This window comes from Mycolicibacterium rhodesiae (assembly GCF_002086695.1).
Classification (GTDB): Bacteria; Actinomycetota; Actinomycetes; order Mycobacteriales; family Mycobacteriaceae; genus Mycobacterium; species Mycobacterium rhodesiae.
In genome coordinates this window covers 225,990-281,460 of record NZ_MVIH01000005.1, presented here as the reverse complement: position 1 = coordinate 281,460, position 55,471 = coordinate 225,990, and the positions used below count along the sequence as shown (strand labels likewise).

At 67.9% G+C, this 55,471-nt stretch carries 59 protein-coding genes (2 of these 59 only partly in view); 30 read left to right on the top strand and 29 right to left on the bottom strand.

Translation table 11 applies throughout. From position 1 onward, the window contains the following. Together BST42_RS13655 and BST42_RS13650 are read right to left on the bottom strand one after the other, a co-directional pair. Positions 1-451 carry the 5' end (the start) of an acyl-CoA dehydrogenase family protein gene (locus BST42_RS13655; RefSeq protein WP_083119311.1) on the bottom strand. Its footprint begins 734 nt before the window's first position, so only the first 451 of its 1,185 coding nucleotides appear in the window; its start codon is at positions 449-451; its stop codon lies off the left edge, out of view. A 71-nt stretch (positions 452-522) separates the two neighbouring features. Continuing rightward, positions 523-1,071, bottom strand: a complete 549-nt coding sequence (locus BST42_RS13650) for a cysteine hydrolase family protein (protein WP_083119309.1) — start codon at positions 1,069-1,071, stop codon at positions 523-525. 132 nt (positions 1,072-1,203) lie between these two features. On the opposite strand from BST42_RS13650, the gene BST42_RS13645 reads away from it, so the two are divergent. After that, complete coding sequence (locus BST42_RS13645) at positions 1,204-3,732, top strand: glycogen/starch/alpha-glucan phosphorylase (protein ID WP_083119700.1); 2,529 nt, start codon at positions 1,204-1,206, stop codon at positions 3,730-3,732. Here BST42_RS13645 and BST42_RS29895 read toward each other — a convergent pair. The 3 genes from BST42_RS29895 to qcrB are packed head-to-tail and all read right to left on the bottom strand — an operon-like array spanning position 3,729 to position 6,310. Beyond that, positions 3,729-3,941 carry a hypothetical protein gene (locus tag BST42_RS29895; RefSeq protein WP_207569496.1) on the bottom strand — a complete coding sequence of 71 codons (213 nt, stop codon included), beginning with the start codon at positions 3,939-3,941 and terminating at the stop codon, positions 3,729-3,731. The two genes, BST42_RS13645 and BST42_RS29895, sit on opposite strands and share 4 nt — an antisense overlap. Continuing rightward, complete coding sequence (locus BST42_RS13640; protein ID WP_207569495.1) at positions 3,926-4,660, bottom strand: zinc-dependent alcohol dehydrogenase; 735 nt, start codon at positions 4,658-4,660, stop codon at positions 3,926-3,928. The genes BST42_RS29895 and BST42_RS13640 overlap by 16 nt, the downstream gene beginning before the upstream one ends. A gap of 24 nt (positions 4,661-4,684) precedes the next feature. Further along, on the bottom strand, positions 4,685-6,310 hold the full coding sequence (gene qcrB, locus BST42_RS13635) for a cytochrome bc1 complex cytochrome b subunit (RefSeq protein WP_083119307.1): 1,626 nt from the start codon (positions 6,308-6,310) through the stop codon (positions 4,685-4,687). A gap of 178 nt (positions 6,311-6,488) precedes the next feature. Here qcrB and BST42_RS13630 point away from each other — a divergent pair, with 178 nt between their 5' ends. From BST42_RS13630 to BST42_RS13620, 3 genes are read left to right on the top strand one after another with little or no spacing between them, the layout of a single operon-like run. Beyond that, a complete protein-coding gene (locus BST42_RS13630; protein WP_237159407.1) occupies positions 6,489-7,496 on the top strand; it encodes a DUF3533 domain-containing protein in 1,008 nt (335 codons plus the stop codon). A gap of 17 nt (positions 7,497-7,513) precedes the next feature. Continuing rightward, positions 7,514-8,494, top strand: coding sequence for an MOSC domain-containing protein (locus tag BST42_RS13625; protein WP_083119305.1), 981 nt, complete (start codon positions 7,514-7,516; stop codon positions 8,492-8,494). Between the two features lie 2 nt (positions 8,495-8,496). Then, entirely contained in the window at positions 8,497-8,682 is a 186-nt protein-coding gene (locus tag BST42_RS13620) for a hypothetical protein (protein ID WP_083119303.1), read from the top strand. 7 nt (positions 8,683-8,689) lie between these two features. On the opposite strand, the gene BST42_RS13615 is transcribed toward BST42_RS13620, so the two are convergent. Then, entirely contained in the window at positions 8,690-9,646 is a 957-nt protein-coding gene (locus tag BST42_RS13615; RefSeq protein ID WP_083119301.1) for an enolase C-terminal domain-like protein, read from the bottom strand. Positions 9,647-9,659: 13 nt separating this feature from the next. Continuing rightward, positions 9,660-10,553, bottom strand: a complete 894-nt coding sequence (locus tag BST42_RS13610) for a mycobacterial-type methylenetetrahydrofolate reductase (protein ID WP_083119299.1) — start codon at positions 10,551-10,553, stop codon at positions 9,660-9,662. A gap of 131 nt (positions 10,554-10,684) precedes the next feature. Between BST42_RS13610 and BST42_RS13605 the strand changes: the two genes are divergently transcribed. The 3 genes from BST42_RS13605 to katG all read left to right on the top strand — a co-directional run bounded on the left by BST42_RS13605 (position 10,685) and on the right by katG (position 13,697). Further along, positions 10,685-10,915, top strand: coding sequence for a hypothetical protein (locus tag BST42_RS13605; RefSeq protein WP_083119297.1), 231 nt, complete (start codon positions 10,685-10,687; stop codon positions 10,913-10,915). Positions 10,916-10,982: 67 nt separating this feature from the next. After that, complete coding sequence (locus tag BST42_RS13600) at positions 10,983-11,423, top strand: Fur family transcriptional regulator (protein WP_083119296.1); 441 nt, start codon at positions 10,983-10,985, stop codon at positions 11,421-11,423. 51 nt (positions 11,424-11,474) lie between these two features. Next, positions 11,475-13,697 (top strand): catalase/peroxidase HPI, encoded by a 2,223-nt coding sequence (gene katG, locus BST42_RS13595; protein WP_083119294.1) that lies wholly within the window; start codon positions 11,475-11,477, stop codon positions 13,695-13,697. A gap of 71 nt (positions 13,698-13,768) precedes the next feature. Here katG and BST42_RS13590 read toward each other — a convergent pair whose 3' ends face one another. From BST42_RS13590 to dsbE, 3 genes are read right to left on the bottom strand one after another with little or no spacing between them, the layout of a single operon-like run. Continuing rightward, positions 13,769-14,068 carry a hypothetical protein gene (locus BST42_RS13590; protein ID WP_083119292.1) on the bottom strand — a complete coding sequence of 100 codons (300 nt, stop codon included), beginning with the start codon at positions 14,066-14,068 and terminating at the stop codon, positions 13,769-13,771. Between the two features lie 40 nt (positions 14,069-14,108). Beyond that, positions 14,109-14,927, bottom strand: a complete 819-nt coding sequence (locus BST42_RS13585) for a cytochrome c biogenesis CcdA family protein (RefSeq protein WP_276008985.1) — start codon at positions 14,925-14,927, stop codon at positions 14,109-14,111. Between the two features lie 50 nt (positions 14,928-14,977). Beyond that, complete coding sequence (gene dsbE, locus BST42_RS13580) at positions 14,978-15,457, bottom strand: disulfide bond-forming protein DsbE (protein WP_435406036.1); 480 nt, start codon at positions 15,455-15,457, stop codon at positions 14,978-14,980. A 133-nt stretch (positions 15,458-15,590) separates the two neighbouring features. On the opposite strand from dsbE, the gene BST42_RS13575 reads away from it, so the two are divergent. From BST42_RS13575 to BST42_RS13565, 3 genes are read left to right on the top strand one after another with little or no spacing between them, the layout of a single operon-like run. Further along, positions 15,591-16,214 (top strand): TetR/AcrR family transcriptional regulator, encoded by a 624-nt coding sequence (locus BST42_RS13575; protein ID WP_083119287.1) that lies wholly within the window; start codon positions 15,591-15,593, stop codon positions 16,212-16,214. A 2-nt stretch (positions 16,215-16,216) separates the two neighbouring features. Further along, a complete protein-coding gene (locus tag BST42_RS13570) occupies positions 16,217-17,287 on the top strand; it encodes a DUF1214 domain-containing protein (protein ID WP_110918608.1) in 1,071 nt (356 codons plus the stop codon). After that, the gene (locus tag BST42_RS13565) at positions 17,284-18,528 is read left to right on the top strand and encodes a sulfotransferase family protein (RefSeq protein WP_083119283.1); all 1,245 of its coding nucleotides are present in this window, start codon (positions 17,284-17,286) and stop codon (positions 18,526-18,528) included. Before BST42_RS13570 ends, BST42_RS13565 begins: the two co-directional genes overlap by 4 nt. Here BST42_RS13565 and BST42_RS13560 read toward each other — a convergent pair. Continuing rightward, complete coding sequence (locus BST42_RS13560) at positions 18,504-19,094, bottom strand: restriction endonuclease (RefSeq protein ID WP_083119282.1); 591 nt, start codon at positions 19,092-19,094, stop codon at positions 18,504-18,506. The two genes, BST42_RS13565 and BST42_RS13560, sit on opposite strands and share 25 nt — an antisense overlap. A gap of 112 nt (positions 19,095-19,206) precedes the next feature. Here BST42_RS13560 and BST42_RS13555 point away from each other — a divergent pair, with 112 nt between their 5' ends. Together BST42_RS13555 and BST42_RS13550 are read left to right on the top strand one after the other, a co-directional pair. Continuing rightward, positions 19,207-20,169, top strand: coding sequence for an LLM class flavin-dependent oxidoreductase (locus BST42_RS13555; RefSeq protein WP_083119281.1), 963 nt, complete (start codon positions 19,207-19,209; stop codon positions 20,167-20,169). A gap of 172 nt (positions 20,170-20,341) precedes the next feature. Further along, entirely contained in the window at positions 20,342-20,773 is a 432-nt protein-coding gene (locus BST42_RS13550; protein ID WP_083119279.1) for an STAS domain-containing protein, read from the top strand. A gap of 12 nt (positions 20,774-20,785) precedes the next feature. Here the strand turns inward: BST42_RS13550 and BST42_RS13545 are convergent, their stop codons facing one another. Beyond that, positions 20,786-21,712, bottom strand: coding sequence for a homocysteine S-methyltransferase family protein (locus BST42_RS13545; protein WP_083119277.1), 927 nt, complete (start codon positions 21,710-21,712; stop codon positions 20,786-20,788). A gap of 59 nt (positions 21,713-21,771) precedes the next feature. Between BST42_RS13545 and BST42_RS13540 the strand changes: the two genes are divergently transcribed. Then, positions 21,772-22,332: an Rv1352/Rv1906c domain-containing protein gene (locus BST42_RS13540; protein ID WP_237159406.1), complete on the top strand. Its 561-nt coding sequence runs from the start codon at positions 21,772-21,774 to the stop codon at positions 22,330-22,332. Positions 22,333-22,340: 8 nt separating this feature from the next. On the opposite strand, the gene BST42_RS13535 is transcribed toward BST42_RS13540, so the two are convergent. Continuing rightward, on the bottom strand, positions 22,341-23,120 hold the full coding sequence (locus tag BST42_RS13535) for a CDP-diacylglycerol diphosphatase (RefSeq protein WP_083119695.1): 780 nt from the start codon (positions 23,118-23,120) through the stop codon (positions 22,341-22,343). A 126-nt stretch (positions 23,121-23,246) separates the two neighbouring features. On the opposite strand from BST42_RS13535, the gene BST42_RS13530 reads away from it, so the two are divergent. The 3 genes from BST42_RS13530 to BST42_RS13520 are packed head-to-tail and all read left to right on the top strand — an operon-like array spanning position 23,247 to position 25,582. Then, entirely contained in the window at positions 23,247-23,651 is a 405-nt protein-coding gene (locus BST42_RS13530) for a TOBE domain-containing protein (protein ID WP_083119276.1), read from the top strand. An 11-nt stretch (positions 23,652-23,662) separates the two neighbouring features. Next, entirely contained in the window at positions 23,663-24,424 is a 762-nt protein-coding gene (gene modA, locus BST42_RS13525; RefSeq protein ID WP_110918606.1) for a molybdate ABC transporter substrate-binding protein, read from the top strand. A 21-nt stretch (positions 24,425-24,445) separates the two neighbouring features. After that, positions 24,446-25,582, top strand: coding sequence for an alkaline phosphatase family protein (locus BST42_RS13520; protein WP_207569494.1), 1,137 nt, complete (start codon positions 24,446-24,448; stop codon positions 25,580-25,582). Between the two features lie 7 nt (positions 25,583-25,589). Here the strand turns inward: BST42_RS13520 and BST42_RS13515 are convergent, their stop codons facing one another. Beyond that, positions 25,590-26,870 (bottom strand): diguanylate cyclase domain-containing protein, encoded by a 1,281-nt coding sequence (locus BST42_RS13515; protein WP_083119275.1) that lies wholly within the window; start codon positions 26,868-26,870, stop codon positions 25,590-25,592. A gap of 126 nt (positions 26,871-26,996) precedes the next feature. On the opposite strand from BST42_RS13515, the gene yaaA reads away from it, so the two are divergent. Together yaaA and BST42_RS13505 are read left to right on the top strand one after the other, a co-directional pair. Then, complete coding sequence (gene yaaA / locus BST42_RS13510; protein ID WP_083119274.1) at positions 26,997-27,743, top strand: peroxide stress protein YaaA; 747 nt, start codon at positions 26,997-26,999, stop codon at positions 27,741-27,743. 176 nt (positions 27,744-27,919) lie between these two features. Beyond that, the gene (locus BST42_RS13505; RefSeq protein ID WP_083119272.1) at positions 27,920-29,044 is read left to right on the top strand and encodes a GGDEF domain-containing protein; all 1,125 of its coding nucleotides are present in this window, start codon (positions 27,920-27,922) and stop codon (positions 29,042-29,044) included. Between the two features lie 3 nt (positions 29,045-29,047). Here BST42_RS13505 and BST42_RS13500 read toward each other — a convergent pair whose 3' ends face one another. Then, positions 29,048-29,443, bottom strand: coding sequence for a nuclear transport factor 2 family protein (locus BST42_RS13500; RefSeq protein ID WP_083119270.1), 396 nt, complete (start codon positions 29,441-29,443; stop codon positions 29,048-29,050). Positions 29,444-29,573: 130 nt separating this feature from the next. On the opposite strand from BST42_RS13500, the gene speB reads away from it, so the two are divergent. After that, positions 29,574-30,569, top strand: coding sequence for an agmatinase (speB, locus tag BST42_RS13495; protein ID WP_083119687.1), 996 nt, complete (start codon positions 29,574-29,576; stop codon positions 30,567-30,569). Between the two features lie 10 nt (positions 30,570-30,579). Here the strand turns inward: speB and BST42_RS13490 are convergent, their stop codons facing one another. Together BST42_RS13490 and BST42_RS13485 are read right to left on the bottom strand one after the other, a co-directional pair. Beyond that, complete coding sequence (locus BST42_RS13490; protein ID WP_083119268.1) at positions 30,580-31,710, bottom strand: hypothetical protein; 1,131 nt, start codon at positions 31,708-31,710, stop codon at positions 30,580-30,582. Continuing rightward, entirely contained in the window at positions 31,707-33,026 is a 1,320-nt protein-coding gene (locus BST42_RS13485) for a hypothetical protein (protein ID WP_207569493.1), read from the bottom strand. Before BST42_RS13485 ends, BST42_RS13490 begins: the two co-directional genes overlap by 4 nt. 66 nt (positions 33,027-33,092) lie before the next feature. Between BST42_RS13485 and BST42_RS13480 the strand changes: the two genes are divergently transcribed. After that, positions 33,093-33,752 carry a hypothetical protein gene (locus BST42_RS13480; RefSeq protein ID WP_083119264.1) on the top strand — a complete coding sequence of 220 codons (660 nt, stop codon included), beginning with the start codon at positions 33,093-33,095 and terminating at the stop codon, positions 33,750-33,752. Between the two features lie 5 nt (positions 33,753-33,757). Here the strand turns inward: BST42_RS13480 and BST42_RS13475 are convergent, their stop codons facing one another. The 3 genes from BST42_RS13475 to BST42_RS13465 form a co-directional block, all read right to left on the bottom strand. After that, positions 33,758-35,098 (bottom strand): CHAT domain-containing protein, encoded by a 1,341-nt coding sequence (locus BST42_RS13475; protein WP_083119685.1) that lies wholly within the window; start codon positions 35,096-35,098, stop codon positions 33,758-33,760. Next, complete coding sequence (locus BST42_RS13470; RefSeq protein ID WP_083119262.1) at positions 35,095-36,777, bottom strand: hypothetical protein; 1,683 nt, start codon at positions 36,775-36,777, stop codon at positions 35,095-35,097. The genes BST42_RS13475 and BST42_RS13470 overlap by 4 nt, the downstream gene beginning before the upstream one ends. Before the next feature lie 100 nt (positions 36,778-36,877). Then, a complete protein-coding gene (locus BST42_RS13465) occupies positions 36,878-37,375 on the bottom strand; it encodes a lipoprotein LpqH (protein WP_083119260.1) in 498 nt (165 codons plus the stop codon). Positions 37,376-37,559: 184 nt separating this feature from the next. Between BST42_RS13465 and BST42_RS13460 the strand changes: the two genes are divergently transcribed. Continuing rightward, a complete protein-coding gene (locus BST42_RS13460) occupies positions 37,560-38,417 on the top strand; it encodes a type IV toxin-antitoxin system AbiEi family antitoxin (RefSeq protein WP_083119258.1) in 858 nt (285 codons plus the stop codon). Positions 38,418-38,464: 47 nt separating this feature from the next. Here BST42_RS13460 and BST42_RS13455 read toward each other — a convergent pair whose 3' ends face one another. Next, a complete protein-coding gene (locus BST42_RS13455; protein ID WP_083119257.1) occupies positions 38,465-39,727 on the bottom strand; it encodes an amidohydrolase family protein in 1,263 nt (420 codons plus the stop codon). A 25-nt stretch (positions 39,728-39,752) separates the two neighbouring features. Between BST42_RS13455 and BST42_RS13450 the strand changes: the two genes are divergently transcribed. After that, on the top strand, positions 39,753-40,586 hold the full coding sequence (locus tag BST42_RS13450) for an AraC family transcriptional regulator (RefSeq protein ID WP_083119255.1): 834 nt from the start codon (positions 39,753-39,755) through the stop codon (positions 40,584-40,586). A gap of 203 nt (positions 40,587-40,789) precedes the next feature. Here BST42_RS13450 and BST42_RS13445 read toward each other — a convergent pair whose 3' ends face one another. Then, positions 40,790-41,419, bottom strand: coding sequence for a hypothetical protein (locus BST42_RS13445; protein WP_083119254.1), 630 nt, complete (start codon positions 41,417-41,419; stop codon positions 40,790-40,792). A gap of 218 nt (positions 41,420-41,637) precedes the next feature. Here BST42_RS13445 and BST42_RS13440 point away from each other — a divergent pair, with 218 nt between their 5' ends. The 3 genes from BST42_RS13440 to BST42_RS13430 all read left to right on the top strand — a co-directional run bounded on the left by BST42_RS13440 (position 41,638) and on the right by BST42_RS13430 (position 44,585). After that, positions 41,638-42,075, top strand: coding sequence for a hypothetical protein (locus BST42_RS13440; RefSeq protein WP_083119252.1), 438 nt, complete (start codon positions 41,638-41,640; stop codon positions 42,073-42,075). A gap of 51 nt (positions 42,076-42,126) precedes the next feature. Continuing rightward, on the top strand, positions 42,127-43,596 hold the full coding sequence (locus BST42_RS13435; protein WP_083119251.1) for an amidase: 1,470 nt from the start codon (positions 42,127-42,129) through the stop codon (positions 43,594-43,596). Between the two features lie 74 nt (positions 43,597-43,670). Continuing rightward, positions 43,671-44,585 (top strand): alpha/beta fold hydrolase, encoded by a 915-nt coding sequence (locus BST42_RS13430; protein ID WP_083119682.1) that lies wholly within the window; start codon positions 43,671-43,673, stop codon positions 44,583-44,585. A gap of 67 nt (positions 44,586-44,652) precedes the next feature. On the opposite strand, the gene BST42_RS13425 is transcribed toward BST42_RS13430, so the two are convergent. Both BST42_RS13425 and BST42_RS13420 read right to left on the bottom strand, forming a co-directional pair. Continuing rightward, entirely contained in the window at positions 44,653-45,129 is a 477-nt protein-coding gene (locus BST42_RS13425) for a hypothetical protein (RefSeq protein ID WP_237159405.1), read from the bottom strand. Between the two features lie 107 nt (positions 45,130-45,236). Further along, positions 45,237-45,464: a hypothetical protein gene (locus BST42_RS13420; protein ID WP_083119247.1), complete on the bottom strand. Its 228-nt coding sequence runs from the start codon at positions 45,462-45,464 to the stop codon at positions 45,237-45,239. 260 nt (positions 45,465-45,724) lie between these two features. On the opposite strand from BST42_RS13420, the gene BST42_RS13415 reads away from it, so the two are divergent. Further along, positions 45,725-45,982: a hypothetical protein gene (locus BST42_RS13415; RefSeq protein ID WP_133057459.1), complete on the top strand. Its 258-nt coding sequence runs from the start codon at positions 45,725-45,727 to the stop codon at positions 45,980-45,982. On the opposite strand, the gene BST42_RS13410 is transcribed toward BST42_RS13415, so the two are convergent. From BST42_RS13410 to BST42_RS13400, 3 genes are read right to left on the bottom strand one after another with little or no spacing between them, the layout of a single operon-like run. Beyond that, a complete protein-coding gene (locus tag BST42_RS13410) occupies positions 45,979-47,244 on the bottom strand; it encodes a competence/damage-inducible protein A (RefSeq protein WP_083119243.1) in 1,266 nt (421 codons plus the stop codon). The genes BST42_RS13415 and BST42_RS13410 overlap by 4 nt on opposite strands. 26 nt (positions 47,245-47,270) lie before the next feature. Continuing rightward, positions 47,271-47,735 (bottom strand): hypothetical protein, encoded by a 465-nt coding sequence (locus BST42_RS13405; protein ID WP_083119241.1) that lies wholly within the window; start codon positions 47,733-47,735, stop codon positions 47,271-47,273. A gap of 15 nt (positions 47,736-47,750) precedes the next feature. After that, the gene (locus tag BST42_RS13400) at positions 47,751-48,416 is read right to left on the bottom strand and encodes a GNAT family N-acetyltransferase (RefSeq protein WP_083119240.1); all 666 of its coding nucleotides are present in this window, start codon (positions 48,414-48,416) and stop codon (positions 47,751-47,753) included. A 204-nt stretch (positions 48,417-48,620) separates the two neighbouring features. Here BST42_RS13400 and BST42_RS13395 point away from each other — a divergent pair, with 204 nt between their 5' ends. Together BST42_RS13395 and BST42_RS13390 are read left to right on the top strand one after the other, a co-directional pair. Continuing rightward, on the top strand, positions 48,621-51,377 hold the full coding sequence (locus BST42_RS13395; RefSeq protein ID WP_237159404.1) for a glycosyl hydrolase 2 galactose-binding domain-containing protein: 2,757 nt from the start codon (positions 48,621-48,623) through the stop codon (positions 51,375-51,377). 86 nt (positions 51,378-51,463) lie between these two features. After that, positions 51,464-52,360: a DMT family transporter gene (locus BST42_RS13390; protein WP_083119677.1), complete on the top strand. Its 897-nt coding sequence runs from the start codon at positions 51,464-51,466 to the stop codon at positions 52,358-52,360. Here the strand turns inward: BST42_RS13390 and BST42_RS13385 are convergent. Next, positions 52,357-52,782 (bottom strand): PPOX class F420-dependent oxidoreductase, encoded by a 426-nt coding sequence (locus BST42_RS13385; protein WP_083119238.1) that lies wholly within the window; start codon positions 52,780-52,782, stop codon positions 52,357-52,359. The two genes, BST42_RS13390 and BST42_RS13385, sit on opposite strands and share 4 nt — an antisense overlap. Positions 52,783-52,835: 53 nt before the next feature. On the opposite strand from BST42_RS13385, the gene BST42_RS13380 reads away from it, so the two are divergent. After that, positions 52,836-53,666 carry an HAD family hydrolase gene (locus BST42_RS13380; protein ID WP_083119236.1) on the top strand — a complete coding sequence of 277 codons (831 nt, stop codon included), beginning with the start codon at positions 52,836-52,838 and terminating at the stop codon, positions 53,664-53,666. On the opposite strand, the gene BST42_RS13375 is transcribed toward BST42_RS13380, so the two are convergent. After that, positions 53,663-54,406 carry a glucose 1-dehydrogenase gene (locus tag BST42_RS13375; RefSeq protein ID WP_083119233.1) on the bottom strand — a complete coding sequence of 248 codons (744 nt, stop codon included), beginning with the start codon at positions 54,404-54,406 and terminating at the stop codon, positions 53,663-53,665. The genes BST42_RS13380 and BST42_RS13375 overlap by 4 nt on opposite strands. 107 nt (positions 54,407-54,513) lie before the next feature. On the opposite strand from BST42_RS13375, the gene BST42_RS13370 reads away from it, so the two are divergent. Then, a protein-coding gene (locus tag BST42_RS13370; RefSeq protein ID WP_083119231.1) for an NAD(P)H-dependent amine dehydrogenase family protein crosses the window boundary here: on the top strand, positions 54,514-55,471 show its 5' portion. The gene runs 116 nt beyond the window's last position; the window shows 958 of its 1,074 coding nt (coding positions 1-958); the start codon lies at positions 54,514-54,516; its stop codon lies beyond the right edge, outside the window.

The following is a 55,471-nucleotide window of genomic DNA, read 5'->3' as shown; positions in this document are numbered from 1 at the left end:
ACTCGGCATGCCCGGTGCCCGACCCGAAACTCCACGATCCGGTCACGCGGTAGCCGCCGTCGACGACGACGCCCTGACCGTTGGGGAAGAACTGACCGCCCATCGTGACGCGGTTGTCGTTCGCGGTGAAGACCTCGGCGAAACCCTCATCCGACAGATAGGCCGCGGCGGCGAACGACGACGGCAGGTTCGCGATTCCGATCCAACCGAACGAGCCGTCCTGCCAGGCCATCTCGATCCAGGTCTCGATCATCTCGGTGAACGACGGCTCCACGCCGCCCGCCGCGACGGGGTTGAACGACGACATCAATCCGCTCGCCCACATCTCGTCGACGATCGACGGGGCGATGGTGCGCAGCCGCTCGGACTCACCGGCCTGTGCCACCACCAGCTCGCGCATTCCGCGGGCCAGCTCGAGCGGCCGGGTCTGGGATTGAACCGTCGACGTCATCGTCTGTTCCGATCTCGCGCAGTGAACACTTTTGAAAGAATGTATAGCGTGGTTGCGCTCGGCGGGAGCGATTACCAGCCGATGTCACCGGCGAGTGTCGACTGCGCGGTTCGCCCCGGCGCGGCCTGATGTGACCAGTAGAGGTTGGTGTGGGCGATCACCTGCTCGGGCGGCGGCGCGCCCCACTCCGAGAGGTCCTCGGTGGTATGCGCATCGGCGACCAGGGTGACGTCATAGCCGCGCACGAAGCCGCCGTGGATTGTCGAGCGGATGCACTGGTCGGTCTGGGCGCCGGCCACGACCAGGTGTCCGATACCGAGGCCGGCGAGCGTGGCCTCCAGCGTGGTGCCCTCGAACGAGTCGCCGTAGTTCTTGCCGATCAGCGGCTCGGTGTCGGTCGGGGACAGTTCGGCGACGATCTGCCAGGCCTGGCTTCCCTCGGGCAACTCGGCGTCGGAGTGCTGGATCCAGACCACCGGGATGCCGGCACCGCGGGCGCGGTCGACCAGTCCGGCGATCCGCGCCACAATCGCGTCCCGATCGTGGGCCTGGGCGACGACACCGTTCTGCACATCGATGACGAGCAGCGCGGTGTTCGGCCGGTGCGCCAAGGTGCTCATGCTCGCGATCGTAGAACGCGCGGGCCAACAGTTCACGGGACCGACTCATGGACCTCGCCTCGCCGAAATACGGCAGTGCCAAACTGCGGTCCCGTACGAGATCGAGAAGTGGTCTGGGACCAGGAGAACGCAATGACCGATGTGGTGAGCAGTGCGCCCGGTGATATCGCCGACCGTGATGGCGGCGTGAGCCGCGCGCAGCCGCACGAACACAGCCGCACCGGGTTGTCGGCCGACGCGCTGCACCGCGCGATCGCCGATCACCTGGCCTACTCCATCGCCCGCCCGCCGAGCGTGCTGACCCCCGAGCACTACTACCGCGCGCTCGCCCTTGCGGTGCGCGACCGCATGCAACAGCGCTGGATGGCCACCACCCAGGATCTGCTGCACGGGCCTGCCAAAGTGACCTGCTATCTGTCCGCGGAATTCCTGATGGGCCCCCAGCTCGGCAACAACCTGCTCAATCTGGGCATCGAGCGCCAGGCCCGCGAGGCACTCGCCGCGCTCGGACAGGACCTCGACGCGATCCTGGAGTGCGAGGAGGAACCCGGGCTGGGCAACGGCGGCCTTGGCCGGCTCGCCGCCTGCTACCTCGACTCGATGGCCACGCTGCAGCGGCCATCGATCGGCTACGGAATCCGGTACGAGTTCGGCATTTTCGACCAGGAGATCCAGGACGGCTGGCAGGTCGAGAAGACCGACAACTGGCTGGTTGCCGGAAACCCCTGGGAGATCGACAAACCCGACGCCAGCTATCTGGTCAACTGGGGTGGTCACACCGAGCAGTACGAGGACGTCGCAGGCAATCACCGAGTGCGCTGGATTCCGCGGCGGGTGATCAAGGGCGTCTCCTATGACACCCCGATCCAGGGTTACGGGGTCAACACCTGCAACACGCTGACGTTGTGGAGCGCCCGATCGGTGTCCTCGTTCGCATTGGACGCGTTCAACACCGGCGACTTCTACAAGGCGGTCGAGGACGAGGTCCTCTCCGAGAAGATCTCAAAAGTCCTCTACCCCAACGACGAACCCGAAGCGGGCAAGCGGCTCCGGCTGCAGCAGCAGTACTTCTTCGTCAGCTCGTCGCTGCAGGACATCCTGCGCATCCACACCGAGCGGTCCCGGCTGCCGCTGAGCGCACTGCCCGACAAGTGGGCCATCCAGCTCAACGACACCCACCCGTCGATCGCGGTCGCCGAACTCATGCGGTTGCTGATCGACGAACACCACATGGGCTGGGACGAGGCCTGGGACATCACCGTCGCCACCTTCGCCTACACCAATCACACGTTGCTGCCCGAGGCCCTGGAGACGTGGCCGCTGGGCATTTTCGGCGAGTCACTCCCCCGGCATCTGGAGATCATCTACGAGATCAACAATCGGTTTCTCGAGGCCGTCCGCGACAAGTTCCCCGGCGACGCGGAGCGGGAGCGGCGGATGTCTCTGATCGGTGAGGACGGCGGCAAGAGCGTGCGGATGGCGCACCTGGCCACCGTCGGCAGCCACGCTGTCAACGGGGTGGCCGCACTGCACTCCGAGCTGTTGAAAGCCAGTGTGCTGAAAGACTTTTACGAGATGTGGCCGGAGCGGTTCGGCAACGTCACCAACGGAGTCACGCCGCGACGCTTCCTGGCGCTGTCCAATCCAGGGCTTCGGACCCTGCTCGACGAGACCGTCGGCGACGGCTGGCTGACCGACCTGGACCAGCTGCGCCGCCTTGAGCCCTACGCCGACGACCCGGCGTTCCGCGAACGCTGGCGGGATATGAAGCGCGCCAACAAGAGCCGGCTCGCCGAGTATGTGCATGCCTCGACCGGCATCGAGCTCGACCCGACCTGGATGTTCGACGTACAGGTCAAGCGCATCCACGAGTACAAGCGCCAGCACCTCAACGTGCTGCACATCATCACGTTGTACAACCGGCTCAAGCGCAATCCGGGATTCGCGATCGCCCCGCGGGCGTTCATCTTCGGCGGCAAGGCCGCACCCGGATATTTCATCGCCAAGCGGATGATCCGGTTGATCACCGCTGTCGGCGCCACCGTCAACAACGACCCCGACGTCAACCGGTTCATGCGGGTGGTGTTCCTGCCGAACTTCAACGTCAAGAACGCGCACCTGATCTACCCGGCGGCCAACCTGTCGGAGCAGATCTCCACCGCGGGCAAGGAAGCCTCGGGCACCGGCAACATGAAGTTCATGATCAACGGCGCGCTGACCATCGGGACCCTCGATGGCGCGAACGTCGAGATCCGCGAGGAGGCCGGGCCGGAGAACTTCTTCCTGTTCGGTCTCACCGTCGACGAGGTGGAGGAGCTCAAGGCCGAGGGCTACCGGCCGACCAGCTTCGTCGAGCGCGACCCGGAACTGGCCGAAGTGCTCGAGCTGATCGTCGACGGCACCTTCACCCACGGTGACACCGAGGTGCTGCGACCGCTGGTCGACAACCTGCTCCACCACGACCCGTTCCTGGTGCTGGCCGACTACCGCTCCTACATCGACTGCCAGGCCAAGGTCAGCGCCGCCTGGCAGGACTCCGACACGTGGTCGCGGATGTCGATCCTCAACGCGGCCCGCAGCGGCAAGTTCTCCTCAGATCGCGCGATCGCCGAATACTCCGACGAGATCTGGAACGTCGGCGCGATGCCGGTGACGCTCTAGGGTTCCAACACCACCTTGATCGCCCCGCTTCGCCGGTCGGACGCAACCCGGAACGCCTCCGCCGCGTCGGCCAACGGGAAGCGATGCGTGACGACGGTGGCCGCGATCTCCGGATCGGCGGCCAAAGCCGCTGCCGCGTCGATGAATTCGCGGGTATCGCGCCCGCGGTCGTAGCACATCGAGGCGGTGAGTGTCAGCTCCTTGAGCATCCACGGGATGCCGGGAACGCTCGGTTGCCGTGCGAGACACCGACTATCGCGATCCGGCCGCCCGGCACGGCCTGCCGCACACAGTCGGCCACCGCCTCGTCGGTGCCCACCGCCTCGACCACGACGTCGTACTCGCCCTCCGGGCGTCCCGCGCCGAGTCGCTCGCCCGCGTCGATCTGATGCGGGTGACGGGCCTGCAGGTCCACGTCGAGGCCCATGGCGCGAGCGGCGGCGACGGCCAGCAGCCCCACGCTGCCGCCACCGATCACCAGCACCCGATCGGTCGCCCCGGCGCCGACCTTGCGCAACGCATGCCAGGAGACCGCGAGCGGTTCCACCAGGCAGGCGTCGGAGACGGGCAGGCCGTCGGGCAGAGGGACGAGGCATTCGGCGGGCACTCGGACCCGATCGGCGAGCCCGCCGTCGAAAGCCACCCCGAGCAGCCCATGCGGCGCGCTGCCCCGGCACCGTTGCGGCGCACCGCCCTGGCACTGATCGCAGTGCCCGCAGCCCACGGTCGGTTCGACGCAGTACGACCGTCCGTGCACCGTTCCGGCGATCTCATGGCCGATTGTGACCGGCAGGCCGAACGACAGCATGCCGAGGTCGCTGCCGCAGATGCTGGCCGACCCGACCTCGAGGATCGGCCAGTCACCCGCCGGCTCGTCGACGGCGACGACGGTGACTGACCCCTGAATCGAGCGGACGGCGCGCATCATCGCTCGATTGTCCAGGAGGCGTCGTCACCGCCCGTTCGAGGACCCGTCGATGGCCTGACGTTCCATCAGCGCGGTGCGCGCGCGGAGTTCGGCGGCGTGCGCCGCCTCGGTGAGCGCGGCGTCCTCGTCGCCGGGGTCGGCGGTGAGGAAACTGCCGCGGCCGGGTGCGCCACCGGAGCCGAGCTTGTTCATCCGCTTGGGTACCGGGGCGCCCTGGTATTCCAGCGCGATCGGGTGGCCGTCGGCGTCGAGCGGACCCAGCGGCTGGTGCAGCTCCACGTAGGCACCGTGCGGGAGCCGCTTGAGGATGCCGGTCTCGACGCCGTGCTCGAGCACCTCTCGGTCGCTGCGCTGCAGCGCGATCGCCCAGCGGTAGGTGATGAAGAAGACCAGCGGCGGCAGCCCCACCATCGCGATGCGGCCGATCCAGGTCGTCGCGTTCAGCGAGATGTGGAACTTGTAGGCGATGATGTCGTTCATCGCGCTGTACGTCAGCACCATGTAGAAGGCGATCGCCATGGCGCCGATGCCCGTTCGCACCGGAGCGTCCCGCGGCCGCTGCAGCAGGTTGTGGTGCGCCCCGTCGCCGGTGAACCGCTTTTCGATCCACGGGTAGGCGATCAGCAGCAGGAAGATCACGCCCATCAGCACGGCGACCGCCACCGCTGCCGGGATCGTGTGGTGGCCGATGTAGATCTCCCACGCCGGCCACAGCCGGATCAGCCCGTCGGTCCACATCAGGTAGAAGTCGGGCTGGCTGCCCGCCGACACCTGCGCCGGCTTGTACGGGCCGAGCTGCCAGATGGGGTTGATCTGCAGCAGGCCGCCCATCAGGCCCAGGATGCCGACCGTCATTGCGAAGAACGCACCGGACTTGACCGCGAACACCGGCATGACGCGAACGCCGACGACGTTCTTCTCGGTGCGGCCGGGACCCGGAAACTGGGTGTGCTTCTGGAACCACACCAGCGCCAGGTGAACACCGATGAGCGCCAACATGATTCCGGGGAAGATCAGGATATGGATGGCGTAGAGCCGCGGAATCAGGACGTCGCCGGGGAAGTCGCCGCCGAACAGCGCCCAGTGCATCCAGGTGCCGATCACCGGGATCCCCAGCGTGATCGAGGACAGCGCGGCCCGGATTCCGGTGCCCGACAACAGATCGTCGGGCAGCGAGTAGCCGAAGAATCCTTCGAACATGGCCAGGATCAACAGCAGTGACCCGATCACCCAGTTGGCCTCGCGCGGGCGGCGGAAGGCGCCGGTGAAGAAGATCCGCGCGAGGTGCACCATGATCGCCGCGGCGAACAGCAGCGCCGCCCAGTGGTGTACCTGGCGGACGAACAGCCCGCCGCGCACCTCGAAGGTGATGTCGAGGGTCGAGGCGTACGCCTTCGACATCTCGATGCCGCGCAGCGGCTGGTACACACCGTTGTAGGTGACCTCCGTCATCGACGGATCGAAGAACAACGTCAGATACACCCCCGTGATCAGCAGGACGACGAAGCTGTACAGCGCGATCTCGCCCAGCAGGAACGACCAGTGGGTGGGAAAGACCTTGTTCAGCTGGCGCCGGACCGCGGCCGACGGGTGGTAGCGGGAGTCGATCGCATCGCCTTGGGATGCGGCGAGCGTGGCGGCTGATTTCATGGCGACCTCCGAAGCTGCGCCCGGGCTGAATCGAGCAGGCGTGAGTGGTTCGGAGCCGGGTGCGTCGCGGATGGCCGCGCACACTGGTGGTCATTCTTACGTCAGACTTCTCGCGCTGGCGGTTAGCCACAGCGACACCGAGGTAGGTTGATCTGCCATCGTCAGGACGAGGAGTGCTGTGGCCGCAGTGACCGAGGAATCGCCGGACGCTCCGCTGCGCGGATTTCGGCGCATCCCGCTGGAGATCCGCAAGGTCGCCACCGTGCTCGCGATCGCCATCGTGCTGGCGTCGAGTTTCGCGGCGGCCTACACCGTCGCGCTGGGCCGACCCTCCCCGCGCAACCTGCCCGTCGGCGTCATCGGGGCGACGGCGCAGACCGCACCGTTCGAGAAAGCGTTGCGCACCAACCCCAATGAGTTCGACGTCCACGAGTACGCCACCCGGGACGCGGCGGTCACCGCGATCAATCAGCAACGCATCACCGCGGCCATCGACGCCACGTCGAAGCCGCCGCAGCTGTTGTTGTCCAGCGCCAGCGATCCGTCTGGGACGCGCGCGCTGATCCAGCTGGACCAGACGCAACCGGGTCAGTTCATCCTGCCGATCGTCGACCTGCATCCGTTGCCGCCGTCCGATCCGGCGGGGCTGGCCACCTTCTATCTCGTCATCGCCGCCACGATCCTGGGCTTCATCACGATGTTCCAGCTGCGGGCCAACGTCAAAACGCTCACCTTGCGGCGCTGGCTGCTCAGCATGGCGGTGCTCGCCGTCGTCGGCGGGGCGGCGTTGGCCGTGGTCACCGGCCCGGTGCTGGGCGCGCTGAGCACACCGTTCCCCCAGCTGTGGTTGCTGATCTCGGTCCAGATCGCGATCGCCGCGTCATTCAACTCGACCATGCTGGTGTTGATCCACCGCTGGGCGATCATCCCGACCTGGCTGGTGTTCATCCTGCTGGGCAACACCTCGTCGGGCGGGGCGGTGTCGGCGTCGCTGTTGCCGCAGCCATTCGCGTTCTTCAACCATGCACTGCCCAGCGGCGCGACGGTGTCGGCGATCCACGCCGCGACGTACTTCCCGCACAACCAGCGGCCACTGCCGTTCATCGTGCTCGGTCTGTGGCTGGTGGCCAGCTTGTCCGCGCTGATCGTGGCGTCCCGGACACTTCGACGCTCGCCGGCGGAGTGAGGTTCTAGGCTGAGTGGATGATTCAGGCCGGCCGTATCACCTCGATCTGGCGCTATCCGGTGAAGTCGATGCAGGGCGAGCGGGTGGCCGAGGCCGACGTCGGTGATCTCGGCGTGCACGCCGACCGGACGTGGGCGGTACGTGATGTGGAGTCCGACGCCACCACCAGCGCCAAGCGGCTGCCCGGCCTGTTGTGGTTGACGGCGCGTTACCCGCAGCCGCCCGGCCCCGACGCCGGGCCCGGACACGCGCCCGAGGTTCTGATCGGTTTCCCGGACGGCACCGAGGTATCGAGTTCGGATCCGGCTGTGCACCAGGCGCTCTCGCGTTACCTCGACCATGACGTACAGCTTCGGCCGCTGCCCCCGATCGACCGTCGCGACGAATACCGCGGGCCGATGGCCACCAAGGCCGACCTGCGCACGATCTTCGGACTCTCCGACGACGAGCCACTGCCCGATCTGTCGATGTTCCCGGTACGCAAGCTCGCTGAGATCAGCCGCTATGCGACGCCGGTAGGCAGCTATGTGGACGCCTATCCCGTACACATCATCACCGAACAGAGCCTGTCCACCCTCGGGTCATTGGCGCCGGACTCCGATTTCGATGTGCGACGGTTCCGCCCGACGCTCGTGGTGGACTCCCCCAGCACGGCGGCTCACCCGGAATGGGAGTGGTGCGGCGGACGACTGCACGCTCCGCAGGCCGAGCTTGCGCCGATGATCCCGACCATCCGCTGCGTGATGCCCTCGCACGAGCAGCCCGAACTCAAGCGGGACAAGGAGATCACCCGCACCATCGCCGCGCACACCCGCCGCTGCTTCGGCGTCTACGGCAATGTCACGCGCGCCGGCCGAATCGCCGAAGGTGATGTGCTGCAGCTGATTCCACCCAACCGGACCGCGCGCAGCGTTACCGCCGGTGGCGGCGCGGCGACAGTGAAGCGGGCCGTCATGCGTGCGGTGTCGGCGGCCATGCCCAGCGGAAAGAAGGGTTGACCATGCGTCACGTTGTCGGAGGTCTCGGCGTGCTGGTCGCGCTGTTCGGACTGTTGTTCACATTGCAGGGTTTCGGAGCGGTTCAGGGGAGCCCGATGAGCAACACTACGACGTGGTCGGTGTTGGGTCCGATCGTCGTGCTGGTCGGCATCGTGCTGGCCGTCGCGGCGTGGCGCCCTCGGCGCTGATCCGCGCTCAGAGAAGTTCTCGAGCGGTGCGCAACCGCTCGCGCCACCACGCGATGCGCTCGGCGTCGTCGACGATGAATTCCGCGATGCGATCCGGGTCGGGCGCCGGTGCCGAGGGCGCCACCGGCAGGTACCCGTCGGTGGTGATCAATGCGCGTCCTGGCGGGACGGTGTCGCCGGCCAGCGTCGCGGCGGTGCCGAGCCCACAGGCGAACGAAAGCTCTTGCAGCACACCGGCCAGCGCCAGGCCGCTGGCCAACCCCATGCTGGTTTGACGGGAGCCGGAGACCACAACCGGAAGGTCGCACTTCTCGGCGAACCGCAATGCCCGGCGCACGCCGCCGAGCGCTGCGGCGTCGAGCACCACGATGTCGGCGACGTCGGACATGGCCAGCCCGTCGCTGGCGAGGTCGGAGACGTCGACCGCGATCCGGACGTCGATCCGGCCTCGCAGCGCGGCCAGCTCCCGCGCGGTCGCACACGGCTGCTGGACGAACTGCAGACCGCCGGCCGCGGTGTCCAGCCTGGGGATGGTCTCGGCGGCGGTGTCGACGTCCCACCACCGGTCGACCAGGCAGCGGATCGACGCGTCCGGCCCGAGCGCCGAGCGCACCGACTCGAGCCGGTCGGCATCGTCGGGCAGACCGGTGACCATCACGTCGGCCGCGTGACACCCGCTGGCGACGGCGATCGCGGCCGCCTCCTCGGCTCCGACCGCGGGCACCGCGACCGCGACCGGTACGCGGCCGCGGATCGGGTCCGGCCAACCGACGGTTCCGCCTTCGATGGCAGCGGTCAACCAGCGGGCGGCCAGCAGATCACTGCCGGTGCGCGGCGGGCAGAACTCACCCCAGCCTTGCGGGCCTTCGAGCAGCATTCCCTCGCAGCCGCCGAAGGCACGGTAGTCCTCGCGCGCCGGGATCGCGAAAATCGGCGCGCCGTCGAAGTCGATCATTTCCTTCATGGGCGGCGAGGTGTCAGGGTGCGGACGTCGCAGGCGACCAGTACGCCAGCATCTCGGCGAAGGTGTCGAAGGCCGGACGGGACATCCCGTAGGTGGCTTCGAAGTGGATGCTCAGCGGGAAGCCGAGGTCGGCGACACCGTCGATGACCCTCTTGTAGAGGTCCACCAGCAGCTGCCGTTTCACCGGCGGCTCACTCTCGGCGAGGGTGCGGACGAAGTCCTGCTCGGCGGCCACGGCGGCGTTGCCCGGATCTTGGATCAGCCAGTTGATCAGGCCGACCCTGGACTCGACCTTCGGCACGAAGCCGAACGACAACAGGATCTCCGGACGGTAATCGGTGGTGGCGGCGAACTCGGTCAGGAACCCGACGATCGCGTCGGAGTAGAGCAGTTGCGTCATCCCGTAGGTGGCGCCACGGCCGCACTTGAAACCGAACCGGCCGGCTTCCTCGGCCCGGGTCGGAATCAGGATCGCACCCCGATTCGGAACCAGCTCGGAGAAGATCGTCAACGCGTCCGTTGGCGCCACACCGGCGCCTTCGCCGTCGTTCATGGTCCGCGGAACACCGACGAACGCCACGCCTTCCATCCCCGCATCGAGAAGAGCGGTCAGCCGACTCACCAGCGTCGGCTCATCCATGAAAGCGGTCACCTGGGTGCACAATCCGCGTACGCCGGGCAGCTCGGGTGAGATGCGCGACCAGTAGTCGAGCACGTCGAGCTTGGGCTTCATCTCGACGGGCCGGCCACTGTCCTCTTCGATCATCCCGGGGATCATCACGTGGCCGATCCGCACGCCGGTCTCCGCGGACAACTGCACGACCCTGCGCGCTTCCTCCAGCATCTCGTCGGGCGTGCGGTCCACGTTGGGCGGCACGAGTTCGAGCGCAACGGTGTTGAGGGGCACGAAACTGCTCCTGACGAGACGACTGATTCCGGGTGCGTGTCCGAGGTGGCCGCCGGACGCGATCCGCCGATCACCATACAGAAAGCGCGGTCGCGGCCTTACTCCACCGCCAAACGCGGTAGCTTTCAGCCATGCAGGGTCGGAGTCGAGCGATCTGGCTGGTCACGCTGGCCGGTGCCGGCGTCGTGGTGTTCCCGGCGTGCGGATCCACCGATAGCGCTCCAGCGCCCAGTCCGTCGAGCTCGTCGGTGCAGCCCACCAGCAAGGCAACCCTGCCCGGGCCGAACAGCTTCAGCCCGGCCCCGATTGCGCCGCTCAACCCGACCGTCAGTCCGAAAAACGATCCCGCCCAACGCCCCTGACCAGGCCCGCAGGATTCGCCTCGGGACAAGTCTTGACTCGTTCCAGAAAAGAGACGACTATCGAAACGTGACCTCCGTCTCGGATCTCTCCGACCAGCTGCGGGCAGCGCAGCTGCGGGTCACCCGGCCCCGTCTCGCGGTACTCGACGCGGTGCACACCCACCCGCACGCCGACACCGACACCATCTTCGGAGTCGTCCGCACCGGCCTGCCTGATGTGTCCCGCCAGGCCGTGTACGACGTGCTGCACGCGCTCACCGCGGCCGGCCTGGTGCGGCGCATCCAGCCGTCGGGCTCGGTGGCCCGATACGAGGCGCGGGTGGGCGACAACCACCACCACGTGGTGTGCCGGTCATGCGGTGTCATCGGCGATGTCGACTGCGCGGTCGGCGAGGCACCCTGTTTGACGCCGTCCGAGCACAACGGTTTCGTACTCGACGAGGCCGAGGTCATCTACTGGGGCCTGTGTCCCGACTGCTCGGCGAAAGAAGCTCCTGCGGTCACATAAGTGATCGCAGCTCCAGTCAACGAATGATGTGTGGAACTAGAAAGGGAAACAGTGTCATCTGATACCTCCGCAAGCCACCCGCCTGCCCCGAACCAGGGTGGCTCGAACAGCGAGAGCGAGAACCCGGCGATCAAGTCCCCGGAGCCGAAAGCCCATGGGCCCCGGACGAATCAGGACTGGTGGCCCGATCAGGTCGACGTCACCAAGCTGCACCCGCACTCGCCGTACTCCAACCCGCTCGGCGACGACTTCGACTACGCGACCGAATTCGCCAAGCTCGATCCCGCGGCGCTGAAGGCCGACCTGCTCTCGGTCATCACCACCTCGCAGGACTGGTGGCCTGCCGACTACGGCAGCTACGCCGGCCTGTTCATCCGGATGAGCTGGCACGCCGCGGGCACCTACCGCATCTACGACGGCCGCGGTGGCGGCGGTCAGGGCATGCAGCGTTTCGCGCCGCTCAACAGCTGGCCCGACAACGCCAACCTGGACAAGGCACGCCGGTTGCTGTGGCCGGTGAAGAAGAAGTACGGCAACAAGATCTCCTGGGCCGACCTGCTGGTGTTCGCAGGCAACGTGGCGCTCGAGTCGGCCGGCTTCCAGACCTTCGGCTTCGGTTTCGGCCGCCCCGACGTGTGGGAGCCCGAAGAGATCCTGTTCGGCGAGGAAGACGAATGGCTGGGCACCGACAAGCGCTACTCGGGTGAGCGCCAGCTGGCCGAGCCGTACGGCGCCACCACCATGGGCCTGATCTACGTCAACCCCGAAGGGCCGGAAGGCAATCCGGATCCGCTGAAGGCGGCCATCGACATCAAGGAAACCTTCGGCCGGATGGCCATGAACGTCGAAGAGACCGCGGCGCTGATCGTCGGCGGTCACACCCTTGGCAAGACCCACGGCGCCGGCGACGGCGACCTGGTCGGCCCGGAGCCCGAGGGCGCCCCGATCGAACAGCAGGGCCTGGGCTGGAAGTGCCCGTTCGGCTCGGGCAACGCCGGTGACACCATCACCAGCGGCCTCGAGGTGGTGTGGACCACCACCCCGACCAAGTGGAGCAACTCGTTCCTGGAGATCTTGTACGGCTACGAGTGGGAGCTGGTCAAGAGCCCGGCGGGCGCGTGGCAGTTCCAGGCCAAGGACGCCGAGGCGATCATCCCCGATCCCTTCGGCGGCCCGAACCGCAAGCCCACGATGCTGGTCACCGACGTCTCGATGCGGGTCGACCCGGAGTTCGGTGCGATCACCCGGCGCTGGCTCGATCACCCCGAGGAGCTCAACGAGGCCTTCGCCAAGGCTTGGTACAAGCTGCTCCACCGCGACCTCGGCCCGATCACCCGGTACCTGGGCCCGTGGGTTGCCGAGCCGCAGCTGTGGCAGGACCCGGTGCCGCCGGTACAGGGCGAGCTGATCGACGACTCCGATGCCGCAGCGCTGAAGGCGAAGATCCTCGATTCCGGGCTGACGGTTCCGCAGCTGGTCAAAACCGCATGGGCCTCGGTGTCCAGCTACCGCAACACCGACAAGCGCGGTGGCGGCAACGGTGCCCGGCTGCGCCTGGAGCCACAGCGCAGCTGGGAGGCCAACGAGCCTGCCGAACTGGCCAAGGTACTCCCCGTGCTGGAGCGCATCCAGCAGGAGTTCAACGCCGGCGGCAAGACCGTCTCGCTGGCCGACCTGATCGTTCTCGGTGGCAACGCCGCGATCGAGAAGGCGGCCAAGGAGGCCGGTTACGCGATCGACGTGCACTTCGCACCCGGCCGTACCGATGCCACCCAGGAAGACACCGATGTGGAGTCGTTCGCGGTGCTCGAGCCGCGGGCCGACGGGTTCCGCAACTACGCGCGGATCGGCGAAAAGGCACCGCTGGAGCAGCTTTTGGTGGAGAAGGCCTATCTGCTGGGGGTCACCGCCCCGGAGATGACCGTGCTGCTGGGCGGCCTGCGTGTCCTCGGCGCCAACCACGGCGGAACCAAGCACGGCGTGTTCACCGATCGCGTCGGCGTGCTCTCCCCCGACTTCTTCACCAACCTGCTCGACATGGGCACGCAGTGGAAGGCGTCGGAGAACTCGGAGAACGTCTACGAGGGAACCGACCGGACCACAGGCGCGCTCAAGTGGACCGCGACCGCCAACGACCTGGTGTTCGGCTCGAACTCGATCCTTCGGGCTCTGGTCGAGGTCTACGCCCAGGACGACAACGCCGGCAAGTTCGTGGAGGACTTCGTCGCGGCGTGGGTCAAGGTGACCAACGCCGACCGGTTCGACCTGTCCTGATCGCTGCGCAATAAACGAGACCCCGCGGGCAACGCCCGCGGGGTTTCGTCGTTGTAGTGCGTTCGGCGTGGCTAGCGGCAGCCGCCGGCGCTGACCCAACGCCCGTTGTAGCCCACGCAGCCCGTCACCGGAGGTGGGGGCGGCGGAGGCGGCGGCGGGTAGTCCTCGGGCATCGGCGCATAGTACGACGGTGGAGGCACATAAGGCGCCATCACATCGGACAGATTCGCGCAGCCGCTGACCGAGATACGTCGACCGGCGCTGGCGCAGACGTCGGCGCTGGCGTGACCACTCGGCTGGATTGTCACGATCGCTGCGGGCACTCCCGTCAGCGCCAACACGGCCGCCGCTGCGGCACCCCAGGTTCGCATGAGCGGAGTATATCGACGCACACCCCGCGATTCGCCGGTATCAATTCTGCCGCTGTCGGCCGCGCCGCAACCTGACCACGACCGCCGCTGCGACCAGCACCGCCAGCACCACGACCCAGGTCCACGCGCTGGTGCGGTAAACCCAGCCGGCTACCGCACCCTGCAGTCGGCCGGCGGCGGCGATGACCGGATCGGTCGGGTCCCCCTGCGCGCTGAACAACCGAATCTCGTAGAGGCCGTAGTAGCTCACGTAGAGGCCAACCGCGATCAACACGACTCCGCTGATCCGGTTGATGTAGGGCAACACCCGGCGCAGACGGTCCACCAATGCCGTACTGGTCAGGGCGATTCCGACGGCGAGCACACCGACGACCAGCGCCAGCCCCGCGGCGTAGGCGGCATAGACGAGCACGACGTCGACGGGCGAACCGGCGCGCAACGTCGCGCCGGTGACGGCGAGGAACGGCCCGATGGTGCACGACAGTGACGCCACCGCATAGCCCACGCCGTAGCCGAACATCGATCCCAGCCGCGCCGTCGGCGCCGACCGCCAGCTCTGTCCGGGAGACCGCCAGGTCAACTCCCGACCCGCCGCCAGCCAGATACCAAGGGCGACAAGGACTATGCCGATACCGATCGTGGCGTAGGGCAGGTAGTGCTGGACCACGGTGGCGACCGGGACCGTCAGCAACCCGAACAGTCCGAACACCGCGAGGAAGCCCAGCGCCATCGCCGCGGTCGCCGCCAGCGCACGGCCCACCGCGGCGGTGCGACCGGGATCGGCGTCCTCACCACGCACCACGAGCGTCAGGTAGGCAGGCAGCATCGCAAACCCGCACGGGTTGAGCGCAGCCACCATCCCTGCGGCCAGTGCCAGGCCGGTCAGATCTGCATCCACTTGTCGAAAGCTCAGGACACCAGCGCGTGCACCCGGTCGCTGAGCTCTTGCTCCGACATCGCCGAGGTGGGGTTGTTGACGAACGTCGACGAGCCGTCGGGACGCAGGAACACATACGCGGGCTGCCACGGCACGTTGAACCGGGCCCAGATGGACCCGTCGGCGTCGTTGAGGTTGGTGAAGTTCAGGTTGTACTTCGACACGAAAGCCTGCATCTGCCCGGCGTCGGAACGTGCGGCGACGCCGACGAAGGTGACCTTGGGATTGGCTGCGGCCACCTGACTGACGTTGGGGGCCTCGGCGTTGCAGAACGGGCACCACGGGGTCCAGAACCACAGGACCGCGGGCTTGCCCTGCAGACTCGCGCCGTCGAAGGGCGCGCCGCTGAGTGTGGTGCCGGTGAACGCGAGCTGGTCGTCGGCGCCGGCCGTCGGCGGCGCCGCGACCGCGATACTCAGCGCCGACAGCACCGCGGCCAGCGTTCGAAGCATGACTTTCATCGCATGACCTCCAGGGCTGTCGGGGCGCACTCAATTGTGTGATCACGATTCCCCTGGGTGAACCGGTTCAATCCGGACGTCACAGTCTTGACACTTTACGTGACGCAACGGAACATAATTCCCCGTGACCGCTCCCCACCGCGATGCGACGGCAGGACTGGAACCGGTGCGAGGCCGACCGCGGGATCCGCGAACCGACTCCGCGATCATGGCGGCCACCCGCCGGCTGCTCACCGACGTCGGCTACGACCAGGTGTCCATGGAATCGATCGCCCGGGCCGCCGGTGTCAGCCGCCCCACCATCTACCGGCGCTGGCCGTCCAAAGCTCACGTGGTGTTCGACGCGGCGTTCGGAACCGACAGCGGCACAACAGGATTGCCGCGGTCCGGTGACTTCGAGACCGACCTTCGGGAATTCGTTCGCGGCGCGGTGGCGTTCTGGCGCGAGCCGGTGGTCGAGGCCGCGACGTTGGGCATCCTTGCCGAACGGCGCCGCGACTCCGAATTGCACATCCGCACACAGCAATTGCTCGACGACAAGATCCGGGCCGAGCTCGCCGACTTGGTTCGGATCGCCGCCGCCCAAGGGGTGGTGCGCGCCGACGTCGACACCGACACGTTGTTCAACGTGCTCGTCGGCACCACGTTCTACGGCGCCCTCGTCGACGGGCGCGCCGACACCGACCACCTCGTCGACACCCTCTGCTCTCTGATCATGCATGGCACACAGACACCAGAAAAGGAATGAACATGGCAGGCGACGAACTCTCCACCGCTTTCCACGAGTTGCTCGACGAACTCGGCGGGATCGAACGCAAGTTCCTGGCCACCGATCCGCCGCTGCCCGAAGCCGACATCCTCGACGGATATCGGCTGACGTTCAGCCTGCTGCGCGTCGCGGTCGACGCCTATGTCTGGGGAGACAAGGACAATCCGCGGTTCGTCGACGTGATCGGGCCCTATCAGCGCTGGGGCGGCGACAATTCGGACGCGTTCTATCAACTCGCGCCGATCGATCCCACCCGCACCTACCGGGTGACCGGCAACCGGGGTGATTCGGTCTATCTGTCGATCACCGTCTACGGCGGACCCGACGACGGCCACTACAGCAACCGCATCGTCGGGACGATGAACGACCGCTCCCTGCAGTTCGACGCCGACGGCAACTTCGACTTCACCATCAGCCCCGACCCGCAAGCAGGTGCGTGGCTCAAGCTCGAGGACGACGCCGTCGTCGCTCTGACCCGCGATTACCTGGACAACCCCGAAACCGATCGCCGGGTGCAGTGGAAGATCGAGGCCATCGATCCCCCGGCCCGCAAGCACGACGAGCGTGCCGACCTGATCCGCCGGCTTCGCGCCGCGCGGACCTGGCTCGCCGAGCAGTATTCGTTCATCCCCACCAAGGTCGAGCCGCCCAATGAGATCGCCGAGCCCTACCCGGTTCCGCAGCAGACCTACGGGTGGGCCGCGGGCGACGCGGCATACGCGATGGGCGCCTACGAGTTGCAGCCCGGCCAGGCACTGATCATCGACGGCACATCGCCGGACTGCGTGTTCTGGAACCTGTGCCTGTGGAACCCGTTCCTGCACACCTACGACTACACCTACGAGCGCGTCACCATCAACGGCGCACACGTCACCTACGAACCCGACGGGTCCTGGCGAATCGTGGTCAGCGACACCGATCCCGGCCACCCCAACTGGGTGTCGACGGCCGGGCGCACCAAGGGGCTGATCTGGCTGCGGTGGTTCCTGCCCGAGGAGACCCCGAAACGGCCCACCTGCCGCGTCGTCGACATCGCCGAGGTGACGGCATGACCGCGGACGTGCAGCGCCCCCGACCGATCAGGTTGACCGACCTGGCGCAGCCGGTGTTCCCCGAAGCCGCACAGCCGATGCGGGAGGCGCTCGCCGGCTACGGCTCCATCCTCGAGCTGACCTCAGAGGCGTTGCTGGCGACGGCGACCGAACGCACCGGGCTCAGCGAGTGGGGCGACGACAGCTTCCGGGACAGGCTCGACGTCTTGACTGCGTCCCTGCGCGAGGAGGCCGGGCTGTCCGACGTCGGCGTCGCCGTGGTCTTCGAACAGTTGGTCGGCAACCTGGTCAACCGGCTGCGGCTGGAGGCACTGATCGCCGAGCACCCCGAGATCGAAGACATCGAGATCGCCCGGCCGATCATCATCTGCGGCCTCCCGCGCACCGGCACCACCCACCTGCACAACCTGATCGCGGCCGACCCGAACATGCGGTATCTGCCGTATTGGGAGAGCCTGGAACCCTTCCCCGCTCCGGGTGAAGAGGATCAAGCACGACGCGACCGATGTACGGCGGGACTCGACCTGATCGAGACGATGATGCCGGAGTTCAAGCGGATGCACGACATGACCGTCGACCATGCGCACGAAGAGATCCAGCTCCTGGCCAACGACATCTCCGGCATGCTGTTCGAGACCACCTACTATCTGCCGTCGTTCGCCGCGCACTACAAGTCCCACGACCAGGGGCCGTCGTACGCCTACCTCAAACGCCAGCTGCAGGCCATGCAATATCTGCGTGGCGGCACCCGCTGGGTGCTGAAGTCGCCGCAACACCTCGAGCAGTTCCCCACCCTGTACGCCACCTTTCCGGACGCCACTTTCGTGGTGACGCATCGAGATCCGGTCGAGGTGACGCGGTCGATGGTCACGATGATCGCCTACGCCTCCCGGATGGCCTGCGCCCGGCCGGATCCGGTGACAATCGCGAGGTATTGGCTCGACCGGGCCGACGACCTGTTCAGCGGCTGTCTGCGCGACCGCGACGTGCTCCCGGCCGACCAGTCGATCGACGTGCGGTTCACCGATTTCATGACCGACGAGGAGGGCACCCTGGCGGCGATCTACGCCGTCGCCGATCAGCCGTTCGACGAGCAGGTGCGAACCGCGATGGCCGACTTCATCGCCGAGCATCCCCGCGGCCGCTACGGCGAGGTGATCTACGACCTCGCCGATGTGGGACTCGACGCACGCGAGGTCGCCTCGCGGCTCGCCGCCTACCGGGACCGGTTCGTCGGCTGAGCCCGCGACATCCGCGCCAGGCGGGTGCGGTCGATCAGCACGCAGCCGTGAACGTCGGCGAGTTGGTGAGCGGCCCTGGTGTACCGGTGATTGGACACCACCATCGTCGCCGTGCAGTCATGGACGGCCGCACCGGCGACGACCTGCTGGATCGCTGAGCCGTTGACCACCCGGTTCTGCCGTTTGCACTGCACCGCGGTGCGGATGCCGGCTCGGGTAGCGATCAGGTCGACACCGAAATCGCCAGTGGCCCTGGTGATTTCGACCTCATAACCGAGGCCCCGCAACACCGCAGCCACATAGCGCTCGAACTCGACACCGGTCATCGCGTCAACCGCGGCCTGCCCGGTGGCCCGGTAGAGCGCATCGCGCCGGAGGTTTCGGCGGTGGTCCAGCCACGCCAGCAGCGCCCGCCACGCGCTCACCACGACCGCCACCGCACTCAGCGCGGCCAGCACCCACCCAAAACTATTGAGCATGCCGACGAACCCCAGCAGTGCGGTGGTGACCACCCACAGACCCAGCCACTGCAATGCCGTCGTCACCGCGACCGAGCCCTCGCGCACGCCGCCACCGTAGCGACGGCCGCCGACAGCACCTCCCGGCGACCGAGCACAGCGGCCAAATCGTGACCCGTTCGCATCGAGTTTGGCGCAATGACCCCAATACAGTGCTCAGATGCTTGCAATTCTCCGCTTCAATTTCGCCTCTCCAGGCGGAGATCCTGGCGTCCAAGGTGAATTGCTTTCGGCTGCAATGGAGTTGGCGCAGTTTGGCGACCGGCACGGAATCGCCGCGATCAGCGTCGACGAACACCACGTCACCGGCCACGGCTGGAGCTGCAATCCGGTGATGATCGCGGGTATGTTTCTGGCCCGCACAGCCAACATTTTCGCCAGCATCGACTGCGCGCTGGGACCGCTGTGGAACCCGGTGCGCATGGCGGAGGACATCGCACTCGTCGACGCCATGAGCCGCGGCCGGTTGCACACCACGGTCGGCCTGGGCTACCGGGAAGAGGAGTACCGGACCCTCGGGGTGGACTTCGGCCGGCGCGGCGAACTCATGGATCAGCTCCTGGAAACCATGCTGGCGGCCTGGACCGGAGAGACCGGCGTCGTGTCGGGCACCTGGTCCAAGCCGCACCCCCCGCTCTATGTCGGCGGCGGCGTTCGAGCCACCGTCCGCCGGGCGGTGCGGTTCGGTCTGCCGCTGAGCCTGCCCGACCATCGGCCCGACCTCGCGGAGTACTACTCCGAGCTGTGCCGGGAGGCCGGCGTGCAGCCGTTCGTCCTCATGCCGCCCGCGGTCAACCGCGGAATGATCTATCTACACGAAGACCCCGAGCGGGCGTGGGCCGAACTCGGTAGCCACATTCTGTGGGAGGCAGTCACCTACGGGGCGTGGTCCGACGACCCGTCGCGGTCGTCCATGCACCTGCCGGGTGTGCAGTCCCTGGCGGAGGTCCGCGCGTCCGGCAGGTACCGGTTCCTCACCCCCGACCAGCTGATCGACGAGGTGCGGGGATCGGCAAACTACGGCCCGATCGTGATGCATCCGCTGGTGGGCGGCATGCCGGTGGAGGAAGCCTGGAAGTCCGTAACTCTGCTTACGGACGAGGTTCTGCCCGCTCTCCGGTAGCCGTTACGCGGCCGACGTTGCCCGATTTCCGGGGGTGCACCCGAAAGTTGGGTTCTTACCAAGGATTTAGCCACTGCTCCCGGTGACCTTAAATTTGCGGCATAACGTTTGGGTCAAGTTGAGGCGGTCTATAAACCCGTCACACACGCAACAGGACCGAAATGAGGCACCCATGACGAGCTTCACGTCGCGATACGGCAACCCCGCTGTCGACTATGAGGGCGCCCACGTTCGAGCACACTCTCGGCACATGGCGACGGTTGTCGCGGTCAGCGGACGGGTCGATTCGGTGAACGTCGACCGGGTCACCGAATGCGCCAAGCGGCTGGTCCTCGCCGAGAAGCCGTTCGTTCTGGACCTGTCCGGTGTGAGCTCGTTTGCTCCGCAGGCGATCCGGATGCTGTGCGACATCGATGACGTCTGCACCGCCGCCGGCGTCGAGTGGGCGGTGGTCGGCAGTGACGCGGTGAACCGCCGTCTGCGCCGGGACAGCGACGTCGTGTTCCCGATTGTGGGTTCGGTCGCCGAGGCGGAGCATGAGTTCGACGACGCGGTTCTCAACCGTCGCCGCCTGCTGCTCCCGCTGTTGAGCAAGACCGCCTGACCGGCGCGCTCACTATTCGGTGAGCAGCGCCCCGAGGGCGCGCATGTGCTCGTCGGTGGTGCCGCAGCATCCGCCGACGACGGCTATTCCGTAGTCGCGCCGAAGACCGTTCATGGCGGCGGCGAATTCAGCGGGCGGATCACTTTCGGCGTGATCCAGCGCCACCAATTCCGCGGGGCTCAGCGTGGAACCGTTGGCCTTGACCTCGTTTATCCGGTCGACCGCGTCGCCGCCGTCGCCCAGCGCCCTTGCGGCGACGGTGGGATGGATGCACGACAGCGAAAAGTACGTGGGCGCCGCGGCGTCATCCACCTGCCGGATGGCCTCGGCCAGCGGGGTCCCGTCCAGTAGCAGGGTGTCCGCGCCGAGCACCCAGGACACCACGAACGGCAATCCGGTTCGAGCCATCGCGCGCGCTGCCCCGACCGCCTCGCCGACCGCGGGGAACGTGGCCGCGAAGATGAGATCCACCCCGGCCTCGGCCAAGGTGTCGATCTGCGGCCGGTGGTAGTCGAAGGCAGCAGATTCCGGTGGCGCTTCGGCGGGCCGATAGGCGTCGCCGGCCGGGCCGAGCACCCCGGCAACCCATACCGGCGGGCCGGAATGGCCGTCGAGCAGCAGTCGGTGGAACGCGACCGCGGCGCTATTGAGCCCCTGGACCGCCTCGATGTCGCCGAGTCCGGCGCGACGGGTGTAGTGCAGGCTTGCCCGGAACGTCGGTGTGCCGATCACCAGCGGCACACCCGTCGAGGCCGCCGCATCCAGATAACTGCGGTAGATCTCCGCCAGCGCCGCCTCGCCCCGACGGTCGCCGAGCAGTCCGGCGACCTGGACGTCGGGATCCATCGCGATCGGTGTCTCGAACATGACACGCGTTTCGATCGCGCCGTCGGTGAGCACCGCAGTCCCGCTCGCGACGGCGTCGGTGAAGCTGGTCATCAGGTGACGTTAACTCAGTCTGGATCGGCCGGGTCCGGCGCCGGGTTACCCTGGTTGACGTGGGTCGACTAACGAACGTGATCGCGATCAGTGCGCTGGCGGTGGCCGCCGGCGTCATCGGCGGGGGTGTCGCAGCCGCCGACCCGACCACCACCGCGCCGCCCACGCCGTCCCCGACCGGGCCCGCACCCGGTCCGGTCGACGCGTCAGCCCCGACGCCCTCTCCGGGCGCAACCCCGGCTCCTGGCGCAACCCCGGCCGGTGCACCGAAGTCCACCATCGACAGCGACGGCACCTACAAGATCGGGGTCGACATCGTCCCGGGCACCTACGCATCTGCAGGACCCGTCGAGGGCGGCGCGTGCTACTGGAAGCGGACCGGCGGCCCCGACGGCCAGACCAACGTCGACAACGCGCTGACCAAGAAGCCCGCGGTGGTGCAGATCGATCCGGGCGACACCACGTTCAAGACCGACGGCTGCCAGCCGTGGACGCTGACCGATCAGCAGCCGCCGGCACCCGCGGGACCACTGCTGTCCCAACTTCAGCTTCGCCATGCTCTCGACACCCTCAACGGGATGGCCGGGGCGTCCGGCCAGGGACAGATGCCGCCGTACTGATCGGCCGGCTACTTGGCGGTGCCGGGCGCCGCCGCAACGGGGGGCGGGCAGGAGTCGTGATCCTGTAACTCTTCACCGCCGGCGTTGCCGGTGTCGTCGGCGCGGTCGGCCAAGATGAGGAACCCGGGCCGGCCGGTGGCGTCGGTGGCACCGACGACCACCAGCGTGTACTCCCCCATGTCGGCGCGGGCGCCGTCGATGCCGTCCGCAAGGAGCCGGAACGGGTTGGCGTCGAGATCGGTGCCGTCGACGGCCATCGCCCAGTAGGTGTGGTCACTCAGCGGAACCGGGACCGGTGCCCACGTCGAGCCGATCGCGCCGGCAGCCGCGCGCAGCGCGTCATGGACGTCGGCGCGCAGACAGTCGATGTGGATGTGCAGCTGGTTCTGCGTCCGCGCGATCGCCGAATTGATCGCCAGGCTCATCCAGTCTCGCGGGATGGTTCCACCGGCCCGCTGCTCGACGAACGACCGGGACTGCCACGCCGCGCCGAAGTAGTTGGTGGCGTTGGGCTCCCGAAGCTCAGGGCTTTCGATGCCCGGAATGCGGGCGGTCGGGATGAGCAGGTATTGCCGGTCTCCGACAATGTCCTTGAGCACTGCATAGCCGCCGCCCTCGCCGCGGCTGAGGTCGACGCGCGAACACGGGGCCGGGTCGCGATGCTGCTGGACATCGACGACACACTGGTCGTGGACGATCCGCCACAACGCATTCGGATCGGCGTTGGCGGTCTGCGGAGCGAGCAGGCCCAGCGCCAGTACCGCCGCCAGCGGTGCGCTACCGCGCATGAGTCGCACGGCCACACCCTACGACGCGTGCGGAGCCGCACCGTGCGATGCACATAGTTTCCGTAACTGCGGCTGAAACCGGTGCATGAAACCGCGGATGCGGGTGAAATCGGCTAGTGTTCGGCGGTGCCGATGTTGCGAATTCGAGAGGCCGCCGAGCTGCTCGGCGTCAGCGACGACACCATCCGGCGCTGGATCGATGACGGCGACCTGCCGACCGGCAGCGACCAGTCCGGCCGCAAAACCGTCGACGGAGCCGCGCTGGCCGCTTACTCCCGCAAGAGCGCCGCCGCGGCTCCCAAGGACCCGCTCTCGGTTGCCAGCTCCGCCCGCAACCGGTTCGCCGGACTGGTCACCAGGGTGGTCACCGACACCGTGATGGCTCAGGTCGAGATGCAATGCGGGCCGTTCACCGTCGTCTCGCTGATGAGCAGCGAGGCCGTGCGGGACCTGAACCTCGAACCGGGAAGCGTTGCGGTGGCGGTCGTCAAGGCCACCACGGTCATCGTCGAAACGTCAGGAGCGAAGTGATCACACGTCTGATGCCGGCACTGGCCGCCGGTCTGGTTCTCATGACCGGCTGCAGTTCCTCGTCACAGCAACCGTCGTCCACGACGGCCGCGCCGGGCAGCCAGAAGATCATCGTCTTTGCCGCCGCGTCGTTGAAGAAGACCTTCACCGCGATCGGGGATCAGTTCAGCAAGGACAATCCCGGTGCCTCCGTGGAGTTCTCGTTCGCGGGCTCCTCGGATCTGGTGACCCAGCTGACCCAAGGCGCCCCTGCCGACGTCTTCGCCTCCGCCGACACCAAGAACATGGACAAAGCCGGGCAAGCCGGGCTGCTCGCAGGCAACCCCGTCAACTTCGCCTCCAACACCTTGACGATCGCCGTCGCCCCCGGAAACCCGAAGGGCATCAAGACGTTTCAAGACCTCGCCAAACCCGGACTGAGCGTTGTGGTGTGCGCCCCCCAGGTTCCGTGCGGATCGGCCACCCAGAACGTGGAGAGCAAGACCGGGGTGACACTGACCCCGGTGAGCGAAGAATCCTCGGTCACCGACGTGCTGAACAAGATCACCAGCGGTCAGGCCGACGCCGGACTGGTCTATGTCACCGATACCGCGGGCGCCGCCGGCAAGGTTCTGGCGGTGTCGTTCCCCGAAGCGGCCGGCGCGGTCAACATCTATCCGATCGCCACCCTCGCCCATGCCGGCAATCCCGCGCTGGCAACCAAATTCGTGGATCTGGTGACCAGTCCGGCCGGCCAGGCGATCCTGACGAAAGCCGGTTTCGGCAAACCCTGAGAGCATGGCAGGCTCGACGCCGTGAACCCGCCACGCCTCGACGTTGACACCCCCCACCTGGCCGATGTCGTGCCATCGGTACTGGCGGCGATGGGTGTGGCCGGCTTTGAACCGCGCATCGAGCTGGCCGCACCTGTCGCCGGAGCCTGCGTGCTGCTGATCGACGGTCTGGGCGCCGAGTTGCTCGACACCTACGCAGCGGACGCTCCGGTGCTGGCCGGGTTGCGCGGCAGCACCCTGCATGTGGGGTTCCCGTCGACCACCGCGGCGGGACTGGCAGCGGTGGGCACCGGGCTGCCCTCGGGCGGCCACGGCATGGTCGGCCTGTCCTTCCGGCTGCCCGAGGTGGGCATCATCAACGCACTGCGGTGGCGTCCGCACCCATGGGGCGACGACGCGCGCGCCCACGCGATCCCGGAGGAGATTCAGCCGCTACCAACGAATTTTGAGCGCGCCGCTTCAGCGGGGATGGCGGTCAACGTGATCTCCGGTGCAGAATTCACCGGCTCCGGACTCACCCGGGCAGTGCTGCGGGGCGGCCGCTACGTCGGCGTGATCGGGCTCGGCGATTTGGCCGCCGAAGTCCGCGCCACGATCGTCGGCGGTGGCTTCTGCTACGGCTACCACGCGGATCTCGACCTGATGGGCCATCTCTACGGACCCGGTTCGCCGGCCTGGCGAATGGAGCTCCGGCAAGTGGACCGCCTGGTCGAGTCGGTCGTCGAAGCGCTGCCGGTCGGCGGGCTGCTCGCGGTGGTCGCCGATCACGGCATGGTGGCCGTCGACGGTGCGGCCACCGTGGACCTCGACACCGCAGCGGATCTGCTCGACGGCGTGTCGGCGATCGGCGGCGAGGCGCGCGCCCGTCACGTCTACGTCCGCGACGGCGCCGGTGCCGACGTCCTGGCCACCTGGCACGAGACGCTGGCCGAGCATGCCTGGGTGGTCTCGCGCGACGAGGCAATCACCGCAGGCTGGTTCGGCGACGCCGTCGACGACCGGGTGCGCGCCCGCATCGGTGACGTGGTGGCCGCCACGCGCGGCCGCGCCGCACTGGTGCGACGGACGGCCGAACCCATGGAGTCGGCGCTGATCGGCCAGCACGGTTCGCTGACCAGCGCCGAACAGCGGGTGCCGCTGCTGCTCGCCTACGGCTGAAGGTTGATCAGACCTCGGACTCGCTCGGGACGGCGGATTGGCGAAGCCGCGCCTTGTGCCGATACATGTCGATGTCGGCCTGGCGAATGAGGTCCTCGGCGGTATCGGCGTGGCCCCACGTCCACCCCACCGACGCGGTGAGGTCGAACTCACTCGAGTCAGCGGTGTAGCGGCCGGTCAGCGCGGAACACACGGCCACCGACAGGGCCCGCACCTCCGCGTCCCGGGCGGCGTCCGGAAGCAAGACGACGAACTCGTCACCGCCGAGGCGATACGCCGAATTCGGTTCCTCGACAGCGTTTCTCAGCCGTCGGGCCACCTCGGCGAGGACGACGTCACCGGTGGCGTGCCCGTGCGAGTCGTTGACATGCTTGAAGCCGTCCAGGTCGATGAAGATCATGCCGACCGGAGTCCCCGGCCTCGCGCTCTGGTGTTGCGCGACGCGACTGACCAGAGCCCGCCGGTTGTACAGCCCGGTGAGCTGGTCGGTGACGGCCAGCCGGGCCAGCTCGGCCTCGGCGATCCGCCGCGCGGTCACATCCTGGAACTGCGCGATGATGAGGTCTTCGGCTCCCGGCAACCGGCCAGGCACCAGGACGGCGCTGCGCTGCATCCAGATCACGCTCCCGTCGCGGCGGATGTAGCGGCGCTCGGAGGAGACCTGGGTGACCGTCCCCGCCAGCAGAGCTGCCATCTCCTCCTCACCGGCGGCCACGTCGTCTGGGTGGACGAACTCGCGGTAGTCGCGGCCGACGAGTTCGTCGGCGTCGTATCCGGTCAACGCGCACAGCGCCGGGTTGGCGAGCAGCATCTCGCCGGTGGTCATCGCGACCGCTTTTCCGTACGGGGCGTTGGCCATACTGATCTCGAACAGCCGTCGGGCGTCGTCGAGGGTGCGCTCGGCTTGCGCCTCCGCGGTGAGGTCGGTGCCCTGAATGTAGAAGCCGTGCACTTCGCCGTCGACGATGTTCGGGATGTAGGACAGCAAGGTGCGCCGCGTGACGCCGCCGAGGCCGACCAGCTCACGCTCGAAGATCTGCTCGCGGCCGGCGAGCGCGCCCATGATGTAGGGCAGGTTCAGCGCGTAGACGGTCTCGCCCAACACCTCGCGGATATGCCTGCCGTGCACCTGATGCGGTGCCATCGCGAAGTACTGCAGGTAGGCATCATTGGCAATCACGTTGCGGAGATTGCGATCCCAGTAACCGACGATGCCCGGCAGATGGTTGATGAGTTGCCACAGTTGCCGGAGTTCGTCGTCAGGGTTCGGCTGTTCGGCCGACGCCACCTTTACCCCTCGATGCGCTGCTGGTGAGTCGTGTCCTGTTGTGTCAAAACACTGACCGACAAATTTATCAGCGTCGCGGCCGGGGGCCGGTACGGGCGTCGCGCACTGCCCGCTACCGTCTGCACCGTGATCGTTCTACTTCCGCCGTCGGAGACCAAACGCAGTGGCGGGGACGGCCCCCCGCTGCGGCTCGACGATCTGAGCAATCCGGCGTTGGGTCCGCTGCGCCGAGAACTCATCGACGAACTCGTCGCGCTGGCCGCCGAACCCGAGGCGTGCCGGGCGGCGCTGGGGATCTCCCCCGCGCAGGACGCCGAGATCGACCGCAATGCCGCGTTGCTGAGTTCTCCGACCCTGCCGGCCATCGTCCGCTACACCGGGGTGCTCTACGACGCCCTGGACGTGGAATCGCTGCGTGGCGCTGCCAAGGCGCGCGCCCAGGCTCGGCTGGCCGTGGGCTCCGCCCTGTTCGGCGTGCTGCGCGCCGACGACCCGATTCCGGCCTACCGGCTGTCGGCCACCTCCAAGCTCCCCGGCAGCGCCACCCTCGCGGCTCGGTGGCGTCCGGTCCTGGAGCCGGTCCTGGCCGAGCTGGCCGCCACCGAGCTGATCGTGGACCTGCGGTCCGGCTCGTATGCGGCGCTGGGCCGGCTGCCCGAGGCGGTACGCGTCGACGTTCTCGCCGAACACCCCGATGGCCGCCGGACCGTCGTCACGCATTTCAACAAGGCGCACAAAGGCCGATTCGCCAGGGCGCTCGCGACGTCGCGATCCGAACCCGGCGACGCGGCCGCGGTCGCCGCCGTGGCCCGCCGCGCCGGGATGCACGTCGAGCGGGCAGGCAACGAGCTGACCGTCGTCGTCGCGGCGTGACCGAATCCGGCCATTCGCCACACCGGCCGAATTGTCGTATGCGGAAAAACTGAGAAAACCGGGGGTGGCCAGTGCAGAAAGCGTTCGCTAGGCTCGGAACCCGGCATCGGTAGCGCACGCGCGATTTCGTTGCTGACAAGTCGTGCAGCAGCGGTGCGATCACGAAGGGTGGGGTAATGCGTCTGGCGTTGTCCACCCGATCGGCGAATCAGTACTACACCCTGACCGCCCTGTTGGCGGCCCGTGGCGCACAGACCTACACCTCCCGGGTGATCGCCGGCAGCGTCTTCACGCTGGGCCTGATCACGTTGTCGACCATCGGCAGCTCGGCGACACTGCAGTGGCCGTTCAGCCGAGCGCTGCTGATCGTGGTGTCCGCCTTGTGCTTCGCATCGACGTTCATCTGGTTGCGGCACCGCTGGCCGACCCGTAACGAGTCGGCGTTGCTGGTCGCCGTCGCGGCGGTATCCATCGCGATCGGGTCCATCATCCCGGTGGTACCGCTCTACGGGCTGCTGGGCGCTTCGTCGTTCGCGTTGATCGTCGGGTACACGGCGCTCTTTCACGGCCCGCGATTGCTGGCGACGGTCCTGACGATCGCTCTCGGCACCCTGCTCTATCTGGCCGTGCAGATGGCCGGCGACGACCTCCCCCTGACGCTGGCCGGTGTCGCGCTGATCCTGCTGCTGTATGTGTTCGCGGCCTTCTCCTGCCGGATGGTGGTGTGGCTGACCGGAGCCGAGGACGGCGCCGATGCCGTCGAGCCGCTCACCGGACTGCTCAACCGCGACGCGTTCTATCTGCAGACGGCCACGCTGCTGGCCTCACGCAACCGCGGTGACGACCGCTACCTGGTGATAGCGGTCGTCAACATCGACAGCTTCGCGGCGATGGTCGCCGTCGCAGGAAACCGCGGCGGCAACCGGGCGCGGGTGGCCGCGGGCCAGGCACTGCGCGAGACGGTGCGCCGTGACGCGATCCTCGGACATGTCAGCGAGGCGGAATTCCTTGTCGCCGACTGCTTCACGACGCCCGATTCGTCGCCGCTGATCGAGCGGATCCGCGGTGCGATCGCCTCTTCGCCGGCCGGGATGACCGCCAGCATCGGTGTGGTCAGCACCCCGCTCCAGCCACTCGTGGAGCACCCGCCCACCGAGATCCTCGACGAGATCGTGGCCTTGGCCACCACCGCGATGTACGAGGCGCGGCGAGCCGGCGGCAATCAGGCCCGCTATGTGGTGAGCCCGAACCTGAGCATCTCCGATGGCGACAACGACGGGTACGACGCCCCGATGCTATGACTTTCAGCGGCCGGCGTGCCGAACGTCGCTGGGCGCGCCCACCGAGTCGGGATCGACCTCCACGCCGTAGGACGTGATCGACGCGATCTCGGCGCCGGCGAATCCGATGATGTGGCAGCTGGAGACGATCGTGACGCCGTCCTGGCGCCGGTACCGGCCCAGCACCTCGACGACGACGGTGTCGTCCTGCTCCACCGTGCGGCACCGGTCCCAGGTGGCCACGGTCGCGGCGAGACCGCCCGCGGTGTCCCGGCAGATCGTGGCGACGGCGTCGGCGCCCTCCAGCACCGAGTAGCCGACGATCGTCCACACGACGTCGCGAGCCAGGTGCCCGAGCGCGTCGTCGAATCGGTGCTGGGCGAACGCGCGGGCGATCTCGGCTCGGGTCGGCTCGCTCACGGTGTCAACTCCCACGCACTCCTACGAAACGCATTCCCGTCGAGGCTAACCCGGCCGGCCCGACGGCGGTAATGTCTGGCCAATGAGTTCCGGTCATGACCACAAACCCGCGCGTGAGCTGCCTCCCGGCATGGCCGGGCAACTGGATCTGCCCTATGCGGGTCTGGCCTCGTTCGGGCATCGTCCGTTCCTGACCGAGCCGGAGCAGTTGGACAGCTGGCGCCCGGACGTGGCGATCGTCGGCGCCCCGTTCGACATCGCCACCACCAACCGCCCGGGTGCCCGGTTCGGCCCGCGGGCCATCCGGGCCACCGCCTACGAACCCGGCACGTATCACATGGATCTCGGGCTGGAGATCTTCGACTGGCTCGAGGTCGTCGACTTTGGTGACGCGCACTGCCCGCATGGGCTGACCGAGGTGTCGCACGCCAACATCCGCGAGCGGGTACACACCGTCGCATCGCGGGGCATCGTGCCGGTGGTGCTGGGCGGCGACCACTCGATCACCTGGCCGTCGGCCACCGCGGTCGCCGATGTGCACGGGTACGGCAATGTCGGGATCGTGCATTTCGATGCCCACGCCGACACCGCCGACATCATCGACGGCAACCTGGCCAGCCACGGCACCCCGATGCGACGGCTGATCGAATCCGGGGCCGTTCCCGGAACGCATTTCGTTCAGGTCGGGTTGCGCGGGTACTGGCCGCCCCAGGACACCTTCGAATGGATGCAGGAACAGGGCATGACCTGGCACACCATGCAGGAGATCTGGGACCTCGGCTTCAAGGAAGTGATGCGGCGCGCCGTCTCCGAAGCCCTCGACAAAGCCGAAAAGCTTTATGTTTCAGTCGATATCGACGTTCTGGATCCCGCGCATGCGCCAGGCACCGGCACACCTGAGCCCGGCGGGATCACCAGTGCCGATCTGCTGCGCATGGTTCGGCAACTCTGCTACGAACACGACGTCGCCGGCGTCGACGTGGTGGAGGTCGCCCCGGCCTACGACCACGCCGAGCTGACCGTTAATGCCGCCCACCGAGTGGTGTTCGAGGCACTGGCAGGAATGGCGGCCCGCCGCCGCGACGCCGCCAACGCCAAGCCCGGACCACCGTCGCCACTGGCCTAGTTGTACTGACTTAGTAGTCGGACTCCGCGGCCAGGGTCTCGGCGAGGAACGCGTCAGGTCCCGGGTGCGCGAGTCGCTGCCGGGCGAACCGCCGGACGCGTTCGCGCGCGTCGACGGCCTCCGACACCTCGGCCCCGACGGTCACCACGGTGGCCGACCAGTCCTGGTCCCAACCGCCGGTGGCGGTCAGCGGAGCGTTCGGCCCATGAAGCAGCGAGATCGTCGCGCGGCCCGAGCCGTCGAGTACGCCCACGCCGGTGATATCCCCGCAGCGCAGTGCCACCGGGATGCCGGCGGGCGAGCCGGGTCCGATCACCGCGGTGTGCACCGTCGCCGTCACTGCGTCGCCGTCGGCGGCCACCGCCCAGCTCACGGTGTCCTCCGCGGCGTCGAAAACGCCTCCCGGCACCCCGGACCAGGCGATCGACGCCGCGCCCCGCGCGATGAGTCCCGATGGTGCCGGTCCGGTGTCGCCGCCGGCGGCCAGCGCATAGTCGTCCTGGCGCACCGCCGCCGGCTGCGGCCGAATGTTCTCGACGGCGTCGCTCAGGTCGGCCCAACCCGCAGCATCGACGCCCATCTCCTCGGCGAGTCGGACGCAATTGCGGACCAGCGCGACCACCCGAGTGTCACCAACGAGCAGGTGCATCGCGAGGGCTCCGGCGTGCGGGGCCAGCAGCGCGCCGATGTCGGCGTCCAGGCCGTCGTCGGCGACGAAGTCCTCGGCATCGGCGGTCAGCAGCGCGATCTCGGCATCCAGCAACGCCGGATCGAGGCCGACGATGCCGTCGCGCACACTGGCCGGCCACCACCGGCGCAGCCAGTGCCCGACGGCGAGCCTGCGCAACCCGTCCACGGAACCCGGTCGCACCTCGACGCCCGAAAGGTCAACTCCGGCAGTGTGATCCGGTGGTTCTACGGTGGCGGCGGCCAGCGCATGGTGGCCGCCTTCGCCGAGGACCCGCCACAGCCAGTCCGCGCGGGCGGCGTCGGTCAGGGTGATCTGCGCGTCGGCTGCGTCCCCGGACTCGTCGACGGTCCAGGCCAGCACCGCGCCGTCGACCTCGAGCACCGCAACCAGCGGCACCGCGGCCACCGCGGGCCCGATCCGCCACAACCCCGAGTCGGCCACCAATCTCATTGCGACACCTGCACTTCCAGCATCGCCTTGATCCGCTGCCGGTGGTCGAGGCTCACCGAACGGGCGACCCCTTCGAGCAGGGCGCGCAGATCGTCGACGTCGTCACAGGGTTCCTGCCACACGTCGCGGCCGTGCAGCCGCGCCCACAACCGGCTCAGGTAGGGCTGGGCGAAGCACGCCAGGTCCTCGATGACCCGGCGCTGACGCGGGTGCACCGGATCGGCCCCGGCCAGTACCCGGCGTGCGTGCAGCACGTACGCCTCCTTGCGCAGCCGGGCCTGGATGATGGCCGCCACCTGGTAGGTGGTCGCGGCCCGTTCGTCAAGCGGCGCCAGCTGGCCGGCCACCTCGATACCCGCCACCAGCGCAGCCTGTTTGTCCTCGCCCAGGAAACCCCACGGGGCGCAGGCCCGGTCGACCTCCTCGGCGCACAGCAGCGGCACGGCGGGCAACTCGTCCCGATCCAGCGCGCGCCGCAGGGTGGCCCGCACCCGGTCCACCACGCTGCGGTCCAGCGGCCGGTCACGCTCCGGGCCCCCGGTCAACGGCGGCGGCGCCAACGGCAGTGCCGCGGTCAGACCGAGGTCGATCAGCGACCACGGCAACGACGACGGGTGACTGCGAGCGCGCGCGCCGAGGTTGTGCGGTGTCGCGTCGGCGATCAGCGCCGACCACACCCGTTGGCGGGCAACGGCGGCGCGATGCCCCTCGGCAGGACCCAGCACCGTGGTGAGACCGGCCATGAACGGTCCGCTGATGCTGTCGTCGGCGCGAACATCGGCCCAGCTGCGGTGCAACTGGGCCGACAGGCGAGCCATCACCTGCGGCGCGGCGACGTGCGCGTTGAGCACCTCGACGGCGGTACGGTCGCGGTCGTCGTGAACGGCACGCAGCGCCGCCGACGCCGCGTCGAGCCCGTCCCCGCCGGGTGCCCCGTCGGTGACGGCGAGTTCGAAACACACTGGGAAATAAAGGTCTTGGGCGTTGCCGGTGGTGATGCGCAGACGTCGGCGTTCCTGCTTCATCAGTTCGAACCATGCTGCGGCCCAACGAAGTCGGTCCGCATGGTCCGCGATCACATCGGCCATCTCGGCCGCCACCTCGGCGTCGACGAACGGCGCTGAGTAGGCGGGATTGCTGCGCAGCCGCAGCACCAACGGATCGATGATCCGCTTCACCGTCCTGCGCAACGGGCCCCCGTCGTCACCGCTGAGCACCTCCACGCCGGGTCCGATCATCCGCCACGCACGGTCGATCACGGCCCGTCGCGGTTGCGACGTGCCGACACCTGCGACCGTGTCCGGGCCGGCGCTCATCGGGACAGAATAAGGCCGGCGCAAAGTTGGGTTCGGTAGCCGCCGACGGTCGGCACGCTGCACACCATGTCTGATGCACTCCTGGGCGCCATCGCCGTCGTCTCCGCCAGCGCACTCGCCTCGATCATCGTCGCCGCCGGCCTTGCCGGCCAGCCGCCGCGCACGCGACGCCCACGCAGCACTCGCTGCCCGCGCTCGATCGGCGTGGGCACCGTGCAGATGGTGGCGGGATCCGACGATCCAGTGATCGTCATCGAAGTGGAAAGCGTTGCCGGCCAGCGCTTCACCGGCCGGCTGTGCCACGGTGCCGACGACGAGGTGCTGTCGGCCCTGCGCCCCGGGGTGATCGTGTTGGTGTCCTTCGATCCGGCCAGCCGCAAGCAGCTCTCGCTGGCCGACGACGCGATCGCGGTCCGGGCCACCGCCGACCGCACACTGCTGCGTCATGGCGTGCTCACTCACGACCAGCTCGATCTGATCCGGTTCGGCACCCGCTCCTGCGGTGTGGTGACCGGCATGCGGGCCACCGGCCGTCAGCGCGAGGAGCTCTGCGAGGTCGAATTGGATCTGATCGTCACCCGACCGGCCGGCGGCCAGTTCCCGGCCCAGGAGATCACCCTGGTGCCGGAAACCGCGCTGGCGAAGGTCTCCCCCGGCAGCATCATCGACGCCTACTACCGCCCGGAAGACGAGTCCGCGATCACGGTGTGCGTGCCCCCGGCCTGAGGCGATCATCGGGCACCCCCGACCGCGAAGGTGACCACCGCGGCCCAGTACAGCGGGCTCGCGGTGGCATCACCGTCGCGCCACCGGCGCATCTGGGCCCGCTGCCAGCGATTCACGCCCGACACCGCGTCGTCTTCCTCGTGGGCGTCGTCGACGGCCATCACCACCTCGGCCATCGGATCCTCGGCACGCCCGGTGAACCGGCGATAGCCCGCAGTCGTCGGCAGCGACCACAGCGTCGCGGTCACCAGTTCGCTGCCGCAGAGGACCATCGCGGCGACCAGTCCGGTCGCTTCGTCGAACTGGTAGTCGCCGCCGGAACCGCACGCGAGCAGCGCCACCCGCGGGGGCAGTGGCAGCTGGGCGGCCATCAGGTCCGAGGCCAGCAGCGGGCGGTGATCCCCGACCGGTTCGGCCGCACCCTCCGCTGCGGCCGTGCAGGCCAGGTGCAGGGCGGCGCGGTCGGCGTAGCCATGTGCACGGTCGGCGGCACTGGCATGACCGACGAACAGCATCCGGCTCGGAGCCTGCCGCAGATGTGCGGCCAGCCAACCCCGGTCGGCGTCGACTCGGCGGAACAACTCCACCGGGGCGGTGACGTCGGGCAGCACCGTGCGGTGCGCAAGCAACTCGCCGAAATGGCGGGACAGTGCGCCCTCGGCCGACGGCCGGCCCAGCACCGAACCCAGCGGCGAATCCGGCCGTTGACCCGGTACCCGGGGGTCCATTACGAGAAGTGCTGGCGCTCCGTGCCTTTCGTGCCAGCGCGCAGCTGTGCGCGGGGCGTGCACGATGTTGGGCGGCACCGCCATCACAACGTCGACCATCTCCATCAGGCGGACACCCTCGGTCATGGTGTCGATGTCGGTGAGCTGCCACGGGATGCGCGCCGCGGTGGTCCCCTTGAACGTGACGGCGTCCGTGCGGGCGGCGACCAGTTCCTCGGGACTCGGCCCGGCCAGCGGGACCGCCAAGGCCGCCCAGGGGATGCGGGCCAGGCGCGCGCTCGGTGAGATGAACAGCACCGGCCGCGGATCAGCGAGGGCTTCGCCGATCAGCTGCCACGCCGGTTCGGCGATCAGCAGCACACCGAGGATGTAGGCCAGCGTCAGTTCCCCCTTCTGCGTGGCGAACGGACCGCGCGTCAACGCCCGGTCGAGGGCGTCGGCCAGGCTCTCGTCACCGTCGGGATCGGGCAGCGCCCCGCGCAATTCCTCCAGCGCGGCGAGCACGATCGGCTCGTGCACCACCCATGTCACCGTGCGCTCGGGTTGGCCGATGACGCGCAGGCTGGCATAGGTCGCCACGCCGACGTCGGCGTACCGCAGCACCAGGGTCGTGGTCATGGCCACGTCGACCAGACGGGGCCGCCGGAGGTGACGGCCTGGCCGTAGCGGTTCTGCGCAAGCAGCCGGTAGCGCGCCAGGATGGGTGATCCGCCGGGATCCATCTGCAGTGGCGGCAGTGCCCCGAGTGTCGTCTGTGTCAGGGCGTCGACCGAGTTGCCAGCGGCGGCCAGGGCCTCCTCATCGAAGGTCTCGACGGGAACGGTCACGGTGGCCGGCGCTTCCCATCCGCCGGCCTCGCCCCGCGGCTGGCTAGCGAAAGTTCCTCGTGCGCAGTGGTATTCGATGAGTTCGCTGAGCAGTTCGTCGTTCTCCCATTCCCAGGCCACCGAGAAGGCGCCGGCCAGCATGCGCGCCGAGACCTGGGAGGCCCATCGCCAGCGCGCGTCGGCATCCGTCATCGCGTATCGCACCGAGTCGACGGCGAGCGCGGCCGGAATCTTGAGTTCGGCGGCCTTTTCCAGCTTGGCCAGCGCGCTGCGGTGGCGGTCGCTTCCCGAGTCGAACCGGGTGACGCCTTGGGAGGCGACCTGGCGCTCCTTGTGCGCCTGCCAGCTGTCCGAGGGATCGCCGATTCCGTCGAAGTTCAGATCGGCCAGCGCGTCGGCCCGCCAGATCGAACCGAGGTGGTCGTCGAGCCGCGCATACTGCAGCCAACTCGAACGCGGCCAGCCGTCGAGGAACCGTCGCGCCTCCGCCACCTGTTCGACGGCCTCGTCGAAGCGGCCGCGGAACACCGATATCCAGCTGCGCTGCAACAGGATGCGATGGACGAACAGCGGACGGCCCAACTCGCGCCACTGCGTCTCGGCGTGGCCCCAGGATTCGTCGGCCTCTTTGAGCCAGCCGAAGCCGAGCCGGGTGAGCCCGAAGTACAACCAGCAGCGGGCGACGTCGTGGGCGCGGGAATGCTCGGCGATCACCGGATATGCGGACCCGACCAGACGTTCGGTGGACTCGTGGTCGCCGCGCATCCACTTGGCCGCGGCGGTCTCGAGTTCGGCTCTGGCCCAATACAGTTTCCACTCGCGACGCTGGGCGCGGGCACCGGCTCGATGCAGCCACTGCTCCCCTTCGTCGAGCCTGCCGGTTTCCACGCAGAACCGGCCGTACGCCAGCCCGGCGGCGACCAACAGCTGGTCGGCGTCGTCAGTGCCGCCGGCCAATTCGTCGATCACCGGAATGACGTCCTGCCACAGCCGCGCCGCCGCCACGTGCAGGTCGTCATCGCAGAGCGCCGTCGCGCACAGCACGCCGGCCAACGTCGCGAGATGGCGCTGTTCGGGTTCGAGGTCGGCGAACCGCTGCGCGGTGTCGTCGTCGCGCAGTCCGGCGAGTTCGACCGCGGCTTCTTCGTGTTTCCCGGCGGCCGCGGCCAGGCCGGTGCGCAGGAAACGTGCTCGCAGGGTGTAGCGGGCAACCATGCGGTCGGTGTCGGCTCCGCGAGCGGGGTAGGCGGCCAGACAGTCGGTCATCCGCCGGAGGCATTCATGGGTGCCGTCGTAAGCCGTTCGGGTGAGATAGATTTCGCCGAGTTGGGCGAAGGCCTCGAGGGCGAGGTCGTCGCGGTCCTCGCTCTCGATCTGCGGCATCAGCGACAGCAGGAGGTCTTTGGCCTTCTCCTCCTGAGCGGCGAGGGCGAGCTGGCGAGCCCGCTGCAGATCGCCGGTGATGGACACGGCTGGATCATAAGTCGGCCACGGCCGCCCATTCAGATAACGGCGAGACGGCGGACGTGCTCGGCACGTCCGCCGTCCGTCGCCCGAACGGTTGGTCACGTCACTTGCAGGTGACGGAGATTTCGAACTTCTTGCTGATCATGCCGGCCATCGGGTTCTTCATGTCGGCGCCCGCCGCCTCGCCGGTGATGGTGTAGGTGTTGCCGTCCACCTTCACGTCGGCAGAACCGGTCTTCATGCCCATGTTGTCGCTCACCGCGAGCGCGTTGCCGTCGACGACCATCCCGAGGGACTGCACGGTCGGCGGCTGACCGTCTTTCATGACCACCCCGAGTCCCTGCTGACCACCCACCGCGCCGCTGGCGATGTTGATCGTGCCGCCCTGCTTCACGCACGTCACCGAGTTCAGGTCCAGGCCCTGGAGGTCATTGCCCTCGACCTTCACCGACGTCTTCCCGCTGGAGGCCACCGAGACACTGGTAGGCGCGGCACCCGTCGCCGAGCTGGAGCCCTTGCTGCTGCTGTTGTTGTCGGAGCAAGCCATCAGCAGCATGCTGCAGCCGAGCACGCCGACACCGACCGCGAGAATTCGCTTCACCTGTGTTCCCTTCGTTCGCGCGGCGCCTCGGTGGCACCGTCACGAGAGAAGTACAGCTGCGGCTCGCGGCTACCGATCCCAAACTTCTCGCGCCGAGATCGACGGTGGCGTGAGGGTTACTCGCACTTTCGCGCGCCGGCGTCGATCTCGATGAATTGTCAGTGGCATACGCCAGCATGCGGGGATGAATCGCGTGTTCATTGGCAGTGAAGCACTCGCCGCCGGGCAGCTGACCGAGCACGAGTTGCGCCGCTGGTATCGGCCCATCTATCGCGACGTTTACGTCGCCGCATCCGTCGACCCGTCATTGCGCGATCGGACCTGGGCGGCGTGGTTGTGGTCCAGGCGGCGGGCTGTGGTCTCGGGCTTGGCGGCGGCCGCGTTGCACGGCTCGCAGTGGGTGGACGCCGGCGAGCCGATCGAATTGATCGGCCGCAACGCCCGCCCGCACAAAGGGTTGATCGTCCGAAACGAAAACCTCGCAACCCGCGAGGTCACCACGGTCGCAGGTCTGCCGGTGACCACCCCGGTGCGCACCGCATTCGACCTTGGCCGTCACCTGCCCGCCGAGACGGCGATTACTCGCCTCGACGCGCTGAAGTGGGCAACCTTCTTCTCTATCGACGACGTGATGCAGCTGGCGCACGAACGCCCGGGAGCACGGGGCCTGCGGCAGCTCAAAGCGATTCTTCCGCGCGTCGACGGCGGAGCAGCGTCCCCGAAGGAAACCTGGCTACGAATACTGTTGATCGATGCGGGTTTTCCGGCGCCGACCACCCAGATACCCGTCATGGATGGTTGGCGGATACTGGCTGTGCTCGACATGGGTTGGGACAACATCAAAGTCGCGGTCGAGTACGACGGCGACCATCACCGGACGAACCGAGCCCAATACGTCAAGGACCAACGCCGGATCCGCAGACTCGAACAGCTGGGTTGGATCGTCATTCGGGTGATCGCAGAGGACCGCCCCGACGACATCATCCGGCAGGTGCGCGAGGCAATCCGGCGTCGAACGTCACCGAGATCGACGGTGGCGTGAGGGTTACTCGCACTTTCGCGCGCCACCGTCGATCTCGATGACGTGACCTACGTCTGCGCGAGCTGCTTCTCGGCGAAGCGGGCCGCCCACTCCGCCCGCGACCGAATGGACACGTCGACGTCAGCGCCCTTGGCCCGCAGGCTCTTCACCGTCGCCTGGTCTTTGGTGGTGCGGGCGAACGGATCCCAGCTGAAGAACCGGCAGGAGTTCTCCCAGGTGATCTTGTTGATGTCGGAGTCCGACGCGCCCGCCGCGTTCAACTCGGCCAGCACCTGCTCGGGTGCATCCGGCCAGAAGCAATCCGAATGCGGGTAGTCGCACTCCCAGGCGATGATGTCGATGCCGATGTCGTGCCGCAGTTTCAGCGACGTCTTGTCGGTGACGTAGCAGGCCAGCGAGTGGTCCCGGAACACCTCGCTGGGCAGTTGCGAGCCGAAGTCGCGACGAAGCCATTTCTGGTTGGTGTAGTGCCGGTCGCTGCGGTCCAGGTAGAACGGGATCCACCCGATGCCGCCCTCGGAGAACGCGAACTTCAGGTCCGGGTAGTTGCGCATCGCCGGTCCCCACAACAGATCCTGAGCGCACATCGCCGACACCTGGGTGGCCAGGATGATCATGTTGTCGATCGGTGCGTTGGGGGCCATGCTGATCGCCCCGAAGCCGGTGCCGATGTGCAGGCACATCACCACGTTCTCCTCGGAGAGCGTCCGGAACACCGGGCCCCAGTAGTCCTCGTCGTGGTAACTGGGCAGACCCTCCAGGTGCGGCAGCTCGGGCATGGTGACGGCCCGGCAGCCCTTGGCCGCCACCCGGCGGATCTCGTTGCGCATCCCCTCCGGCGTCCAGGTCGGCAGGATCGCGATCGGGATGAAGCGGTCCGGGTACGAGCCGGCCCACTCGTCGATGTGCCAGTCGTTGTAGGCCGACACCATCACCAGCGTGACGTCTTCGCGGGTCATGTTGAGGTGCCGCGCGGAGAAGCCGGTGAAGGTCGGAAAGCACATCGAGGCGAGGATGCCGTTGCGGTTCATGTCGCGTACCCGCTCGTGAACGTCGTAGACGCCGGGACGCATCTCGGCGAAGCCCGCCGGGTCGCGCCCCCACTCCTCGGCCGGCCACGACACGACGGCGTTCAGGCCGCTGACCCCCTGAGGGCGGCCCTGGTACATCCACTGATCCACACCGTGAGCGTCAGTGACGACGATCGGGGCCTCGGGCTTGTACTTCGCCGGGACGTGGTTGAGGAACATGTCGGGAGGCTCCACGACGTGGTCGTCAATGCTCACCAGAATCAGGTCGTCGACATTCATGGGCTCAGTTGTACCCTCGATAATCGTGACCGTCTCCGCACATTCGGCCAGACACTTGGCTCAACCGGCCAACATCGGCCAGGTCGAGCTGCGCCGCGGCGGACGGGTCCTGGCCGGCAGCTATCTGTACGAAGGCGACCTGCTGGTCACCGGCTGGCATTTCCACGACGTGCATCAGATCGAATACGCGATCGGCGGGGTGGTCGAAGTCGAGACCGCGTCGGCGCACTATCTGCTGCCGCCGCAGCAGGCTGCCTGGATTCCGGCCGGACTGGAGCATCAGGCCACCATGAACCCCGCCGTCAAGACTCTGGCGGTGATGTTCGACCCGGAACTCATTCCGGGCGCCGGCGACCGCGCCCGGATCTTGGCGGTCTCCCCGCTGATCCGGGAAATGATGCTCTACGCCCTGCGCTGGCCCATCTACCGGGAAGCCGGCGACGATGCGTCCGACGGGTTTTTTCGCACGCTGGCCAATCTGGTCGCCGAGGCGCTGGATCACGAAGCGCCGCTGAGCCTTCCGAGCTCCGACGATCCGGTGGTCGCCGCCGCGATGGCCTATACCAAGGAACACCTGCAGTCGGTGACGCTCGCCGAGGTGTGCCGGGCCGTGGCGGTGTCGGAGCGGACGCTGCGCAGGCAATTCCAACGCGAAGCCGAGATGCCATGGCGCACTTACCTTTTACACGCCAGGATGCTGCGGGCGATGGCCCTGTTGGCGGCCCCCGCCCAGGGCGTGCAGCAGACCGCCACCGCGGTGGGCTTCGACAGCGTCGGGTCGTTCACCCGGGCGTTCAGTCAGTTCTGCGGGGAGACCCCGTCGTCATACCGACGACGGGTCACCAACACCGGTATGTGAGGTGGGCGCCCGCCGCTCGTGCCAGCGCAGACGCAGCAACAGCAGGCCGCGGTGCGCTTCGAACCCCAGCGACAAAGGATGCCGCCAGGTGCCCGATCGTGTCCGCCGTGTTTGTGCCACACCACCACTGTGCCAGCCGACCGGCACCGGCCGCCGCGACACACGCCTGAGTGTGCCGCTTGTCACCTGAAGTTCGTTGTCTGTCAAGAATCCTCGCCGGCACCGGTGATCGCCGCGACCAACGGTTCGACGTCGCCGCCGACGGCCTCGCGGACCTCGCGGCCGGCCCGCTTGACGGACTCGTTGACGTCGCCCCGGGCGGCGATCGCGGTGGCCCGCAGTTCCTCGATGTTGCGGCCGAGTGCCGCCCGCACGTCGTCACCCTGGGTTGCGGCGGCCGCGACGGCAAAGGCGCCGTCGAGGGCCGAACCTGCGACAGTGCCCTGCGCGGAAGCCACCGAACCGGCGACCTCACCGGCGTAGCCGAGGACAGCCACCGGCAAGGTGGCCTGATGACCGACATAGCTGACCACCGCGGCTCGCAACCGGCCGCGAGCGTCGTCGACGACATCCTGCACACCGCTGCCGGTGCGTTCCCAGGCCGCGGCGATGGTCTCGCCGTCTTGAATGGCGCCCGCGAATGCAGCGGGGGCATGCGCGATCGCCGTGGTGACATCTGTTGCAGCGTCCAGCAGTTGGCTGCTCAGCGCCTGCCCCGCGGCGATCTGACGCTCGAGCACGTGGCGGATGACGATGGTGGTGGTCGGCTCGTGTGGCTGTTCGTCGGCCGCGGGAAGGGCGGCCGTTTCGGGCTCGGTCGTGGTCTCAGACATGCGGCCAGTCAACTAGTCCGGGCCGACCGGACGATATCGGCGAAGTAACAGACCGGACTCGGGCAGGCAAAGAGACGGGGCCGCTCGACCCCCGGGCAGCTGCCAGCATGCCACCAGCTGTCACCCAGTTAGTTGCCAGTAAGTCGTCTTATTCTCAGTTTCCGCGTCCCGGCGCCTGTGACGCTGCTTTGTCGAGGATCTGCCGTGGAGGAACACAGATGACCAAGCTTATTCGGCTCGGATTCGGAGCAATCGCGCTCGGTGCGATGTCACTCGCGCTCGGATCCGGCGTCGCGCTGGCCGATGACTACGCAGGCAAGTCCTACTCCGACGCGTCCAAGGCGATCGGCGATGCCGGGCAGAAGGCCGTCATCGCGACATCCGTCGGCGACTCCACCAACCAGGGCGACTGCGTGGTCACGCGTTCGCAGAAGGCCGACTGGCTCAAGGGCGACAACTTCTCCCCCGTCACCGACACCGTGCTTCTCTACCTGAACTGCAACGCGAAGCTTGCCACCGCGGGCAAGCCCGGCAATTCGCTGGCGAGCCCGGAGGGCCAGGCGGAAAAGGCGGCCGAAGAGGAGCAGGCCGCCAAGGACGCCGCCGCCCAGCAGAGCCAGTCGAGTGAGCTGGCCACCCCCGGCGGTAACGGGTAGTTCCGCGCGCCAACTTGCCGGTGCCGGGCCGGGCGGCGAGGATCCGTGACAATGGATTCCACATTCGCCGCTGAACTCGCCGACCTCGATGCCATCGGGCAGGCCGCGCTGGCCGCCTCCGGAGACGTGTCCGCCGCCGAGTTGCTCGACGCCGCGATCCTGCGGCTCGACGCCACCCGCGGGCTCAATGCCGTCATCACCGACCTTCTCGATCGCGGACGCGAGCAGGCCGTCGCCCTCGACGAGAGCGGCGCACTGCGCGGCGGGACCGCCGGCCCGGTGGCCGGAGTTCCCTTCCTGCTCAAGGATCTTGGCGCCTCGCTGGCCGGTGCCCGCGAGGCGATGGGTTCGCGGGCGTTGCGCGACCACATCGCGCCGGAGACCGCGTGGATCGTGCAGCGCTATCTGGCCGCCGGCCTGGTGGTGTTCGGCAAGACCAACACCCCGGAGTGGGGCAATCACTGCACCACCGAGCCGTCGCTGTTCGGCCGTACCGCCAATCCGTGGTCGCCGGACATCACCCCCGGTGGTTCCAGTGGCGGGTCGGCCTCGGCGGTGGCCGCCGGTGTCGTGCCTGCGGCCTCGGGCGGGGACGGCACGGGTTCGATCCGGGTGCCTGCGTCATGCTGCGGTCTGGTCGGATTGAAGCCGCGACGTGCCCGCACCTCGTTCGCCCCGTCCGGGCAGCTACTGGAAGGACTGGCCGTCGAGCACGCACTGACGCGCACGGTGCGCGACAGCGCCGCTCTCCTCGACGCGGTCACCGGTGGCGCGCCCGGCGATCCGTACAACGCTGCGCCGCCCGCCAAAGCTTTTCTGCGCGCCATCGGTGAGGCGCCGCCGCGCCAGCGCATCCTGATCGCCACGCACTCCCCTTTCCCGGCGCCGCCGACCGACCCGCGCATCGCGGCCGCCGTCGAATCTGCCGGGCGCGCACTGGAATCGGTCGGCCATCACATCGAACCGGGGGCGCCGTCGTTCGACCCCGACGTCGTCGCCGACGCGATCGCCGTGCTGCACAACGTCAGCAATGTGCAGCTGTACAACTTCGCGAAGACCCATCTGGGCCGCGATCCCCGTGAGGACGAGTTCGAGCCGAGCAGCTGGGTGATGATGCGCGAAGGGTTCACCACCGCAGGCGTCGACTACGCCGACGCGATCGAGGCCATCCACGCTCAGACCCGCCGATTCGTCGCGGGGATGGGCGACCATGACGTGTTGCTGGTTCCGACGTTGCTGGCGCCGCCGCCGCACTACGGCATCCTGGATCAGCCGCGCGGCACCACCCGCGCGTTCTTCGACGTCGAGTTCGCCCACACCGGGTGGACCACCATGGCCAACGTGACCGGGTGGGCCGCGATTTCGCTACCGCTGGCGACCACCGGGGACGGACTGCCCGTGGGTGTTCAGCTGATGGCTCCCGAAGAAACCGTGCTGCTGCAGCTCGCCGCGCAGCTCGAACAGGCGATCCCGTGGGCGCAGCGGCGTCCGGCTGCCTGGCTGGGCACGCCCGCAATCTGAGAGTCTTTGCTGCGGGAGCTCGCTGTTGCGCCGATCGGTGCGGCGGCCGCGGTCCCGCGTGAGACACTGTGCCCATGGTTGTCGCTATCGCGCGTCCCAAACTGGAAGGCAATATCGCCGTCTCCGAGGACCGCCAGATCGGTTTTGCTGAGTTCGGCTGCGCCCAGGGCCGCGCCGTGTTCTGGCTGCACGGCACCCCGGGAGCTCGTCGCCAGATCCCGGTGGAAGCGCGGGTGTTCGCCGAGCAGAACGATATTCGCCTGATCGGTGTCGACCGGCCGGGGATCGGCTCCTCCACGCCGTACCAGTACGAGAACGTGTTGGCCTTCTCGAAAGACCTGGCGATCATCGCCGACACCCTCGGTGTCGACAAGATGGCCGTCGTCGGCCTGTCCGGTGGCGGCCCGTACACGCTGGGCTGCGCGACGGCGATGCCGGACCGCATCGTGGCCGCCGGTGTGCTCGGCGGGGTGGCCCCGACCGTCGGGCCGGAGGCGATTGCCGGCGGATTGATGAAAGTCGGCACGTTCGCCGCTCCGATCATCGAGGTCGCGGGGGCTCCGCTGCGCCTGGCCGCCGTCAGCTTGATCCGGTTGATCCGCCCGGTCGCCGAGCCGGCCCTGTACATCTACGCCGGCATCTCCCCCGAGGGTGACCGCAAGATGCTCGTCCGCCCGGAATTCAAGGCGATGTTCCTCGACGACCTACTCAACGGCAGCCGCAAGCAGCTGGCGGCACCGCTTGCCGACATCGTGGTGTTCGCCCGCGACTGGGGCTTCCGGCTCGACGAGGTCAAGGTGCCGATCCGGTGGTGGCACGGCGACCGCGACCACATCGTGCCGTTCGCCCACGGGCAGCATGTGGTGTCCAAGCTGCCCGACGCCGAGCTCTACACACTCTCCGGCGAGAGCCACCTGGCCGGCCTGGGACGGGCCGAAGACATCCTGCGCACCATGCTCGATCTGTGGGACCGCGACGAAAAGTCCTGACCGACAAGCCAATCCAACGAAAACCCGCGTCGCCCGGGTAGATCCGGTGCGACGCGGGTTGTCGTGGTCACGCGCCGAGTTGGCTCTTGATCAACGCGTCCTGCTTCTGGCCGAAGTCGATCACCAGATCGTTGGGCGCCGGGTCGGCGACCGGGCCGGAGAACTCCAGCGACGACGCGGCATTGCCCTCGGTGAAGTACAGGACACTCAGCGATCGGGTGCCGTCCGGTGAGGTCCCGGTGATCAGCTTTCCGCCCTGCCCGACCGGCGCGGCCACCGACTTCTGGTTCGCGACGGGCGTAGCGGCCTGCGCGGAACTGATTGCACCGGCGGCCGCGGCCGGGTCGGCCAGCACCCACACGGTGTCGGTGATCGTGCGTCCGTCGCGGTGGGTGTACACCGTCATGGCGCCGGGCTGGCCGCCGGGATTGAGGGTCGGCGGTGCCGCCGTGTAAGCCAGCGAGTCGGTCACCACATTTGGATCGATCAGCAGGACGGTGTAATCACCAGGGTCGGCCGATGCCACACCGACGCCGAGCGTCATACCCGCCGATAACACCGCGGCGGTCAAGCCGCCAATACAACGAGAGTTCATATTCGAAGACTTCCGTTCAGAAAGGGATTGGATACCGGGTTATTGCGAGCAGTCGATCAGCAGGGGTAGCAGCCCCAGCCACGCCAGCCGTCGCGCCAGAAAAAGCCTGCGCCACAACCCATATTTCCGGTCCCGCCCTGGCAATCGAGCGCCGTGATAATCGGTGAATGCCCCGGACCGGACGGCGTCGCATTGTTCGTCGATGCCGCATTGGCGGTGACTGCGCCGGCCAGAGAACCGGCGATCATTCCTGCCGTGGCAACACCCAAGATAAATTTTTTCATCAAGGTTCTCCCCCCATTAGGGTCGCGCTGAATTGGACCGTCTCACGGTACGTGAGCAATTACGTCAATCGCGGTGATTTCGGCGGGTTCGTCAATCGGCCATTGCGGCCGAACTGACCCACGCTTATGCCCAATGCCCCTGTCGGTGTGGGCCAGAAGGCCCTGTCGATAAACAACACCGCCCGTCAAGATGACGTGAGCAAGGGGTTCACCGGTGTATTGACGGATAAGTCAGCGCGCCGCCCGTGAAAGGTGCAGAAATGAATGACGTTCTCACAGAACGCAATTACGCCTGGCGGATGATTCGGGCCGCGCGGATTTCGCACGCCGACGGGGCGAACGTCGACGCCGCCGAAAACCGCCGCATCGACATCGAATTGCTGCTCGGCGAAGCACTCGACGCCGGCTTGGGCCGCACCGAGATCATCGTCGAACTGGCCGACCTCGCGGCACGCATGCATGCGCTGTGCAATCCCGACGAGCTCGTCGTCGCCGACGCCGAAGGCTGTCTGGCTTAGGACAATCCGAGCAGCGCCCGCCGCAGCATGTGCATCGCCACGGTGGTGGACCGCTCACGGATGTCGGCGCGGTCGCCGGGCAGCCGAACCGACCGGCTCACCGTCGTGCCGTCGCCCAGCATCACGCAGAACCAAACGGTGCCCACCGGCTTGTCCTCGGTGCCACCACCCGGTCCGGCGATACCGGTGATCGCGACCGCGGTGTCGGCGCCGAAGCGGCGCAACGCGCCCGCCGCCATCGCTTCGGCCACCTCCTGGGAGACCGCGCCGAACTGCTCGATGAGCGCGGGTTCGACGTCGAGCACATCGGCCTTGGCCGAATTGGCATAGGCCACCACCGCGCCCGCGACATAGGCCGACGAGCCGGCCCGTTCAGTCAGGCGGGCCGCCAGCAGCCCGCCGGTGCAGGACTCCGCTGTCGCGATGCGCCGCCCCGCCAGGAGACCGGCGACCTGATCGTCAACGAGCGAACCGTCTTCGGAGAACAGTGTGTCCCCATGCCGGCTGCGGATCAGATCCATCAGTCGCGTGTAGGCCGGCGCGCTCTGCGGCTCGTAGCGCGTGACCATCTCCACTTCGCCGCGGCGTAGGCAGGTGGTGATCTCCAGATCACCGAATCCCGGCAGGCTCTCGGCTTCTCGCAATGTCTCGGCCAAGCTCGACTCGGCCAGCCCGAACATCCGGACGGTGTCCTGGCGGTAGACGGTCCGCCCGGCGATGGCCTGCTGGAAGGCCTCGTCCGCGACGGCGGCCGGCCACATCGCCTGAAGTTCGCGCGGCGGGCCGGGCAGTACCAGTACCGTCGGCGAACCGGCTACCACGACACCGGGCGCCGTACCGACCGGGTCGAGGACGTGGGCGCCCACCGGCACCATCGCCTGTTTGCGGTTGGCCGCGAGCACCGCGTCGAAGTCGACGCCGGTGAACCGGGCCATCAGATGCTGGAGGATCGCCGCGATCTTGGCTTCCAGCTCCGTGTCGAGAACCAGCTCGCGATCGCAGAAACGCGCCACCACTTCCACCGTCATGTCGTCGGCCGTCGGGCCCAGCCCGCCGGAGGTGACGATCAGGTCGACACCCTCGGCGGCGAGGAACCGCAGCTGCGCCTCGATGTCGGCGGGACGGTCACCGCAGATCGTGATGTGGGCCAGTTCGACGCCCAACTCCAACAGCCGGTCGGCCACCCACGGACCGTTGCGATCCGCGACGCGTCCGGTGAGGACTTCGGTGCCGGTGACCACGATTCCCGCGCGCACGCTCATACCGAGCGAGATTACGCAGAGGCAGATCAGGCCACGGGATCGGGCGTGCGCCCGGTGGCCTCGCCGATGGCGGCCAACCAGGCCTGGGTGTCGCTGACGTAGAAGCCGATCTCGCCACCGGCGGTGCGCACCACCAGATGCGTCCAGCCGCCGGCCACGCTGCCCTTGAAGACCTTCGCCAGCCGGAGCCCGGTGATGGAGGCCAGCGGGATGCTGATCGTGGTGCCGGTCAGGGTGAGGAACACCAGGCGCCGCCGGGTCAGCGCGATGCGACCGTTGTTCTTCACCGCCGGGTAAGCCGGTGCGGTGGCACCCCGGTAATTACCCTTCTCCCACGGCCGGATCACCGTCTCCGCCGCGAGCTCGCTGTCCAATTGCCCTGCGGCCGCGCGGTACTTGCCGCGGTAGATCAGCACGATCACTCCGGCGATGAGTCCGAGCACCACCAGGATGCCGACCACCAGCAGAACGACCTGTACGGCGACGTTCATCTCTGCCGCCCAGGCTCAACGCGGCGCAGCGCCGGGGGCCCGGACCACCAGCGGCACGGCGGGGAATGCCGCCGCCATCTCCGAGCGGCATTTGCGCAGCGCGGCGGTGCCGTACCCCTTCTTGCGGTGATCGGGGTGGATCCAGATCCGCACGTTGACCTCACCGCCGACCAGCTCACCGAACACCAGGCCGACCTTCTCGTCGCCGTCGAGAGCGACAAACCACGCCGCCTCCTCGGCGGTCAAACGGCTTCGCGCCGAACGGATTTCGTCGTCCACAAGCCCCGCGGGCGCGCCCGAACCGTCACCGGCCGCACCGACCTCCTGGGTGCGGGTGGCGAAGATGTCACGATCGGATTCGTCGGCGAATGGGCGCAGCTGCAGGCTCTCGTCGGTGCTGGCAGGCCGCTCGCCGAGGGTGAAGGACAGCTGGCTGTTCAGATCTCGCAGTTCGGCGGCGATGCGGTCCCGCGACTCTCTGGTCACCTGCTCGAAGGACAGTCCCAGCACGGCCTCGGTACCCCGGCGCGAGGTGCCGAGCAGTTCGGTGATGGCGGTGATCGCGGAGTCCCGGTTGTCGGAGGCGACGATGGCGTCGATCACTTCGTGGCGGCGCTCGAGCGCGGTGAGCAGAGCATCGGCGATCTCACGGCGGGCCGCTGCGCGGTCTTGGTCGGTCATGGCCCCAGCGTAGATCCGCCCGCCCGAGTTCGGCGGCGCTGTGCCGAACTCCGGCGACTAACCTGGACGGGGGTCATCGTGCGCTGTTGCACACAAACCAGATACGGCGTTTGCGCCACTGCTCTGCCAAGATGAACGCGCGGCTGATAAACGGTTGCGCGGGGGTGTCCTGTCGCGGATCTCGAGTTGAGGAGTTTGGAGACGGTGGCGAAGACCCTCGGCACGCTCTCCGTCTTGCTGCTCCTGCTGCTGTGCGCCGGTGATCTTCGCGTGTTCAGCGGCCCACAACCGCGGCCCGCCCAGGACATCGAGCTGTCCGACGGCTGGCGCCTCACCTCGGCGCAGAGCGTGGGCGCCGACGGCGCGGCCATCTCGGCCACCACCTACGACGCCGCAGCCTGGCATCCGGTGCGCCGGATGCCGGCCACCGTCCTGGAGACCCTGCAGGACGACGGCACGTACCCGAACCTCTACTACGGCAAGAACCTGCTCCAGGACGTCCCGCAAGACCTCTACGAGCAGGACTGGTGGTATCGCACGACGTTCAACGCGCCTGCCGATTACCCCACCTACGTGCTGGACTTCCCCGGCATCAACTACCGCGCCGAAGTGTGGCTCAACGGCCGTCGCGTCGCCGACAACAGGCAGGTCGTCGGCATGTACAACGACCACGAACTCGACGTCACGCGGTGGATCAGGCAGGGCCAACCGAACACCCTCGCCGTCAAGGTCACCCCGGAACGGGCCATCCAGGACGTCAACGGCGTCGAACTCGCCGACAGCTGGTACGACTGGATCAACTGGCGCTACCTGGGCTATCAGGGCCCGGACAAGAACGCGGCCAACGGTAACTCCTTTGTGCCCGACCGCAACGCAGGCATCTGGAAACCGGTGTACCTCAAGACATCCGGGCGGGTGTCGATCGGCGACGCCACGGTCAACACCCAACTCCCACTGCCGGACACCGACAGTGCGCGGCTGACGGTGTACGCACCGCTGAAGAACTATTCGACCCAGAAAGTACGCGGCCTGCTGCGCGCCACGATCACCCGCGACGGCAAGGCGCCCATCCACGTCGACGAGCCGGTCACGCTGATGCCCGGCGAGGAGCGTGAAGTCACGCTGAGCCCCGAGAAGTTCGCGGCGCTGACCGTCGAGCACCCGGATCTGTGGTGGCCGTACACGATGGGCAGGCCCGACCTGTACGACCTGAAGCTGGAGTTCGTCCAGAACGGTCAGGCGACCGAGGTGGCCACGCAGAAGTTCGGTATCCGCACCATCACCCAGGGCCGCGACTCCGACGACTCGTTCGCCGAGCTGGGCACCGGCGGCAATTTCTATCTGCAGGTGAACGGCAAGAACTTCCTGGTCCGCGGTGCCACCTACACGCCCGACCTGCTCTACAAGTACGACCCGGAGCGCGACGCCGCGATCCTGGGCTACGTCAAGGACCTCGGCCTGAACATGCTGCGGCTGGAGTCCAAGATCTCGTCGCAGCGCTTCGTCGAGCAGGCCGACGAGCTGGGCATCCCGCTGATGTACGGCTGGATGTGCTGCAACCAGTGGGAGAAGTGGCAGCAGTGGGATGACGAGGATCGTCGCGTCTCGCAGGACAGCATGCGCTCGCAGATCGAGATGCTGCGCTCGCACGCCTCGGTGTTCGTGTGGGCCAACGGCAGCGACGGCCGCCCGCCGGCCGATGTGCTGACCGAGTACCACCAGATCCTGTCCGATCTGCATTGGCAGAACGCCACCGTCGACACGGTGTCGTCGCTGAACCGGGACGCTGACGGAAAGCAGCTGTGGGACGGCATCCAGATGGCCGGGCCCTACACGTGGCGGCCGCCGTCGTACTGGTTCGCAGGCCAATACGGTGCGGCCCGCGGCTCGTCGGCCGAACAGGGCGACAACGAGCACATCCCGCCGTTTGCGAGCCTGCAGAAGTTCATCCCGCCCGACAAGCTCTGGCCCATCAACGACACCTGGTTCTTCCACGCCGGGTCGGACCCACAAAACTCGCGGCTGGCCAACGTCCAGCGTGTCATCGACCGCCGCTACGGGCCGTCCACCAACGCCCGGATGTTCGCCGCCAAGGCGCAGCTGGCCCACTATGAGGCCACCCGCGCGCAGTTCGAATCGTTCGCGGCCAACGGCTGGGACGGGCACAAGATGACGATCTACTGGATGCTCAACAGCCACTGGCCGTCGTTCTTCGGCAACATCTTCGACTACTACCTGCGCCCGGGCGGCGCCTACTACGGCGCGAAGAAGGGACTGCAGCCGCTGTCGGTGGTGTTCGACTCCTACGCCACCGGCAACCACCGTCAGGCCAGGGTGTTCGTGGTGAACCAAACCCCGGACACCCATCAGAACCTGCGCGTCCGGGTCCGCGTGTACGGCCTCAACGGCGCGCTGCGCGACGAGCGGGCCGCCGACGACATCGCCGTCGACCCGGGCGGCTCGGTGCAGGCGATGACGCTGCCGCCGGGTCCGGCCGACTCCCCGGTGTTCTTCGTCCGCTGCGAGTTGCTCGACGCGGACGGCAAGGTGGTTGCCAACAACGTGTACTGGCAGTCCCGGCAAGCCGATGACGTCGGTCCGCCTGCCAACGACGCGGCGTTCAACTCCAACCAGGTCAGCTGGGCCGACATGACCGCGCTCAACACGATGCCGAAGGTGCCGCTGGATGTCACTGCGACCGGCGGCGACGATGCCGGCCGCGACGTCACGATCAGCCTGCACAACCCGACGCCGCAGATCGCGTTCTTCGAACGCGCCGAACTCCTGACCGGGCCGCTCGCCGACGAGATCCTGCCCATCCAGTACGACGACAACTACGTGACGGTGTTCCCCGGCGAGACCGTCCAGATCAAGGGGCGGGTTCCCGGGTCGGGTCCCGCCCCGGCGTGGGTCAGGGTCACCGGGTACAACAGCACACCGGTGGTCGTGCAGGTTCGCTGACACACGCGACGTCGCTGACGTCGGCCGATCCGCGGGTGCCCTACATTCGGTGATGCGTCGCCGGACAACCAGTGAAGGAACGGATATTGCTGCAGCACGCGATCGTCGTGGCAGCCGCCCTTGCCGGTGCGGTGTTCGCGGCCATCGGCATCGTGGTTCGTCAGCGGGCCACCATGGACGTCCCCCGCGACCAGGGAGTCAGCACCGTGATGGTGTCGACGCTGCTGCGCCGCCGGCTTTGGTGGGCAGGCACCGCATCCGCGGTCACCGGGTATGCGTTCCAGGCGGTCGCGCTGGCCTACGGCTCGCTGCTGCTGGTCGCGCCGCTCATGGTGTCCGCGTTGCTGTTCGCGCTGCCGCTGAGCGCGCGGCTGGCGCACCGCCGGGTGTCCCGCGGCGAGTGGGGCTGGGCGACACTGCTCACGCTCGCGTTGGCGGTGTTCGTCTCGCTGGCCCGCACCAAGCCCGGCGATTACGACGGCGCGACGTTGCCGGCGGTGGTGGTGGCCGGGGTCAGCCTGCTGTTCGTGGCCGGCTGTCTGCTGGTGGCGGTGCGGCTCTCGGACTGGCGTCGGGCGATCCTGCTTGCGGTCGGTGTCGGTGTTCTGTTCGGTGTGGTGGCGGTCCTCACGAAGCTCGTCATGCACGCCGTGCGCGAGGGCGACATGGGGCGGTTGTTCACCTCGCCGGTGCTGTACGTGGTGATCGTCGTCGGCGTCGTGGCCACCCTGCTGCAACAGTCGGCCTTTCACGCCGGGTCGCTGCGGGCCTCGGTCCCGGCGATGTTGGTGCTCGAACCGGTGATCGCCGTGCTGATCGGTGAGGTGGTGCTCGGCGAGCACCTCGCGGTCACCAAGCCGGTGGCCGTCGTTCTGGCCATCGCCGTCGCCGCCATGGCCGCGGCCACGATCGCACTCGGACGCGATGAGGGCGCCTGGGAAGAGGAGCTCGAAGCGGCGGCCAAGACCCGACAGGACGGTTAGTTCGCCCAGGGGCCGATGCCGCCGACGGCGTCGATCCGGATCCGGGTCAGGTATCCCGGCGGGGCGTCGTCAGGTGGGAACACCACGTTGTCGTCGGTGATCATCACCGCGGCGAGGTCCCGTAGAACCTCGGGCGCACCGCCTTCCACGATGCGTGCGGTGCCGGTGACCGACAGGTACGGGCGCATGACGGCGCCCGGCTCGCTCGAGACGATGGTGAGAGCAACACGTCCGTCGCGGCGGACGTTGCGGACCTTCTTGTGCTCGGACAGGTGGGCTGTCACCAGCTCGTCACCGTCCTCACCGGGCTGCACCGCCACCCACACCAGAGACACCTGAGGGCTGCCGTCCGGGTTGATGGTGACCAGTGTGGCATCGGCACCCGAGCCGATCAGAGCGCGCGCCGCATCATTGAGCTTCATGTGGCGTGCAACACCGTACGGACCGAGGCATTCCCTCGCATCGGCATGATGGTGTGGTGACACTGTCATCGGATCCGCTCGCGCAGATCGCCGGAAGCCCGCCGGGTCCGACGGTCGGCGCGTTCTTCGACCTGGACGGCACCCTGGTCGCCGGTTTCACCGCGACCGCGCACGCCAGCGACCGGGTCCGCCGAGGACAGGCCCGGATCGGCGAGGTGCTCGGGGTGATCGAGGCCTCGCTGCGGTACAAGCTCGGCCGCATGCAGTTCGAGCGGCTGCTGAATCGCGCCGCGGGGTACCTGCGCGGCGAGTCCCTGGCCGACCTCGACCAGATCGGTGAGCGGCTCTACGCGGAACAGATCGCCGCGCGGGTCTATCCGTTGATGCGCGAGATCGTCGCCGCCCACCGCGCGCGGGGACACACGATCGTGTTGAGCTCGTCGGCCCTGACCATCCACGCCGAGCCGGTGGCACGCGCGCTGGGCATCGACGACGTCATCTGCAACACCTTCGAGCTGGACGACGCCGGTCGCCTGACCGGGAACATCGCCAAGCCGATCGTCTGGGGAAGGCAGAAAGCCGCTGCGGTGCAACGGTTTTGCGACGACAACAAGGTCGACCTGGCCGGCAGCTACTTCTATGCCGACGGCGACGAGGACGCTGCCCTGATGCGGCTGGTCGGCCATCCCCGTCCGGTGAACCCGCGGCCGGGCCTGGCCGCGAAGGCCGCGGCGAGCGACTGGCCGGTGCTGCGCCTGTCGATCCCCGGTCGCCGCAGCGGTGCGGCCAATGCGATCGGCCACTTCCCCGCGTTGGGACGGGCCGCGCTGGGCGCGGCGTTCAGCTCCCTGGCGTTGCGGACCCGCCGAAGCCCTCGAGATTAGGGCAGCGCGCGGTGCGGGACGTCGGTGATCAGACCGCCGTCGACGACATACTCGGAACCCGTGGAGAACGACGACTCGTCGCTGGCGAGGAACACGATGAACGTAGCGACCTCTTCGGGCTTGCCGGGCCGCCCGAGCGGGGCGCCCACCATGTCGTCGGGAAAGTGCTTGGTCATTGGCGTGCGGATGAAGCCCGGGTGCACGGAGTTGACCCGGATGTTGTCCGACGCCAGTTCCAGCGCAGCCGATTTCGTCAGGCCGCGCAGGCCCCACTTGGACGCCACATAGCTGTGCACCCACGACGCGCCGCGCATGCCCTCGATGGACGACACGTTGATGATCGAGCCGCCACCGGACTCCTTCATCGACGGCAGGACGGCTTGGATACCCAGCAGCGCTCCGGTCAGGTTGACGTCGAGGACCTTCTTCCACCGCTCAACGTCGAGCGACTTCAGCGGCGCGACCTGGACGATGCCCGCGTTGTTCACCAGCACGTTGACCTTGCCGAACTCGGCAATCGCGAGCTCGACGGCGGCCTTCCACTGATCGGCTTCGGTGACGTCGAGGTGCACGTAGCGGGCGGCGTCACCGAGTTCGTCGGCGAGTTCCTTGCCCTTGTCGTCGAGGATGTCCCCGATCACGACCTTGGCGCCTTCGGCGACCAGCATCCGCGCGTCGGCGGCGCCCATCCCCTGTGCGCCACCAGTGATGATGGCTACTTTGTCGTCTACGCGTCCCATGAGCCGACAGGCTACCGGTAGCTTTCGCGGCGAGGTAGAACCTGTTCCAGTTTCGGCGCCGAATGCGCATACTGAACGCACCGCAGACCCCAGCATGAGGAGAACTTATGGCCATCCGCGTTGCCCACATCGGCACCGGAAACGTCGGTCGGATGGCGCTATCCGAGCTGATCGAAAATCCAGGGTTCGAGCTCACCGGGCTGTGCGTGTCCGCCGACGAGAAGGTGGGCAAGGACGCGGGTGAATTGGCCGGCCTCGATGTGAAGACCGGAATCCTGGCGACCAAAGACCTCGACGCGGTCTTGGCGACCGAACCCGAGTGTGCGGTTTACTGCGCGATGGGCGACACCCGCATGCCCGAGGCCATGGAGGATGTCCGCAAGATCCTGGCCGCCGGCATCAACGTCGTCGGATCATCGCCCGGGTTGCTGCAGTACCCCTGGGGCGTGATGCCCGACAAGTACATCCAGAGAGTGGAAGACGCGGCCCGACAAGGCAATTCGAGCCTGTTCATCAGCGGTGTCGACCCGGGCTTCGTCAACGATCTGATCCCGCTCGCGCTGGCCAGCACCTGTCAGCGCATCGAGCAGGTGCGATGCATGGAGATCCACGATTACGCGTCCTACGACGGCGCAGAAGTCATGCACTACATGGGTTTTGCCCGCTCCATGGACGAGATCCCGATGCTGCTGCAGCCCGGAGTGCTCAGCATCGCCTGGGGCACCGCGATCCGGCAGCTGGCCGCCGGCCTGGGCATCGAGGTCGACGAGATCACCGAGTCGTACCAACGCGAACCCGCGCCAGAGGATTTCGACATCGCGGTCGGTCATGTCGCCAAGGGCACCCTGGCCGTCCTGCAGTTCGAGATCCGCGGAATGGTCAACGGCCACCCCGCGATCGTCATCGAGCACATCACCCGGTTGCGCCCCGATCTGCGTCCGGATTTGCCACAGCCCGCAGCTGGCGGCGGCTCGTACCGCATCGAAATCACCGGTGAGCCTTCGTACGCGGTGGACATCGTCCCGAGCAGCAGTTACGGCGACCACAACCAGGCCGCGATCGCCG

What these genes read in the sequence shown, in the direction of transcription:
- speB (WP_083119687.1), top strand. Translation starts at nt 29,574, where the DNA reads ATGGCCGGGCAACTGGATCTGCCCTATGCGGGTCTGGCCTCGTTCGGG.
- BST42_RS13535 (WP_083119695.1), bottom strand. Translation starts at nt 23,120, where the DNA reads ATGCGCGGTAGCGCACCGCTGGCGGCGGTACTGGCGCTGGGCCTGCTC.
- BST42_RS13640 (WP_207569495.1), bottom strand. Translation starts at nt 4,660, where the DNA reads ATGATGCGCGCCGTCCGCTCGATTCAGGGGTCAGTCACCGTCGTCGCC.
- BST42_RS13455 (WP_083119257.1), bottom strand. Translation starts at nt 39,727, where the DNA reads ATGAATGTCGACGACCTGATTCTGGTGAGCATTGACGACCACGTCGTG.
- BST42_RS13570 (WP_110918608.1), top strand. Translation starts at nt 16,217, where the DNA reads ATGGCAGGCGACGAACTCTCCACCGCTTTCCACGAGTTGCTCGACGAA.
- BST42_RS13460 (WP_083119258.1), top strand. Translation starts at nt 37,560, where the DNA reads ATGAATCGCGTGTTCATTGGCAGTGAAGCACTCGCCGCCGGGCAGCTG.
- BST42_RS13445 (WP_083119254.1), bottom strand. Translation starts at nt 41,419, where the DNA reads ATGTCTGAGACCACGACCGAGCCCGAAACGGCCGCCCTTCCCGCGGCC.
- BST42_RS13590 (WP_083119292.1), bottom strand. Translation starts at nt 14,068, where the DNA reads ATGCGAACCTGGGGTGCCGCAGCGGCGGCCGTGTTGGCGCTGACGGGA.
- BST42_RS13620 (WP_083119303.1), top strand. Translation starts at nt 8,497, where the DNA reads ATGCGTCACGTTGTCGGAGGTCTCGGCGTGCTGGTCGCGCTGTTCGGA.
- BST42_RS13650 (WP_083119309.1), bottom strand. Translation starts at nt 1,071, where the DNA reads ATGAGCACCTTGGCGCACCGGCCGAACACCGCGCTGCTCGTCATCGAT.
- BST42_RS13400 (WP_083119240.1), bottom strand. Translation starts at nt 48,416, where the DNA reads ATGACCGACCAAGACCGCGCAGCGGCCCGCCGTGAGATCGCCGATGCT.
- BST42_RS13615 (WP_083119301.1), bottom strand. Translation starts at nt 9,646, where the DNA reads ATGAAGGAAATGATCGACTTCGACGGCGCGCCGATTTTCGCGATCCCG.
- BST42_RS13505 (WP_083119272.1), top strand. Translation starts at nt 27,920, where the DNA reads ATGCGTCTGGCGTTGTCCACCCGATCGGCGAATCAGTACTACACCCTG.
- BST42_RS13645 (WP_083119700.1), top strand. Translation starts at nt 1,204, where the DNA reads ATGACCGATGTGGTGAGCAGTGCGCCCGGTGATATCGCCGACCGTGAT.
- BST42_RS13435 (WP_083119251.1), top strand. Translation starts at nt 42,127, where the DNA reads ATGGATTCCACATTCGCCGCTGAACTCGCCGACCTCGATGCCATCGGG.
- modA (WP_110918606.1), top strand. Translation starts at nt 23,663, where the DNA reads ATGCCGGCACTGGCCGCCGGTCTGGTTCTCATGACCGGCTGCAGTTCC.
- BST42_RS13625 (WP_083119305.1), top strand. Translation starts at nt 7,514, where the DNA reads ATGATTCAGGCCGGCCGTATCACCTCGATCTGGCGCTATCCGGTGAAG.
- BST42_RS13545 (WP_083119277.1), bottom strand. Translation starts at nt 21,712, where the DNA reads ATGACCAGCTTCACCGACGCCGTCGCGAGCGGGACTGCGGTGCTCACC.
- BST42_RS13485 (WP_207569493.1), bottom strand. Translation starts at nt 33,026, where the DNA reads ATGAGCGCCGGCCCGGACACGGTCGCAGGTGTCGGCACGTCGCAACCG.
- BST42_RS13550 (WP_083119279.1), top strand. Translation starts at nt 20,342, where the DNA reads ATGACGAGCTTCACGTCGCGATACGGCAACCCCGCTGTCGACTATGAG.
- BST42_RS13420 (WP_083119247.1), bottom strand. Translation starts at nt 45,464, where the DNA reads ATGAAAAAATTTATCTTGGGTGTTGCCACGGCAGGAATGATCGCCGGT.
- BST42_RS13585 (WP_276008985.1), bottom strand. Translation starts at nt 14,927, where the DNA reads ATGGTGGCTGCGCTCAACCCGTGCGGGTTTGCGATGCTGCCTGCCTAC.
- BST42_RS13415 (WP_133057459.1), top strand. Translation starts at nt 45,725, where the DNA reads ATGAATGACGTTCTCACAGAACGCAATTACGCCTGGCGGATGATTCGG.
- BST42_RS13405 (WP_083119241.1), bottom strand. Translation starts at nt 47,735, where the DNA reads ATGAACGTCGCCGTACAGGTCGTTCTGCTGGTGGTCGGCATCCTGGTG.
- qcrB (WP_083119307.1), bottom strand. Translation starts at nt 6,310, where the DNA reads ATGAAATCAGCCGCCACGCTCGCCGCATCCCAAGGCGATGCGATCGAC.
- BST42_RS13475 (WP_083119685.1), bottom strand. Translation starts at nt 35,098, where the DNA reads ATGACCACGACCCTGGTGCTGCGGTACGCCGACGTCGGCGTGGCGACC.
- BST42_RS13480 (WP_083119264.1), top strand. Translation starts at nt 33,093, where the DNA reads ATGTCTGATGCACTCCTGGGCGCCATCGCCGTCGTCTCCGCCAGCGCA.
- BST42_RS13410 (WP_083119243.1), bottom strand. Translation starts at nt 47,244, where the DNA reads ATGAGCGTGCGCGCGGGAATCGTGGTCACCGGCACCGAAGTCCTCACC.
- BST42_RS29895 (WP_207569496.1), bottom strand. Translation starts at nt 3,941, where the DNA reads ATGCTCAAGGAGCTGACACTCACCGCCTCGATGTGCTACGACCGCGGG.
- BST42_RS13565 (WP_083119283.1), top strand. Translation starts at nt 17,284, where the DNA reads ATGACCGCGGACGTGCAGCGCCCCCGACCGATCAGGTTGACCGACCTG.
- BST42_RS13385 (WP_083119238.1), bottom strand. Translation starts at nt 52,782, where the DNA reads ATGAAGCTCAATGATGCGGCGCGCGCTCTGATCGGCTCGGGTGCCGAT.
- BST42_RS13375 (WP_083119233.1), bottom strand. Translation starts at nt 54,406, where the DNA reads ATGGGACGCGTAGACGACAAAGTAGCCATCATCACTGGTGGCGCACAG.
- dsbE (WP_435406036.1), bottom strand. Translation starts at nt 15,457, where the DNA reads ATGCTTCGAACGCTGGCCGCGGTGCTGTCGGCGCTGAGTATCGCGGTC.
- BST42_RS13605 (WP_083119297.1), top strand. Translation starts at nt 10,685, where the DNA reads ATGCAGGGTCGGAGTCGAGCGATCTGGCTGGTCACGCTGGCCGGTGCC.
- BST42_RS13555 (WP_083119281.1), top strand. Translation starts at nt 19,207, where the DNA reads ATGCTTGCAATTCTCCGCTTCAATTTCGCCTCTCCAGGCGGAGATCCT.
- BST42_RS13425 (WP_237159405.1), bottom strand. Translation starts at nt 45,129, where the DNA reads ATGACGCTCGGCGTCGGTGTGGCATCGGCCGACCCTGGTGATTACACC.
- BST42_RS13430 (WP_083119682.1), top strand. Translation starts at nt 43,671, where the DNA reads ATGGTTGTCGCTATCGCGCGTCCCAAACTGGAAGGCAATATCGCCGTC.
- BST42_RS13490 (WP_083119268.1), bottom strand. Translation starts at nt 31,710, where the DNA reads ATGAGATTGGTGGCCGACTCGGGGTTGTGGCGGATCGGGCCCGCGGTG.
- BST42_RS13440 (WP_083119252.1), top strand. Translation starts at nt 41,638, where the DNA reads ATGACCAAGCTTATTCGGCTCGGATTCGGAGCAATCGCGCTCGGTGCG.